Here is a 57,671-nt window from a genome sequence, read left to right as displayed (position 1 = left end):
TGCCGCTAAAGGCGGAATACCTTTTAACGTAAAGCGTGCAAGCGAGCGGCAATCGTCCACTAATTCACGTTCACCCTGCACAACGTGAAAGGCCATCGCCGTTTGACCATCTTTGAAAGTGGTAAATTCTTGGGCGCGGGCCACAGGGATCGTGGTATTGCGAGAAACAACCTTCTCAACCAAACCGCCCATGGTTTCGATCCCTAAGGAAAGTGGGATCACATCGAGCAGTAATAATTCAGATTCGGGCTTATTACCGACCAAAATATCGGCTTGGATAGCCGCACCAATTGCAACCACACGGTCTGGATCGATTGAGGTTAATGGCGCCTTACCAAAGAAGGCTTCAACCTGTTCACGCACTAACGGCACACGAGTAGAACCACCTACCATGACAGTTTCGAGGACTTCATCAGAGCTTACACCCGCATCACGCAGGGTACGGCGACAGCTGGCAATGGTTTTCTTGACCAGTGCCGCGATTAATTCATTAAACTCGGCCTTTGTGACCGCATGCGTCAACACTGTACCATCGGCAAGTGTGATACGCGCCTGCGTTTCACTCGCATCTGTTAAGGCTTCTTTTACGCGGCGCGCTTCGATCAGTAACTTGCGAGCAGTTTGGGCATCCACATCGGCTAATTGCCATTTTTGCTGCAAATGCGCCTGTAATAGATGATCGAAGTCATCGCCACCTAAGGCCGAATCACCGCCCGTGGCTAACACTTCAAAGACTCCGCGGTTTAAACGCAAAATAGAAATATCGAAGGTGCCACCACCTAAATCGTAAATGGCAATCACCCCCTCTTGCTTAGTGTCTAACCCATAGGCAATAGCCGCTGCAGTCGGCTCGTTTAAGAGGCGCAGCACTTTAACACCAAGTAATGCAGCTGCATCCTTAGTACCCTGACGCTGCGCATCATCAAAATACGCAGGTACCGTAATCACCACGCCCTGTAAGTCGCCACCTAATGTTTTTTCAGCACGTTCAATAAGCGGACGCAGAATTTCGGCAGACACTTGCACCGGATTGACTTGCCCCTGCGGGGTGACAAACAGTGGCAAACCATTTTCACTGGCTTCAAACTGATACGGGAAAGATTGCTCGCCTGACTGAACGTCAGCAAGGCTGCGGCCCATGAAACGCTTAACTGAAACGATGGTATTTTGTGGATCGATAGCCGAACTCAAGGCCGCCACATTGCCCACTTCAATGCTGTCAGCGGTATAACGCACAATCGATGGCAATGAATGTTCACCCTGCTCATCGGGCAAAGTGGAGGTCACGCCACTGCGCACAGCGGCGACGAGGGAGTTAGTAGTACCTAAATCGATACCTACGGCAAGTCTATGTTGGTGCGGCGCGGCGCTTTGTCCGGGCTCAGCAATCTGCAAAAGGGCCATATTTATCCAACTTGATAGGGCCAACTCAAGCCAAAGAGTTGGCTAAATAACTGCAACGGGAAAATTAATCTAACAGAGCGTCTTCGACACGCGTCAGCTCATCGTGTAATTTTGCCATAAATTTTAGCTTGCGTACTTGATCTGCCGCTAACAAGGCATCTTCATTTGTGCCACTGCTTAATTGGGCGGTCAGAAGTTTGGTCAACTTAGCCCGGAAATCGGCAAAGGAATCATAAAGCTCATCGATGCTCTCTTGAGGAGAGTCACTATGACGGATATCTTCAAGGGCTTCGCGCCATTCCATCTGCTGCATTAAAAATGCAGTGTCTTTAACCGTGGTAGTCTCGTGACTTAAATCGATACCACGCAGTGCTAGCATATGCTCGGCTCGGCGAATGGGATCCTTTAAGGTTTGATATCCGTCATTGACCTGAGCGGTACGCTGAACCGATAACAAACGCTGTTGCTCAGTGTCATTGGCAAATTTATCGGGGTGAACCGCACGTTGCAGTTCGCGGTAGCGTTCTGCAAGCACTGCGGTGTCAATATCGAAGGCAGGGGGAAACTTAAACAGCTCGAAATAATTCATGCGTCACTTCGGCAATTAGACGGTGAAACTCTCACCGCAACCGCACTCACCTTTTGCGTTAGGATTGTTAAATTGGAAACCTTCATTCAGGCCCTCTTTAACAAAATCCAGCTCGATACCTTGGAGATAGATAAAGCTCTTTGCATCGATGATGATGTTTACACCGTCGATCTCATAGACTTCATCGTCATCGTTTAGGACATCAACAAACTCAAGCACATAAGCCATACCAGAACAACCAGACGTCTTAAGACCGAGGCGAAGGCCAATGCCCTTGCCTCGATTTGCTAAGAATGATCTGACGCGTTCAGTTGCCGCTGGGGTCATTGTAATCGCCATCTTAACTCCAGATGTTACTTAGCTTGCTTGGCTTTGTACTCGTCAATAGCTGCTTTAATGGCATCTTCTGCTAGGATTGAGCAGTGGATTTTCACCGGTGGCAAGGCTAATTCTTCAGCGATATCGGTGTTCTTGATAGCCGCTGCTTGTTCGATGGTTTTACCCTTCACCCACTCAGTCACTAGTGAGCTTGATGCGATGGCACTACCACAACCGTAGGTTTTGAATTTAGCGTCTTCGATGATGCCGTCTGCACCGATTTTCAGCTGTAACTTCATCACGTCGCCACAGGCGGGTGCACCCACCATACCGGTCACTACTGAAGGGTCGTTTTTATCGAAAGAACCAACGTTGCGTGGGTTCTCGTAATGATCAATTACTTTTTCACTGTAAGCCATGGTACTGCTCCAAAATTATCTATTGAAAATGGTTGATTAATGATGGGCCCATTGAACCTGATTCAGGTCGATGCCATCTTTGAACATCTCCCACAATGGAGACATTTCTCTTAATTTATCAATAGATTGTGTAATAGTTTCGATAGCGTGATCGATTTCTTCTTCTGTCGTGAAACGGCCGATTGAGAAACGGATTGAGCTATGTGCCATTTCATCATTCAGACCTAATGCACGTAATACGTAGCTAGGCTCAAGACTGGCTGAAGTACAGGCAGAGCCCGATGAAACCGCTAAATCTTTTAATGCCATCATCAGAGACTCACCTTCAACATAGTTGAAGCTAACGTTGAGGCTACCGCTCACACGATGAGTCATGTCACCATTCACGTAGGTCTCTTCGATGTGTTTGATGCCATTCCATAACTTGTCACGTAGCTGAGCGATACGTGCGTTATCGGTTTCCATGTCAGCCTTTGCAATCGCAGCAGCTTCACCTAAACCCACGATTTGGTGAGTCGGCAACGTACCACTGCGCATACCACGCTCATGACCACCACCGTGCATTTGCGACTCGAGGCGGATACGCGGTTTACGGCGAACATACAGGGCACCGATGCCTTTAGGGCCATACATTTTGTGGCCAGAGATAGAAATCAAGTCAACCTTAGTAGTTTGCACGTCGATAGGTAATTTACCCGCGCTTTGGGCAGCATCCATATGGAAGATAATACCTTTAGAACGGCATAACTCACCGATAGCGTCCACATCATGGATCACACCGATTTCGTTGTTCACATGCATAATGCTCACAAGGATTGTGTCATCACGCATCGCCGCTTCTAAACGTTCCATCGGAATAATGCCGTTTGATTCTGGCTCTAAATAAGTGACTTCAAAACCTTCACGCTCAAGTTGGCGACAGGTGTCGAGAACCGCTTTATGTTCGGTTTTGCTGGTGATGATGTGCTTGCCTTTCTTATTGTAGAAATGCGCTACACCTTTGATTGCTAGGTTGTTTGACTCGGTCGCGCCAGAAGTAAACACGATTTCACGGTGATCTGCATTGATAAGCTCTGCCACTTGGCTACGGGCCACATCGACGGCTTCTTCAGCCTGCCAACCGTAACGGTGAGAACGTGACGCAGGGTTACCAAAGATGCCGTCCATCGTCATGTATTGGAACATCTTATCTGCGACACGTGGGTCAACAGGCGTGGTGGCGGCATAATCTAAATAGATAGGAAGCTTCATAACACACTCCGTACTTCGCAGTCTCTGCCGAGGCTACATACAACGTACAAATAATAAATTTTATCGTATAACAAAGAGCTTATAAGCTGACTCTTTGTTCCTTTTGCATTGAGTCTTGCTTCAGCGAGATAAATTGCACATCTCGTTTCTGCATTAAGCCCGCAAGACTGATACCGTCTAAAAAATCAGAAATTTGTTTGCTTAAGTCGCCCCATAGCGAGTGCGTTAAGCAGCGAGTTCCACTCTGGCAATTACCTAATCCTTGGCAACGAGTCGCATCAACAGACTCGTCTACGGCATGAACGACCATGCCAACTGAAATATCATTAGCTTCGAGCCCTAAGCGGTAACCACCACCTGGACCACGCACACTAGCAACGAGGCCGTGCTTTCTTAACTTTGCGAAGAGTTGTTCCAGATAGGAAAGCGAAATCCCTTGTCTTTCAGAGATATCCGCTAAGGGAACCGGTCCCGAAGCCGAGTGGATAGCCACATCGAGCATTGCGGTTACTGCATAACGACCTTTAGATGTAAGTTTCATAACTACCAAATGCTCCCAAACAGGTATGTGGTTATTTCATCATACCCGAGTAAAATGGTCAACTATAAATCCTACTGATTTGCTCAAGTATTGCCTTACTTCGCCTGACAATACCCTTTCATCTTGGTGGGGTATTTAACCTTTTTCTGCCCTAAGATTCAATGCCAATGCCGCAATTAATCGGCCAAATCCCATCTATATCGAGATCTAGCGCACTATCTGGTAATCAATGAAGATGAACGATGTCAACGATGCTCAAAAGCTAGGCATAATTGGCATGTTCATAGGGAAATTAACCGATTGTCTCTATCAAAAAACACTAGAAGGAGTGGACATTAATCAAATGACCACTCCTTTTCACTAGCTAGATTTTAGGCTCAAAGCCATCATCCACATTTTGGCGTTTATCAGCAGCGGCTTTTTCAACATCATTAAACTCACCGATATCAAGCTCGGGTAAGCGCTCAGTGCAAACATCACCACCCATTCGTTGAATCGCCTGACACATTTCCTGCACCTTAGAATCCATTAAGTGCATATGATCCAGCATCTGACCGATAGCATTCGCAACAGGGTCTGGGTTATCCGGCGAAACTGCATAGGCATCAAAGCCATACTTTTTCGCCATCGCAGTACGGCGCTCGGTTTTTTCCTTCGACTGTGGTGAGGGCGTTGTCACCACGCGGCCAGGGATCCCAACCACCGTGGTGTCTTTAGGCACATCTTTTACGACAACAGAATTTGACCCGACACGCGCACCATCGTGCATGGTAATCGGACCTAAGATTTTTGCCCCAGCTCCCACAACCACGTTATTGCATAATGTTGGGTGACGCTTACCCGCCTGCCACGTTGTACCCCCTAAGGTTACACCGTGATAAAGCGTACAATCATCGCCAATTTCTGCGGTTTCCCCGATAACCACGCCCATGCCATGGTCGATAAAGAAACGATCGCCAATGGTCGCGCCAGGGTGAATTTCTACCCCAGTTAACCAGCGCGAAAAGGTTGATAAACAACGGGCTGTTAAACGCCAATCAGCTTTCCACAGCTTATGACTTATCCGGTGAAGCCAAATGGCATGCATCCCAGGATAGTTCACCAGGATCTCAAAGGCGTTTCGCGCCGCTGGATCGCGGTGATAAATAGACTCAATATCTTCTTTCAGCCTAGCAATCACACCCATATTCAATCCTTCGCAATGACCAATAATTTACTAAACAGAATTTAGCTATTGTTCTTTTTTATCAACGACTTTTTCAACTATTTTGTCAACGGATGTCAAAATACCACGCAGAATATTCATCTCTTGGCTTTCAACACGCGCTCGGCTGAAAAGGCGGCGCAGTTTTGTCATCACCTGACCTGGATGATTTTTAATGATAAATCCAGTTGAAGACAGCGTGCTTTCTAAGTGAACGAAGAAACGCTCTAAATCAGTCGCTAATGGGTACTCTTCCACTTCCTGTGGCTGCTCAGTTTGCGCTAAATGGGCTACGCGGGTTTCATAACAAATAATCTGCACAGCCTGAGCAAGGTTTAGCGAACTGTATTCAGGGTTAGCAGGGATGGCCACATGGTAGGTGCATTGCTGCAACTCTTCATTGGAAAGCCCATGATTTTCACGGCCAAATACGATGGCAACGGGGCCTTTTAAGCCTTCGGTCACTAATTTTTGTCCGGCTTCACGGGGATCCAGCATTGGCCAGTCTAAGGTACGGCTACGGGCACTGGTCGCAATCACTAAACTGCAATCGGCAATCGCATCGCTTAAGGAGTCAACTTTGACCACATGTTTTAAAATATCAGAGGCACCTGCGGCCAACGCAATGGATTGACCATCAACTTCACATCTTGGCTCAGCCAGATAAAGGGTCGATAACCCCATGGTTTTCATCGCTCTGGCAGTCGAGCCAATATTGCCGGGGTGCGATGTCCCCACTAAAATCACACGAATATTACTTAGCATGAAAAGACTTAATTTAATTCATAAAACACAGGGAGTGAATACTATCACAGGCGTCGCTGAATGCTTATATGAAAATCTGCATTTGATATAATCTGCGATTCGAGTATAATTACGCCCGCTATTTTTAACGTTCTTTAACATCCAGGGGATTGCAATGCATCCGATGCTGACGATTGCTGTTCGCGCTGCCCGCGCGGCCGGCCAAACTATTATGCGCGCCTATACAGAACTTGACCGTGTTGAGGTCAGTCCAAAAGGTATCAATGATTTTGTTACCAGTGTAGATAAGGAAGCAGAAGCGGCTATCATTTACCAAATTCGCAAATCTTACCCAGATCACACTATCGTGGGTGAAGAGAAAGGCGAAAACCGCGGTGAAAATAAAGATTATATCTGGATAGTTGATCCTCTGGATGGCACTAACAACTTCGTTAGAGGCATCCCCCACTTCGCGGTTTCTATCGCGCTACAGTACAAAGGCAAAACTGAAGTTGCCGTTGTTTACGATCCTGTACGTGAAGAACTGTTCAGCGCCGTTCGTGGTAAAGGCGCTAAGTTAAACGATTTCCGTCTCCGTGTGACCAATGTTACCGAACTGACATCAACCATTATCGGTACGGGTTTCCCATTCAAGTCTCGTCAACATACTGAGAGCTACTTAGCCATTTTCGGTGAAGTGTTCGGTCAATGTTCTGATCTGCGTCGTGCGGGTTCTGCAGCATTGGATTTAGCCTACGTTGCTGCTGGCCGTATGGACGGTTTCTTCGAATTAGGTTTAAAACCTTGGGACATTGCAGCAGGCGACTTAATCTGCCGTGAAGCAGGCGGTACTGTTACCGACTTTACTGGCGGTCATAATTACCTGATTTCAGGTAACATCGTTGCCGGTGCCCCTAAAGTAACTTCTGAGTTAGTGAAAATCATGCGTCCTTTACTGAACGAAGGTTTAAAGCGCTAATCTGAGCGATAACTCGCTAAATACAAGTTAAACATTGAAAAGGCCAGTGATAGTTAACTATCACTGGCCTTTGTTTTATCTCAGCTTCACACACTTAGCAAATAGTGGATTATCGCCCCGCTAATGCCTGAGCTGGCCCTATTTGACTTGCCTTCCACGCGGGATACAGTGTAGCAATAAGGCTCATCACAAAGGCTGTCACTATCACTAAGATGGCGTCCGTTATATGTAGCTCTGAAGGCAGAAAATCCACAAAATATACATCGGCGGATAGTAACTCAATACCAAATAATTGCTCGATGTAGCGGGCAATATTGCTTAAATTAAGTGCCAGTAAAATACCAAAACCGCCACCTAATAAGCAGCCCAATAAACCATTAAGCGCGCCCTGCACCATAAAAATGCCCATAATCGCGACGCGGCTTAAGCCCATGGTCATTAAAATCGCAATCTCACTCGCCTTATCACGCACGGCCATCACTAAGGTCGAGACAATATTAAAGCAAGCAACCCCAATCACCAGCACTAATACTAAGTACATCAAAGTACGCACTAGCTGAATATCCTGATATAAGTGGCCTTGGGTGCGAGTCCAATCACTGATATAGACCGACTGTTTTAGGGCATAACCCAGTTCACGGATTTTAGCGGGGGCATCAAACACTTGCGCCACACTAATACGAACCCCACTAACGCCATCTTTCAGATTCAAAATATCTGCTGCATAGCGCATCGGAATATAGGCCGTTGTGAGTTCTAATTCACCGCCAAGGTTGTATACACCTGACACGACAAAACGGTGACTTTTAGCGGCACGTAAATCCCCTGCTTGCTCAGGATCCAGATTCTGCACATAGAGCGACAGTGTATCGCCCACCTCGAGTCCCAGTTTGTTAAGTAGCGTCTTACCAAGGACGATATGGTTTTCATCCTCACTTAAGCTCTGCCAACTTTCTTCGCTCATAAATTGCGATAATGTTGAGACTTTGGCTTCTTGTTCAGGATCGATACCCACCACCGCAAGGCCCTGAAATCCTCCGGGCTTTTGAACTAGACCCTGCATTTTAATAAAGGGCGCGGCGGCATTAATGCCTTCAATCTGCTTAGCAATGCCTTCAACCTCAAGCCAATCGGCAATCGGCTCATTCACCCCGACCACATCAGCCTGTGAAATCACCCCTAAAAGCCGCTGCTCAAGCTCACGCTCAAAACCGTTCATCGCCGATAAGACCACAATCAGCACGGCAACACCCAACGCTATCCCCGCCGTCGATGCAAAGGAGATAAAGCTGATAAAACTATTGGATTGTCTTGCGCGGTAAAAACGCCAACCAATGGAAAGTGCTAACGGTCCTTTCATAGGGCGGCATCCGCAGCGACTTGTAGGAAGCCGTTTTTCATCGTCAGTTGTCTGTCCATGCGCGCGGCAAGTTTGGGATCGTGGGTAACCACCACAAAGGCCGTTCCCAATTGATTGGCTAATTCACGAATAAGCTCATACACGGCTTCACCGCTATTAGCATCGAGGTTTCCCGTTGGTTCGTCGGCCAATACCAGCTTGGGTTTATTGATCAGTGCTCGGGCAATGGCCACACGTTGGCGTTCGCCGCCCGACATCTCGGCAGGAATATGTGCCAAGCGGTGTGAAAGCCCGACACGCGCTAACAAAACTTTGGCATCGGCTAATACCTGTTTGCGATCTTTTCCTTGAATAAAACCAGGCATTGCGACGTTTTCAAGGGCGGTGAATTCCGGCAACAGATGATGGAATTGATAAATAAAGCCTAAATCCTGATTACGAATTTGTGCCTGACGGGCACTGCTGACCTGATAAAGGTCTTCACCCTGTAGAAACACTTTGCCTTCACTGGGTTTATCTAAGGTCCCCATAATGTGCAGTAAGGTACTCTTACCCGAGCCTGATGTTCCCACAATTGCCAACTGCTCGCCCTTAAACACCTGTAAATCCACATTGGATAACACTTGGGTCGTCACGGCGCCGTCGTGATAACTTTTACTTACCGCCTGTACTTGCAGTAATACGTCTTGCATTGAGACTCTCTCTATCAATTCTGATGTTTGTGAGTGGCGGGCACTCAACTATTCGTAACTTTTGTCACTCAGGCTTAATCGCAAAATAAAACCACTAAAGATAAATCACTATCAATTAGTCACTCTTTTTAACTATTCGTAACGCAACGCTTCGGCAGGCTGCACTCTGGCAGCGCGAAGTGCGGGATACAATGTCGCAAGCAGTGTTACCACTAAGGTGCCGATGATAATCATCGACAGCTGTGCTAATTCCAGTTTGACTGGTAACACTTGCCCTGCCCCGAGAATTGAAATCCCAAGGGATGACATAATCCCATTTAAATTCAGGGTTAGGCCGATACCCACCACAAGTCCAAGCACTAGGCCTAAAATGGCATTGAGTGAGCCCTGCACCACAAAAATCCCCATCACAGAATAAGTTCGTAGGCCTTGGGTTTTTAACACAGCTACGTCCGTGGTTTTATCGACCACCATCATCACCAGCGCCGACACAATATTAAAGGCGGCTACGGCAACAATCAGGCTCAACATCAGCGACATCATGTTCTTTTCCATCTTCACCGCGCTAAAAAGATGACCATAGGTATCGCGCCAGTCACTGGTATGCACCTTCATACCCTGCTCGGTAAAAATCTTCTGCACTGAATTTGCAAGCATCGGCGCGCTAAAGGGATCGTCTAAATAAACTCTAAGCTGATCAATCTCATCACTCTTTTGGCGCATTAACCGCCTTGCGTCTTGGTAATGGATATATGCCACAGCGCCATCGACCTGTGAGCCCATCTCAAAAATCCCCGATACCACAAATTTACGTTGACTCGGCACTGGGCCGAGTGGCGAATACACCACGCCATCGCCACTTAATAACCTTATGGTGTCACCCGGGGAGACTTTAAGGACTCGCGCCAATTCCGCCCCGAGAATAATACGGTACTGGCCGCTTTCGAGTTCATTAAATGCCCCCGAATAGGTGTGCTCTGCAACGGAAGATAAATGCGCAACTAACTCAGGAAACACGCCATACACTTGCACGGCGCGAATATTCGCGACCGATTGCACCATAGCTTGGGTGGTCACACTTGGCGCCACGCCTTGTACGCCGTTTAAGGCAGTGAGGGATTTAGCCTGAACTTTCCAATCCGCAAAAGGCACGTCGCTATAGACAGTTAACTGGGGAACCGCACCTAAAATCCGTTGTTTTAGCTGACCTTCGAGGCCATTCATCACCGAACTGACCACAATCAGCGCAGCCACACCTAAAAAAATCCCGGAAACGGCAAAAAGGGTAATAAAGGAAGCAAATGCGTTTGCTTTTCTGGCCCGCCAATAACGGTAACCAACGTAGAAAGGAAATCGAAGATCCATTGAAAGAGGGCTGCGTCCTGTGTACTGAACTTGCTAAATCATTAAGATGGGCACGATAATAGGGCTTTGAGACCTATAAATAAAGAGGCAAGCCTTGTTCAACGACAGCAATCCGTATTTTAGTGTGCCTCATACCTTCACGGCCTATCTTAGCCTTTGGGACGAAAATCAAGCGATTCCCAGTGAAACTGTCTTAAGATCAATGCAATCCCTAGGGTTACAGCTCTTAAGCGAGGTCAAAGCACTGGAGGCCAATTGTCTGCTGCAACTACGTAACTTGGACAACGAAGCTAAGGTGGTCGTCGACTTCTTAAAACTGCAATCCCGCAAGGTCGATTTAGTGCTTCAGCACGTACTCGAAAAGGAAACCCAAGAAGGCGAAAAATACACCGGCAGTCAATTTGGTGGTAGTGGCATTCGGATCATCAGTGATACCCCCATGGCACTTAACCAAACCTATAAAGTCACCCTCTTTATTCACGATGAACTGGTGGCGATTCTCTGTTTTGCCCAAGTGACTGCCTGCCAACCCGCCCCACAGGATCAACAATACCAGATCGATTTAAGCTTTAACCAAATTTTGGAGTCAGATGTCGAGCAGCTAGTAAAGGCAAGCCTTAATGTACAACAGCAACAGTTAAAACGCCGCAAACAAGCTAGGGACGAGCAGCAATCCTCCTGAGTTTTCACTGGCACCTAGGCGCTCAAGTCACTACAATGATTGCAATTCTTTGTAACCAAAACAGTTTATTCTAGCCAATGACGCACATTTCAGCCCTCACGCCGCCCGTGGTAAAAAATGGCAATCAGATGCAAACCCTGTCCTGTATTCCTGGGGTTAGCCAAGCCATCACCCTCGCAAGCCTTATTAAGCAGCATTCAGGTACCACACTCATTGTCACTAGCGATACCCCAAGTGCCTTAACGATAGAATCTGAGCTGAATTACTTACTCGCCAAAACAGCGATTAAGGTGCGGCTATTTCCGGACCGTGAAACCCTACCCTATGATAGTTTTTCACCCCATCAGGATTTGATCTCACAGCGTTTAGAAACCCTGTCACAGATTTCACAAGCCGAACACAGTGTGGTGATAGTCCCCGTCAGTACTTTGATGATGCGTCTGCCACCCAAGGCCTATTTGAGCGCTAACGTATTTGTACTTAAAAAAGGCGATAAATATCAGCTGCATGATGTGCGTCAGCATTTAACAGATACCGGTTATCACTTGGTTGAACAGGTTTATGAGCACGGCGAGTTTGCCATCCGCGGCTCAATTCTCGATATCTTCCCAACGGGCGTAAACCAGCCGCTGCGGATTGAACTCTTTGATGATGAAGTCGAAACCATTCGCCATTTCGATCCTGAAACCCAACGTTCATCAACACCTGTGGATGCTGTAAAACTATTGCCTGCTAAGGAGTTTCCGACCGACAGTGCGGCCATCGAAGGCTTTAGACAAAGATACCGTCGCCGCTTCGAGGTGATTGTAAAAGAGCCGGAATCCGTCTATCAGTTAGTGAGCCGTCATCTGATGCCTGCGGGTATCGAAAATTACCTGCCGCTGTTTTTCGATGAGGTTGCGACCCTGTTCGATTATCTGCCAAAAGAAACGCAGCTTGTTACCCTTGGGGATATTGAAAAGTCCGCCCGCAGTCATTTGCATGAAGTCGAAACCCGCTATGAAGACAGACGGGTCGATCCGCTAAGGCCGCTACTCTCCCCCAAAGAGTTGTACCTGTTAATTGAAGAGCTTTTTGCTGCCTTCAAGCCGCTGCCGCGCTATCAGCTTATTAGCCCAACAGTAGAGCAGGATCAAAGCAAGGCGGTGGTGATAGATGCGAGTCTATTACCCGATATCAGCGCTAACCATAAGCTAAAACAGCCATTAATTGCGCTGCAGGATTACGCCCTGCACGCGCCCAGGTTGCTATTTAGCGCCGAGTCCGAAGGTCGCCGCGAGGCCCTGCTCGAACTCTTAAGCAAAATTCAGTTAAAACCAACCCTATTTGCTCACTTCGATGAATTTATTCAAAGCGATGCCAAGCTAGGCCTTATCGTCTCGCCGCTGTCCCGCGGCAGTTTGCTTAACCTAGGCAAACAAACGGCAATCAGCATTATCTGTGAGACCGAGCTTTTTGGGCAGCGTATTTCACAGCAGCGCCGGCGCGAAAAACAGCGTCAGATCAGTAACGATACCCTGATCAAAAACCTAGCCGAACTAAAAGTCGGTCAGCCTATTGTTCACCTCGAGCACGGCGTCGCGCTCTACCAAGGCCTAGTCACCTTAGATACCGGCGGGATAGTTGCCGAATACCTGCAGCTCGAATATTCGGGCGGCGATAAACTCTATGTGCCTGTATCTAATCTGCACATGATCAGCCGCTACAGCGTCGGCGCCGACGGTGAAGCGCATCTTAATAAACTCGGTAACGACACTTGGGCTAAGGCGAAGAATAAAGCCATCGAAAAAATCCGCGATGTCGCCGCCGAATTGCTCGACGTGTACGCCCGCAGACAGTCGCGACCAGGCGAGAGCTGTGAAATTAACGATGAAGAATATGCCCAGTTCGCCCAAGGATTCCCCTTCGAGGAAACCGTTGATCAAGAAACCGCGATTCAAGCCGTGCTCGAAGACATGAAATCGCCAATTGCCATGGATAGACTCGTCTGTGGTGACGTTGGCTTTGGTAAAACCGAAGTGGCGATGCGCGCCGCCTTTGTGGCGGTCAATGCGGGTAAACAAGTGGTTGTTTTGGTGCCAACCACCCTACTCGCCCAGCAGCACTATGAAAACTTTAAGGACAGATTTGCCGACTGGCCTGTTGTGACTGAAGTGATGTCACGCTTTAGAACGGCCAAAGAGCAAAACCAAGTATTAAAGCAGCTTGAAGAAGGCAAAGTGGATATCGTGATTGGTACCCACAAACTGCTGCAATCTGAAGCGAAGTTTGAAAACCTCGGGCTTCTCATCATCGACGAAGAACACAGATTCGGTGTCCGTCAAAAGGAAAAGATTAAAGCGCTGCGCGCCAACGTGGATATTTTAACCCTGACGGCAACACCGATTCCCCGTACCTTAAATATGGCGATGTCGGGGATGCGCGACCTATCCATTATCGCCACCCCGCCCGCGAAGCGTTTAGCGGTGAAGACCTTTGTGCGTGAGTCCGATCCCGCCACGGTGCGCGAGGCGATCTTGAGGGAAATTCTCCGTGGTGGCCAGGTGTATTACCTGCACAACAATGTCGAAACCATCGAAAAATGCGCTCAAGACATCAGCACCTTGCTGCCAGAAGCGCGGGTGGTGGTCGCCCACGGTCAAATGCGTGAGCGGGATCTTGAGCGGGTAATGTCGGACTTTTATCATCAACGATTCAACGTCTTAGTCTGTACCACTATTATCGAAACCGGTATCGATGTCCCCAGCGCCAACACTATTATTATTGAGCGTGCCGATACCTTTGGTTTAGCGCAGTTACACCAATTGCGTGGCCGGGTAGGCCGCTCACACCATCAGGCCTATGCCTATTTGATGACGCCGCATCCTAAACGCATGACAACCGATGCCCGCAAGCGCTTAGAAGCCATCGATGCCCTTGAAGACTTAGGTGCAGGCTTTATGTTAGCGACCCAAGACTTAGAAATCCGCGGCGCAGGTGAGCTGCTCGGGGATGAACAAAGCGGCCATATTTCCAAAATCGGCTTTAGCCTCTATATGGAAATGCTGGAATCGGCCGTTAAAGCCCTCAAGCAAGGTAAAGAGCCGTCGCTGGCGCAGATGCTCAATCAGCAGTGTGAGATGGAACTGAGAATTCCGGCGCTACTGCCCGAGGACTATGTGGGTGATGTGAATATCCGTCTGTCACTCTATAAGCGTATTGCGAGTTGCGACAGCGAAGCGGCGCTCGATGAACTCAAAGTCGAACTTATTGACCGCTTTGGTCTTTTGCCCGATGCCACCAAAAACCTGATGGAAATGACCCTGTATAAACATCAGGCAACAGCGCTAGGGGCAACTAAAATTGAAGTGCATGCCAAGGGCGGCAGCATTGAATTTAGCCAAGATCATGTGGTTGATCCGGGCTTTATCATTGGATTGCTGCAAAGCCAACCACAAATCTATCGTATGGATGGGCCGAATAAGCTAAAGTTCATCTTAAACGCCGAAACGGCAAAGGACAGACTCGCGCTCGTCAAACTCTTGCTTGAACAATTATCGCAACATCGTCTTGGAGATAAATAGTGTTACGTCAACTTGCGGTTTCAATCGCTTCACTTATTGCACTTTCACACAGCTCAATTGCTCGGGCACAGACGTGGTTTGAGGTTGAAGTTTATGTTTTTGAGCGTCAAACACATTCAACCGAACAATGGCCGATGGCGCCCATTGCCACTAAAACAGAGCGGGCTCTCGATTTGATCTCCCCTGTCGTTGGCCAAGCAATCAGTACTGTGGCAACAGAGCAGCCCTGTACCTTAATTTATGATGAAAATGCCAATAGCCGCTGCGCCGAAGGAACAGGTTCAAGTAGCTCGAGCAGCTTTGGGGATCAATATGCTCCTTCAACAGCATCGAGTACTACTTACCGCTATCCCGCTAGTATTCCTTCTACAATCAGCGGTAATGGCCAAAACACTTCTGGTGCTGTGCTGCTGTCATCCAATCAGGGGCAATTTTCTAGTATTATTTCAGCCCTTTCACGGGAGCCAGGTAATCGTAGCCTGCTACACATGACATGGCAGCAACCCATGACTAGCAAAAGTGGTTCAGTGCCAATCAGACTGTTTTCAGGGCGAGACTATTCTGGCCGATACAGCTTTGATGGTCGTCAGTTGACGCAAGGGCAAGACACTAGCACGCCAATTTCCGATGGCGGCGTAGGTCAAATGCAGCCTAACGCCCCCGTGTGGCAGTTAGACGGTACAATTAATATCTATCTTAATCACTATCTGTATATCGAAACTGCCCTTAACCTGCGTAAGGAGGGCCGCAAAATGATGTCGACGCAAACAGATGACATGCCAACCAGTTACGCTGGAGCGAGTTCATCAACAACTGTAGAACCTTCGAAGGTCATGACACCCTATTTGATGTCGATTCCATTAGAACAGAACCGTAGGGTAAAAAGTGACGAGATCCATTACTTAGATCATCCCGAAATGGGAATGGTGATCCAAATTCGTAAGATGGCCCAACCAAGCATGTAATTCTCAGTTAAGCGCCTTAAAAAATGCCCAGACGCAATTTATTACGCTGGGCATTATTGTTTGAAAAGAGAGCAACAGATTTCCTAGCAATGAGTGACCGTGAGTCTAAGCACTAAGCCATTTGATAGGGATAAGCGACGGCTAACGCAAGAGTCTAATCCATCAATTCATATCGGACTCGAATGACCAATCCTAAGACTTCTGAAATGACACTATCCCTAGGATTGCATAATCGAGAAATCCAAATAGATATCATCCCCTAAGTCCTCACCCACTTCGACACTCAGCCCCTCGGTTACAGGCACGCCAACGTGGCACCATGCAATCAAACTATCGACTACCTGACTACTGCCTTGAGCCAGAATTTCAACACTGCCATCACTGCAATTAGTCACATAGCCAGTAAGTCCTAGGGCTCTAGCTTTTGTCATCACAGTGTGTCGGCAACCAACCCCTTGGACCTTTCCTTTAAGTGTTATCAGCGCTCGTTTCATTTGCTGCCCCCAAGCCAAACATGAGATAAGCATAGTCCGAATTTCGACTGTTATGGCAAAGGGATATGTTTAAGCCATTGGTGAATAGAAGGGATTTGGTGCGTTAGTACTTATCGTCAGGAATTAAAATGAGGAAAAAAAGACAGCTAACAATAACGCAGTTAGCTGTGTCAATCGACATACGCAAAAGGTCGTCCAAGTGGACAGTATGGCATTACAAATATGTAGCATTTTGTAGCAAGGCTACGGGGCGGTACTTTACAGCAAAATTTGATAATTTCAAGTCGAGAAAGCCAATTGCCGTAAACTTAATCTCAATTTCATACTCACACATCTGAATTATTACAAATCAACAACTTAAACAGTTTTCTGTGCGGTATTGGCAAATTTTAACTCCCCAAAACGCTTAATGATTTACTTAGGAGTGTTGGTTAAAATAAAAACGACAAAAAGCCGCCATGAAGGCGACGACATATTAATAAGCTCGATGTTTAACGATTTGACTTAAAAGCTTTTATCTTGGGCAGGTAAGTCCCAAGTTGAGGAAATTTATGGGGCTGGGTTTCATCCCATTCAATGTCGTAATAGTGACAAAGCTCCGCTGCAGTTTGCACATTGTCTAGCACTTCATCCTGACGGGATAAAATGCAAAGTGCCTTGTGGCTATTCTTAAGCCTAAATTCGGTCACACACTTACTGGCAATGTCAGTGTATTCCTCGGGGCGGTCAATCTTGCCCTCCATATTGGCTTCAGGGTGCAAATTAGGGTTAATCAGTACCGACTTTAAGCCGTTAAGAAATCCAATGCGCTCTGCCCAGTAGGCACCTAAGCCCACGCCAACCATCAAAGGAGCTGGGTCATCGGTAAATTGCATCTGCTTGGCGACTTCCTTAAGCAGATGCTGCATATCGTGTTTGGGATGAAGGGTGCTGTAACTAATGAGCCGTACATCGGGGTCGATGAAGGCCAATTGGCGCATTTTTTCATGATTGCCAGGGCTAGTTGCATCAAAACCGTGGAGATAGAAAATCATCGTCATCCCTTTTACATGTTACTTAACACGCCAAGTTAAGACTAACCCTAGCAAAATTTATTTGTTATGCTCTGCGCTGCATCAAATTTTTGCGTGCTGAGCGAGATTAATTTGCTCAGCAAGTTGTTTGGCATTTTCCCATCGGACACCGTTTTCAAGGGCTAACGCGGTTTGGCCTACATTAGGTTTTAACAGACTCGCGGGATACTTTGGCGCAGTTGTTGGCCACTCAAAACCATTGAGTAAGGTCATTACGCCCGGATTATCGTTACAGACTAAAATCATGTCGCAGCCCGCATCCAAGGCAGCTTTCGCGCGGCCTAAATAATCCCCAGCAAAGGTTGCTCCTTTCATGCCAAGATCGTCGGAGAAAATCACGCCTTTGAACCCCATTTCTTGGCGCAAAATGCGTTGCAGCCAGTAGGCTGAAAATCCTGCGGGATTTGCATCAAGCTTTGGATAAATCACATGGGCGGGCATAATACCCGTCAACTTGCCCTTCGCAATCAGCGCCTTAAAGGGGAGGATATCCTGATTAAATATCGCCTCGCCCTCACGCTCATCGATAGGTTGCGCGATATGGGAATCGGCCTCGACACTGCCATGGCCTGGGAAATGTTTACCGACCGCACCCATCCCCGCCTCAGCCATGCCATCAATAAAACTGCTCGCTAGGGCGATTACCTCATCGGGTTTGGCGCTAAAGCTTCGCTTGCCAATCACTTGGCTCACGCCATTTAAATCCAGTACTGGGGCAAAACTTAAATCGATGTCACAGGCTAAGAGCTCGATAGCCATTAAAAAACCGAGTTCTCGTGCCCAACGCTTAGCGAGGGAAATGTCGCCCTTGGCTGCGGGAAGAATATCGCCCATGGCTGGGATATGGGTAAAACCGTCACGGAAACGCTGCACCCGACCGCCTTCATGATCGACGGCAATGAGTATTTCAGGGCGAATACTGCGAATTTGTTTGACTAAATTAACTAATTGCTCGCGACTCGTGAAGTTACGGGAAAACAGGATGAGACCGCCCACCTGAGGATGGCGCAACATCTCGACTTCGGCCCCATTGACCTCAACTGACAATAAGTCCAACATTAAATAGCTCATAATTTTCCCTAATAATTCTTATTCATAGCCAAAAAATAACCAGCGAAGTTTCGATATCCCAGCTTTGCTAACATCGCAAATTTCGCCCACTTTCGCTATCTCAGTTCGATTAAATTCAGATTATCTGCCGATAAAAGCGCCATCAACACCGACCCACTTAAGTTGTGCTTATCCGAAGTCAGTTAAATCAAAAAAACTAATGTGAATCTTGATGCCGTTCTATGGGATACTGACATAAAGTGTATCACACAAGCCTTTTTTGCGAGTTGTTGGGCTGTAGTTTGCCAGTGTTTTATGACGAAATACCATTGCTTTTACTGCCAACTTCCCCACCTCTCCATGCACCCATACTAAAATAAAAATCAAGACATAACAGGACCTCAATCATGATTAGCGTATTTGATATGTTCAAGATAGGCATTGGCCCATCAAGTTCACATACCGTTGGCCCAATGAAAGCGGGCAAAATCTTTATGCAGCACCTGACTGATACGGGCATGATTACGAAGGTGGATGAATTACGCTCAGAGCTATTTGGCTCGCTAGGTCAAACAGGTAAAGGCCACGGCACTGGCAAAGCCGTTATCCTAGGACTCATGGGGGAAGACCCAGAAACGGTCGATACCGACAGCATAGACGGCATTTTAGATCGCGTTTCTAAGCAAGAAACCCTTAGCCTAAACTGCGGTAAAGTCGTGAAATTTACCCGTGAAGACGGCATTACCTACCACAGACGTAAAACCCTGCCTGCCCACGCTAATGCGATGACGCTTTACGCCTATGCCAACGGCGAATGTATTTACGAGCGCACTTATTATTCTGTCGGCGGCGGTTTTATCTTAGATGAAGACGAAATCCACCAGCGCAATGCCTCACCCGCCTCACATATTAAATCGGCACCATTTGATTTCGACAGCAGCGCCCATTTATTGGAACTTTGCACCGAGCACGGCTTAAGCATTTCATCATTGATGATGGCTAACGAACTAAGCCTTGCCAGCGAAGAAGAAGTCAAAGCTAAGCTTTGGAATATCTGGCAAACCATGAAAACCTGTATCGAACGTGGTTATCAGAAAGAAGGTATTTTGCCTGGCGGTCTAAAACTACGTCGCCGCGCCCCTGCGCTTTACCGTCGCCTAAAGGCCGAGGGTCGCAATAACGTCGACCCCTTAACCGCAATGGATTGGGTGGATTTATTCGCGCTATCGGTCAATGAGCAAAATGCCGCGGGCGATCGCGTGGTAACAGCGCCAACCAACGGCGCGGCGGGCATTATCCCTGCAGTTTTGTGTTACTACGATACCTTTGTGCAGGAAGTCGATATTGATGTCTGCGCTCGTTACCTGTTAACCGCTGCCGCTATCGGTATTTTATATAAGAAAAATGCCTCGATTTCGGGCGCAGAAGTGGGCTGTCAGGGTGAAGTCGGGGTTGCCTGCTCGATGGCGGCTGGCGCGCTCACAGAAATTATGGGCGGCACAGTCGAGCACGTTGAAAACGCGGCCGAAATCGGTATGGAACACAACCTAGGCTTAACCTGCGATCCGGTGGGCGGTCTAGTGCAAGTGCCTTGTATCGAACGTAACGCCATGGGCGCCATCAAGGCGATTAACGCCTCTCGCATGGCGCTTCGCGGTGACGGTAACCACAAGGTATCATTGGATAAAGTCATCAAGACCATGATGGATACAGGCAGAGATATGCGCAGCAAATACAAAGAAACCGCCAAAGGTGGTCTCGCGGTAAATATCGTAGAATGTTAATCCCTTAACGCCGCAATCTAGACAACAAAATGCCGCACTTTGTATTGATCAAAGCGCGGCATTTCTATCTCTCTAGCACTGACTTAACGCCTTAAGACTACTTGAAATACAGGCTATGGAATTTCAAATGATCTTCAATAAAGCTGGCGATAAAGTAGTAACTATGGTCGTACCCAGGTTGCATTCGTAAATCGAGTGGATAACCCGAACTCTCCGCGATTTGGGTTAAGGATTGCGGCATCAACTGACTATCTAAAAAGCTATCGGCATCGCCTTGGTCAACCAAAATCGGCAATTGGGTAACCGCTAACTTAAGCAGCTCACTCGCATCGTATTGACGCCAATGCTCACGATTTTCACCCAAATATTCGGTAAAGGCTTTAATGCCCCAAGGCGCATTGCTCGGGTTGCTAATCGGGCTGAAGGCCGAAATGGAGCTGTAGCTATGTGGATTGGTTAAACCAATCACCAATGCACCGTGGCCGCCCATCGAATGGCCCGAAATGGCGCGCTGGCTGGTCACAGGGAAGTTTGCTTCAATTAAATCCGGCAATTCGTGTACCACATAGTCATACATCCGATAATGCTGACTCCAAGGTGCACGGGTGGCATTTAAATAAAAGCCTGCGCCTAAGCCTAAGTCATAGGCATTATCCGGCGCATCACTCACCCCGTCACCCCTTGGGCTAGTGTCAGGCGCCACAATCGCCATGCCGAGCTCAGCCGCCATACGCTGGGCGCCAGCTTTTTGCATAAAGTTTTCATCGGTACAGGTTAAGCCCGACAACCAATAGAGCACTGGCACGGGCTTATTCACGGCCTCGGGCGGCAAATAGATCGCAAAGCGCATCTCACAGTTCAGTACCTGTGAATGGTGACGATATTGCTTGTGCCAGCCACCAAAGCTCTTGTTACAACTGATATTTTCTATGGTCATACAAGTCCCTTTTGGCAAATATCCTAAAGCTCAATTAGCTTTTAAGCACTAAGATATAAAACCCCAAGGGCGACACCTTGGGGCTGAATGGCCATTACTTATCGAAATGGATAACGCTGCGGATACTCTTACCTTCGTGCATTAAATCGAAGGCTTCGTTCACTTGCTCGAGCGCCATAGTGTGGGTAATGAAGTCATCTAACTTAAATTCACCCGCGAGGTACTGCTCAACGATTTGAGGTAATTGCGAGCGTCCTTTTACGCCGCCAAAGGCTGAACCGCGCCATACACGGCCAGTAACGAGTTGGAACGGACGGGTAGAGATTTCTTGGCCAGCGCCTGCGACACCGATGATAACCGACTCGCCCCAACCCTTGTGGCAGCACTCTAGGGCGCTACGCATCACGTTGACATTACCGATACACTCGAAGGAGTAATCCACGCCGCCATCGGTCATTTCAACAATTACGTCTTGGATTGGCTTATCGAAGCTGTTTGGATTGATACAATCGGTCGCGCCGAGTTTTCGGGCTAATTCGAATTTAGACTCGTTGATATCAATAGCAATGATACGGCTCGCCTTGGCCATAGTGGCACCGATAATGGCCGACAGACCAATACCACCGAGACCAAAAATCGCCACGGTTGCGCCTTCTTCCACTTTGGCGGTATTCATCACCGCGCCCATGCCGGTAGTCACACCACAGCCCAGTAGACAGATTTCTTCTAATGGCGCGCTCTTATTGACCTTAGCCAATGAAATCTCAGGTAATACTGTGTACTCAGAGAAAGTCGAGCAGCCCATGTAATGGAAGATTGGCTTACCGTCTAAATAGAAACGGGTGGTGCCGTCTGGCATTAAGCCTTTGCCTTGGGTCGCACGGATTTTTTGGCACAGGTTAGTTTTACCCGATAAACAGAATTTACACTCGCCACATTCTGGGGTGTAAAGTGGGATCACGTGATCGCCCACCTGCACGCTGGTCACGCCCTCACCCACTTGCTCAACGATACCGCCACCCTCGTGGCCTAAAATCGCCGGGAATACACCTTCAGGATCATCACCGCTTAAGGTAAAAGCATCGGTATGGCAAACACCGGTTGCCACGATGCGTACTAACACTTCACCCGCTTTCGGCAGCATCACATCCACTTCTTCAATCTTAAGTGGTTGACCCGGTCCCCAGGCCACTGCGGCCTTCGATTTAATAAACTGTGGTTTTTCGTTCGACATACTTGTCATTCCTTTTAACGTGTTGCGTGATTACGCCATCGCTTTTTGCTAAGAGATTTTTGCAAAGAAACTTAGCCACAATAACCCAAACATAACTTGGGCGGTGGAATTGATAAATTGTATTTGTTCCTCAATGATTAATAATCTACCATTTTGACAATTCATTTTTACTGAGTAGCAATAATGTATTTATGGGATGGCATTTCTGAATTTGTTGCCGTGGCCGAACTCGAAAACTTTACCCTCGCTTCCCAGCGATTAAACGTCTCTACCGCCCATGTGAGCCGTCAAATCGGCGCCCTTGAGAATCGCCTCGGCACTAAGCTCTTTTACCGCACCACCCGCAAGGTGTCACTCACAGAAGAAGGTGCGATTTATTATAGACACTGCCGCCAATTACAAACGGGATTAGAAGAAGCCGAGCGTGCCATTTCCGATTTAAAGAACTCTCCCCAAGGCCTCGTTAAGCTTACGGCGCCCGTGGCCTACGGTGAAAAGTTTGTGATGCCGCTACTGAATGATTTTATGGTGCAATATCCAAGCGTTGAGTTCAGTGTCGATTTAACCAATCGAACCTTAGATCTGGTTGAGGGCGGATACGATCTCGCCATTCGTCTCGGTAAATTGGCCGACTCAAGTCTTATGGCGAAACCCTTAAGTAGCCGCACCCACTATGTTGCCGCCTCGGCAAGCTATGTTGAAAAATACGGCGAGCCACATACCTTATCGGAACTGAGCCAACATAATTGCCTGATCGGGAATCACAATTACTGGCGCTTTATTGAAAACGGTCGCGAGCGCAATATAAAAGTGCGCGGCAACCTAATTTGTAACAGCGGTTACGCCCTGCGCGATGCCGCATTAAAGGGCATCGGCATAGTGCAGTTGCCGGATTATTACATTGAGGAGGATATTAAGGCGGGAAGACTCATCTCTTTTCTTGATGCCCACCGTGAGTCTAAAGAAGGGATTTGGGCGGTCTATCCACAAAACCGCCATTTGAGTGCCAAAATCCGCGTCTTGGTCGATTACCTTGCAGAAAAACTTATAGAAGAGAAATAGCCAAGCTTTCAACCGCTGAGTTTTCTACTCACTTATTGCACTGAATTAGCGCCAGTTTTCTCGTAGCGTGTAATACAGCATACCGAGTGCCAGCGCCTGATTTCCGAACCATTCATTCAGCGGAATACGGATATGGCGCATGGCCGCAAACAGATCAAATTCATGCAGCTGACCATCAATTGCCTTAGCCATGATCTCCGCCATAATATGCGAGGTCGCCACCCCATGGCCGGAATAACCTTGGCAATAAAAGACGTTAGGTGAAATCTTACCCAGCTGCGGAATACGGTTAATCACAATCCCCGCTATACCTGCCCAGGCAAATTCAATATCAACACCTTTTAATTGCGGGAAGGTGCGCTCTATAGAGGGGCGAAGTTCTGCCGCAACGTTTTTAGGATCGCGACCACTGTAGTTAGTGCCGCCACCAAACATGAGTCGTTTATCGGCGGTGAGGCGATAGTAATCCAATACAAAACGGCAATCGTACACCGCTAAATCCTGTGGATTAATTTGTAGTGCGATTTCATCGGGCAATTTTGCCGTGGCGCAATTGCCAAGGGATGCGGAAAATAACATGCCGCGTAATTTTGGTCTACCCAGTTTATGGTAAGCATTACCCGCAATCAGCACGCTGTTTGCGGTCACGCTGCCCTTGGCGGTCATCACTTTTGCCCGCTCGCCCTCTTGGATATCGAGTACCGCAGAATGCTCAAAAAGCTGAACACCGAGGGATTCAGCGGCCCTCGCCTCGCCCAGACACAGGTTCACTGAATGCAGGTGCATATTGCGCCTATTGACTAAACCGCCATGGTACAAGGGCGACCCCAAATACGCGCCCATGTCCTTAGCCTCAACTAAGGTCATGTACTCGCCCATTCCGCGGCGCTGCGCCTCCTCAAACATCGCATTCAGATCCTGCATATGATTAGGCTGATAGGCGGTTTGGATATGGCCAAACTTGAGATCGCAGTCAATACAGTACTTTTCAACCCGATTTTTAATAATATCGTGGCCGCGCCAGCGTAAATTCCACACATAGTCTTCAGCATCATTGCCTAAATGGCGGCGCAATTGTTTGGTCATGGCAACATCGCCGGAAAGACTGCCCGTGACTTGGCCGCCATTGCGACCCGTTGCGCCCCAAGCAATCTTATTCGCTTCAAGGAGCGCCACGCTATAACCCTTTTCGGCAAGCTCTAGCGCCGTTGCCACACCAGTAAATCCACCGCCTATTACGACAATATCGACACGAATGTCATCCTCAAGGGTGGGATAGTTGGATTCTTGGTTGATTGTGGCGTTGTAATAGGAGGCGCAGCGCAGAGCCGACATAGGCAATCCTTTTGAAAACATAGCTCATTTGATAACCCATTCAATCGAATACGTTTTCGCAAATGATATGTTTGATATATTTTACAAATGTTCAGAATTTGTGAGTATAACGAAGTTACTTATAAGGTCAACTCTTGCCGTCGCGCTGCGTCCGAATAAGAGTAAGGCTGTTAACAATTCAAGCTGGGTCAATTGCGCCGATGGGGAGATGTTGGTGGTTAACCGAAACAAGTTACTATTCATGTCTCAATGGGATATTCTAACAAAAGTCTACTTAGCTTTAGATATTGCTAAAATTTGAACAATCCCATTTTTAAGTCCATCTACGTCTTTTTATCAGTTTTTCTATAAGAGATTAAACACGACCGCTATGACCCATTCTGCACATCCTTCGATAGAACTCCCCTTTTCCCAAGCCTGTGAAAATAACAAAGGCCCGATCCTTGATGTGTTGTTGCAGGCGTTTAGTCAATCACAGCATGTACTTGAAATCGGCAGTGGCACTGCGCAGCATGCAGTGCATTTCGCCCGTCACTTACCCCATGTATTGTGGCAAACCAGTGATCAAACCGATTACATAGCTGGGATTATAGCGAGATGTCAGCAGGAAGGATTGGCTCTTGGGCTCGACAACCTTAGGTTACCCTTGATGCTTGATGTCACACAACCATGGCCGGTTAAAGACATTGCTAAATCAATCGATGCGGTATTTACCGCCAATACCTTGCATATCATGAGTAAAACCATGGTTGAGGCATTTTTTGACGGTCTTTCGCAACTCGATAATCTCAGTACACTGTGCATCTATGGCCCCTTCAATTATCAAGGCCAATTCACCAGCGACAGTAATCGTCAGTTCGATGCCTTTTTAAAGCTGCGCGATAGCCAAAGCGGGATTCGAGATATTGAGTGGATCATCGAGCTTGCACAGCAGCAACGACTGTCACTTAACCAAGATGTCGCAATGCCCGCGAATAACCGCGTATTGCACTTTAAAAAAGCTTAAATTTGACCATTCGAAAGTGTGTATCAATTCAATCAGATTAACATTAGAGTATTAAATCTGATACTCATCAGCGCTCAAACAGTTAAACAGCTACTTTATTGCCCTATTTGAGTAGGTTAACACTCAAATAGGGCTACCGAAGGGTCGAATGTTTAACTTTCAACGTCTCACAGCAGCGAAATACAAAGGGTATGCTAAACACGCCTTAGTTTGTCTGGCACTGTTCCAAAGCATCCATCCAAGATAAGTAAATTTTCTTACCAGATAGGCTCACATTACTGGGGAATTTGTCATTGGTGAATCTGAAAGGATATTCCATTTGATGACCAATTCATTGGAAAACTGAATGAAGGCATGGTCAGATATCGATAGCCAAACGGACAATGCCGTGGCGATTCACTTTGTCGTGAACCAAATTTAAACGACTGCCAACCGTTTATCTTGGCAGTTTAAAAAATATAAATATCCCATTTGCAATTGCTCCCCAAAAAAGCGAGCCCAGAGGCTCGCTCTACCCCATTTCGTCGTCCAGCATCAACGACGCCTTGTCCTTCTTGAATCATTTTTACTCGCGAACCGCTTAATCTGCAGAAGGAGGAATACGTGGTAATACAGTGAGTACACGAACAATAAAGGCATGTAATTCATTCATGTACTTAGTTAGGAAAGCTGCGGTATGTTCATCCGTAACCTCGCCCGTTTCGGTAATTAGGCCTGGTTTAAACTGGACGTATGCCTCTACGGTATTCATCAAAGGCGAGTTACAGAAGCACAGCACACTTCGAAGACTCTGCTGTGCCAACGCCGTACCGATTGAACCAGGCGATGTACCAATCACTCCCGAGGGCTTGGCAGTAAAGGAGTTATGTCCCCAAGGACGACTTGCCCAGTCAATAGCGTTCTTTAATCCGCCTGGAATTGAACGGTTATATTCGGGCGTGACAAACAAAATCCCATCCATCTCAGCAATGGCTTTTTTAAACGCCCGCGCAACAGGCGGAAAGTCAGCATCGTAATCAGGACTATACAGCGGTAAATCCTTAATCGGGATTTCAATCAATTCAAGATCCGGCGGTGCCAGTCTAGCCAATGCTTTTGCTAGCAAGCGGTTGATTGAATTAGAAGACAAACTTCCCACGAAATAACCGACTTTATAGGTTGCCATAGCATTTCCTCCTGAACACGCTTTGTGTTAACTAATTGGTTTAGCTGAATCGCCAAACGATCCAATCGTCATAACCCACAAAGTGTAGTTCACCCAAAAATACTTGTGTTGGCTGTTAAACTTCAAGAAAAGACGACTGAAAAGCACACGCTCAGAGAATGAATAAACACAAATGGCAGTCCAATTTGAACTGCCATTCGCTGACTGTTTAGGTGTTGCGGAGTGAAGAAGATACGTCTCTACTCTGCTGCCGCTTATTGGTCCTGCCAAATAAACACTTGGGCAGGTTCACCATTGCTGCGGGTTGCACGGTACATACCTTCAGTATTAAAGGGCGTTGCGATATTGCCCCTGTGGTCAACGGCAATCACCCCACCCGAGCCGCCAGCGGTAATTAATCGTTGATTGATAACCTCATCGGCGGCTTGGATAATGGATTTTTGTTGGTATTTGACCTTAGCACAGATATCTCCAGCCACTTGGTAGCGAATAAAGTACTCGCCATGCCCCGTTGCCGATACCGCACAGACGCCATTTTCCGCATAGGTGCCCGCACCTATCACGGGCGAATCACCAATCCGGCCAAAACGCTTAGCCGTCATGCCACCCGTGGATGTTCCCGCCGCGAGATTGCCATTTTTATCTAGGGCCACAGCGCCAACTGTGCCGAATTTATAGTCCAGATCCTTCATCTCAACTTTGGTCTCGATACCGGCGATTTGCTCGGATTTTTCGGCCGCATTGATTTTTTGGCGCGCATCTAACAATTGTTGGTAACGGGCATCCGTATCGAAATGACTGTTTGGTACTAAGCTAAAACCTTGAGTCAACGCAAATTCTTCCGCACCAGCGCCAGATAACATCACATGCTCTGACTTATTCATCACCGCCAGTGCCAAATCGATGGGATTGGCAATATGACGCACGCCCGCGACCGCACCTGCGTTCATCGTTTTGCCATCCATAATTGATGCATCGAGCTCATGTCCACCATCATAGGTATACACTGAACCCACACCGGCATTAAATAGTAGACTATTCTCTAATACATTAATGGCTGTTTGCACTGCCACTACACTATCGCCACCCTGTTCGAGTACTTTTGAGCCCTTATCGACCGCTTCTTTGAGTTTGTCTTTGTAGGCTTGACGCAGTTCTGGGGTTAAATTGGCCTTGGAAATAGTGCCTGCCCCACCGTGGATAGCAATAGCAAAGGGTTTATCATTGGCTTGAGCATTGAGTGTCATAAAAAGTGTACTCGAGAGAATTAAACTAAAGGTGGCGAATTTATTTTTCATTATTTACATCCCCTTAAACAGTAGGAGCCTTTGTAACCATTTCAATGACTAATTTCAATCATCTCCTTGCCTGTTTGAGTTTTTCTGGGGACAATGTGGTCACACTATAGGGATTATAAAGTGCATCGAATTTTGGGAATTTCGTCTGCTGTTCGACTTCATTTACTCCTTGGTCTGGGCCTCATAAGCTCAGGAGCGCTTGCCGCCGATAACTTTTTAACCGTCTCAGTTACAGGCGTGGATGAGAACCTCAAACGCAATATCATTGCCCACCTTGGCAGCTTGCCAGATTCAGAAGTGCAACGGCGGGCTTTTTTATTTAATGTCGAAGAAAACGTCAACACCGCACTGAAATCCATGGGGTATTACCACGGTGAGGTGGATGGCCAACTAAAAGAAAAAGACAAAGGTCCTTGGGAACTTAAGATTAACGTTAACCCTGGTGATCCGGTAATCATTCAGTGGGTCGATATTAATTTCTCGGGTGAGATGCTTGATGACCGCGCCTTCGATAAATGGCTGTCCGAGGTCAATATCAAGCCCGGCGATAAGCTTAATCACGGCACCTATGCCGATGTGAAGTCACAATTAGTAACTCTCGCCCTCGCCCGCGGCTATTTTGATGGGGATTACACTCAAGCACAGATAAAAATCAATCGTGATCTCAATACGGCACAAGTCAGTCTCCATTTTGACTCCGGGGCGCGCTATCACTTTGGCCAAGTGAACTTTGAGGGCCACACCCTTGAGCCGGACATTCTCGAACAACTCATCCCCTTTAAACCCGATGCGGCCTATTCTACTCGGCGCGTCAGTGCGCTCAATCGCCAACTATTAGATACGGGGTATTTTTCCAATATTAAAGTGATCCCACAAATAGATCTGGCTGAGGATGAGCAAATCCCCGTGAAGGTTGAACTAACCAATAAGGCCCGCCACTCTATAGAGTTAGGTCTTGGGGGGGATTTTGGCCAAAGCGCAAGCAATACCTTTGAGCCAAGGGTACGGGTCACATGGCGAACTCCACAAATCAATAAATACGGTCATTCGCAAGAAACCACCCTTGAATGGTCACCCGACAGGCCAAAATTTTTAACCACATATACGATCCCCATGAGTCATCCACTGAATGACCAATTAAAAATACGCTTTGGCCTTCTGCGGGATAAATACGGGGTCACTCAAATCTATGAACCCGAGGAAAGGGATTTTCGTAATACGGGTCAGCTCGAATCGACAAAGTTTTTACTCGGTGCATTGAGGCAACATGGACTTGGAAATCAATGGCTAATGACTTATTCGCTCGACGCCATTCACGAGGAATATAATCAATCCGACATCGATTACAATCCAAACTTTTTGCTCGGTGGCGTGAATTTCTCCAAAACCATTCGTGGGGATAACACCCTTGATCCTAAATCTGGCTTTAGGCAGATTTACGGTTTTGATTATGCTGATCCCTTTTTAGGATCGGAAATACGTCTTGCCCGCTTAAAAGCAAACTTTAAGTGGATTGATACCTTTTTTGATAACCATAGGCTAGTGGCTAGAATCGATTTAGCTGCTAACGTGGCCAATGAAAATGAAATTGCCTTTATTCCACCCTCATTACGCTATTTTGCAGGTGGGGATCAAAGCGTTCGGGGGTATGGTTTTCAAGAACTTGGGCCCTATTTGGACTACATAGACAACGATGGCAATACCAACCGCGAGGTCATTGGTGGACGTTACCTGATGGTCGGCAGTTTTGAGTATCAATATTATCTAACCCCCACATGGCGAGTGGCAACCTTCGTCGATGCGGGTAACGCCTTCGATAACAATCAATTTGAACCCGTTGTCTCAGTCGGTGGCGGTATTCATTGGATCTCACCAATTGGCCCGATTAAATTGGATTTAGGGGTAGGTTTGAAGGAAACCGATACTATTGAACGCTCTTGGCGCATACACATCACTATGGGGACAGAGCTATGAGTCAGCCCCCAAAAACACCAGAAAATCCAGCATCTGGCGTCACTGCAACATCTGAATCTGCTGCACAGTTGGGTTCTCCACCACAGGGCAACGATCTGAGTGAACATCAAGACGTAGAAAGCCCACCTAAGATGCTAAAACACACACTGTGGCCAGTCACCAAGTGGGTCATTAGGGTCATTGTTTACCTCCCATTAAGCCTACTGGTGCTGACGGCACTGCTACTGGGGACTGAAATTGGCGCGCGGATCAGCATCAGTTTGGCGAATAAATTTGTTCCTAACCTAGAGATAAACTACCAAGCTGGCTCATTAAATAAAGATCTTAAACTGACTAGTGCCGCCTGGTCTATGCAAGGTATTGTCGTCAAACTCGAGGGGCTGCACTTAGCTTGGCAGCCGACCTGCCTACTGCAAAAACAGTTATGCGTTAACGCGCTCGAAACCACTAAAGTGGACGTTAATATTGATACAGCGGCATTGTCGGCCAATAGCAGTCCAGACCCAACTGAAGAAGATGTAAACACTGAGTCCCAAGAACTGGTATTACCCTTTGGCATTATTTTAGATTCAGCTAATTTGAATGATATCGAAATAACCGTTGATCAAATGCGTTTTGGTGCAAATCATATTGAAACTAAAGCCAATTGGTTTGCAAAGGGCCTCACGGTAGAAACACTGACGAGTGAAGGCCTATCAGTACTCATTCCGCTAGATGAACCAAACGCTGATGCGATAGCAGCGCAGCAGAATACAAATACCGCTTCAAAGGATGTGCAGCAAAACAATCTCGACCCGACAACGGCAAATACATCAGCGCCTGCTCCAATGGAGCATCAGCTTAGTAGCCCATCATCCAACACCAGCTTAACGCCGAAGATGAGTGCTGCGGCCGATACCGCATTTGCGGATAAAAACAGTAAGCCCAAAGAGAGCCTAAAGCCACCTGTCGAAGAGAAAAACGCAACCGCTCAAGCCGCAGTGAGAGACGATGAATGGCCGCTTGCCCATCTACCCCAAGTATTGATGCCCTTTCCGGTCAGCGTTAGTGAATTTGTGCTGACAAATACCAGTATTGAGATCGGCCCACGTAAGGAGTTGATTAATCATCTCAGCCTTAAGGGCAGTTTTATTCAACATCAACTCTTAGTGGATAATTTAGCCATAGCGCACCCCGACGGACACCTTACTCTTGCGGGGAAATTAGCACTCGAAAAGGATTATCCATTATCCATAACACTGGATGCCCAGCTAAGTCAGTTAGCCGAATTACCCGATCTCAGCCAACAAAGCCTGTCGCTGACTTTATCTGACAGTCTTGGGGCACTTAGCATTAAGGCTAAAGCACAGGGTGATGCGAATTTTAACCTTGAGGGTAACATTACCTTGAAGGACCCAGAGCTCGTCTATCATCTAAACCTTAAGGATGGACGCCTTCAGTGGCCGCTGAAGGATGCAGAATACAAAATTGATAGTTTACAACTTGAGAGTCGAGGCAATCTTAAGCAGCAATCGGCCAGCATTAATGCCAATGTCACCTCCCCCTTTAACAGGGTATTGGCCCTTAATGGTGAACTTGAACATGGCAATCAAAAACTCACCTTTAAACAATTTAATGCCGAGGGCGAGCTTGGCATCATCGACGTCAAAGGGGAGCTCGATTACAGCCAAGCGATTGCGTGGAATGCCGAAGTCCTACTCGATGGCCTAAAGCTTCAGGAAATTAGCCTACCCAAATCAAATGATGCTGAGAATCAGTCAGCCACAACGGCATCCGGCAACGCAGCAAAAGCGCATTCATCGCCTCCTAAAGCCAATGCGACTCATGTTTCAAATACTGTAAATGCGAATAAAACCAACGCCACTAATACGGCTGAATTCGCAAAAGCGGCGGACACTACGTCAGTGAAAGTGGTGAGTCAGACCCAAACAGAGGAAAAGACTCAACCCCTGATGACAAATCATCCCAACTCAACCATTCCAATATCTTCATCAGACGCTATATCCAAGTCCACATCAGAGACTCAAAAACAGTTAATGGCAGACACCTCAACCACAACTGTAAAGTCCACAACTGATGCTGATAGCACCAATATCGTTTCTGCCTCGCATCAAACAACTCGCGCAGTTAATAGCACTAATAATGCAAAAGGTACAAAACCTGTTACCCCCCCTGCGGCATCAAGCGTCACAACGACTGCTGGTCTGCCCGATAGTTTAATCAGCGGTCATCTGCAGACCTCTGGTGAATACCGTGACAATCATTGGCAAGTATCACTGACCAATACCGTTTTAAGTGGCACGCTGCATGGCTATCCCTTCGACATCAGCGCCGATGTTAGTGTGAATGACAAACTCTATATTGATACCAAAGGCATTAATGCCAAGGTACTCGGCTCCACGCTCACCCTACAAGGGACAGCCAATAAAACGTGGCAAATCACAGGTGAATTAGCCGTACCCGATTTTGGACTTTGGCTGCCACAGGCTAGCGGTCAACTACAGACAAAAATCAATGTCAGTGGGGATGAAAAACATCCACAGGTCGAGGTCAACTCCAATCTTGTTGACTTCATGTATGGCAGTATCAAACTTCGCGAATCGACCCTTAAAGCCCTCTATAAGCCTCTAGATAAACATGAGTTTAGCGTTTCATTAGCATCACAGGCCCTACAACTTAGCTCACAAAGCTTAGAAACAACCAACTTGGATGCGAAAGGCAACATTGAAACTCAAAGTTTAACCTTAAATGCGACTGGGGATTTAGGACTAGATCTTAGCGTGAGTAATCAATACGACCCGATAAAAACCCTATCACAAACCCAAATAAATCGAATTAACCTCAGTACCCCTGTCGGTAAATGGTCGTTAAATAAAGACATTCTTATTGGTTGGGACCAAGCAAAGAATAAAGGCAGCATTAGTCCTTTCTGCTTAGATAATCCCAACAGTAAAATCTGTCTCGATAATTCCGTTAATCTCGGTAAAAACGGAGAGGCTCAAATCAGCTATAACGGCAGTCCCGGTAAACTGTTAATTCCTGTATTGCCGCGTAATATGAAATGGGATGGGAGTGCTGCCATGCTCGCCAATGTTGCATGGGCTGCCAGCAAGAAACCCACCGCCAAGGTGAACCTCGAATTTAGTCCGGGCAGTATCAAACTTAAACGAGCTAAACGTGAAGTCACTATTGATTATCAGCAGCTTGCATTAATGCTCGATTTAGATGCCAAACGTTTACTGACGACCATTAATTTTGAATCCGAGAATGTCGCCAGCTGGCAGTCTGAAATGACAATCAATGTAAGCCCTGATAGATCCCTCTCTGGCTATGCCAATATCAAGCAAATCAATCTGCAACCCTTGGGCGAATTCTTCCCACAAATTAATACCCTCGAGGGATTACTCACCAGCCGACTAACCTTTGCAGGTTCGCTTGAAACCCCCGAGGTGGCGGGGAATATTGATCTGACCCAAGCCGCGATAGCACTCACGGCAAACCCCACGTTAATCAATAAAATGAATATGTCGATGGTGTTAGGCGGCCAACAAGCCAGCGTGAAAGGACGTTGGATGATGGGCAATGGTATGGGCCAGATCAGTGGCGACATGCGTTGGCCTCAGGGGCTGTTCAGCGGCGAAATTGCCATTAAGGGGGACAAGTTAGCCGTTATCCAGCCGCCTTTGGCACTGCTGGATGTCTCACCGGATCTGACCATTGCCTTCAGCCAAGAACAATTGGAACTCAAAGGCACAGTCGATGTGCCTTCAGGTAACATTAAAATTGTGCAATTAGCTGAAGGCGGTGTCGCACTCTCCGAAGACGTCGTATTCGATGATTCGATTGCCGCTTCAGAACCTAAACCTAGCCCCTATGCCATTGTCGCCGATCTGAATATTAACGTCGGTAACGATCTTAAAATTGATGGCATGGGACTGAATGGAAAACTGCAAGGTACCCTCAAGCTGCAGCAGCAGGCATTTCGCCCTCCACTGCTCTTTGGTGATATCAAAGTTATGCAAGGAAGCTACAAATTTATGGGGCAAACCCTCAATATTCGCACCGGTGAAGTTCAATTCGTTGGCCCAACTTCGGTACCCAATTTAAATATTGAAGCCATTCGCGAAATCAAAAGCGAAGATTTAGTCGCAGGCGTACGTATTACCGGTACTCCGGCTCGTCCCGTTGTCACACTCTTCTCTAATCCCGCCAAGGAACAGGCAGAAATTTTATCCTATATTGTCAAAGGCAGTGGGTTTAACAGTAGCAATAACGACCAAAACAACTCCTTGATGATGGGCGCAGCCCTTGGACTGAGCTCTCAAGTCGGTGGCGGCGGGGCCATTAACAGCATCGGCAGCACTGCGACAGGGATTATCGAGGAATTTGGTTTCTCAAACGTGCAGCTCGATACCAATGACGAAGGACGCGTCGCGATTAGCGGCTACATTGGCGAAAAACTCATGGTGAAATACGGTGTAGGGGTCTTTAACCCAGGCTACGAAATGACGGTAAGATACTATCTGTTGTCACAGCTGTATCTTGAAGCCGTTAACGGCACGCTCGGCCAATCATTGGACTTATATTACAACTTTAATATTAACTAATCGCCTTATGATAGCAGCCTGAGTTAAGGATGTGGCAGACGTAACCCCTTGTTCGCCAAGTACAAAAAAAGCGCCCTCAGGCGCTTTTATGCTTCAAATACGACAATTAAGCGTAAACGAAGTCAACGTGCTCAATAATTGGCTTGAAAGCGTGACGTTGCATAGCTTGTGCACGAACACCGATTTCTTTACCATCTAAAACGATAGTCACTACAGAAGTGTAGAAATCTTCGTTAGTTTGAATGTTGATGATGTCTTTGTGATCAAAAACAATAGAAACTGGCTCTTTGCCTGCGCCGTAGATAACCGCAGGAACTTTACCTGCATGACGTAGGCGGCGGCTCGAACCTTTCCCAATTTCAGTGCGGGTTTGTGCTTGGATAGTGTAAGACATGTGTTTCTCACTTAATGTAAAGTAAATTTTGTCACCATTTTCGACCAACAGTGACTCATATAAAGCGGGCGCATACTAGCACAGTTGTTCAACACGCACAAGAACACTCCTTGGCACAAGCACTCACCTACTCTAACACTGTTTGAACACCTGAAATTAACGAGCTTTAGATCATGGGCAGTGTAGAGGCTCAGGATAAATCACCCAAAACACGCGATCCCGATCACACCTGATCAGTCTTAAGCCTGATAAGCTCTTGCCACTCTTGGACATTAGGGGCAATGATATGCGCCACGAAATGGATTTACTACTGCAAGAGATCCGACTGTCGAGTGAACTAGCGCGGGACTTAATCGCACTGATTGAAACTTCGCCCTATGAGCAAACCACGATTGAATTGAAACTCTTAGAATTATTGGCATGCGCCAAACAAAAAAATCGCAGTCTACTACTGCTTATTAAGCGATTTGGATGTGCACCTGTCGAATGCCAAACACTGAATCAGCAGCCATTTTCAACCCTACTCGATACACTCATTGATGATTGGCAACAACAAAAAGCACTGTGCAAATTGCGACAACAAATTTTGCCTAGCTTGAAGCAATACCTACAGCAGACACGTGATGTGGAGCTAACGTATTATCAGCAGCTCACACATCCTATGGACAATATTAGTGAGTCTACCAGTGGCGCACAGGGCCGCAGTCCACATGTACAAACCCTGACTTAGGGTAATAGCCTACACCGCCAAGTTTAAGTGACAGTGCAGCATCCCGCAGGGTCTTTAAATTGACACTGGGAATCGCGATGTCCATCGCCATCCCGCGCATATGATAACTTTTCTTGGCAACACCACCGCTCTTATTGGCGAGCATGGCATTAGTATGGGGTGAGCGATAACCCGATATCACATGGATCTCGTCATTGACATTCAAGCTGGTCTTTAACGCATGCAAGAGATCGAATAGACGTTTATCGATTGGCGCGGTGACATTCTGCCGATGATCCCTTAGCAAATGACTAAAATCTTGCAGCACTTCCCGCTGATATTTACCATCAATCCAATAGCTTCCATCATTATGTTCACCAGTATGGCGATTGTAGAAGCTAAGTTCGCGGATCCCTTTGGTCGAACGACTCGCCAACGCTTGACTTGGAATGATTGAACATAATGCCGCGCCACTGAGGCCTAATAACAACTGCCTACGGGCAGGACAATGTAAACTCACATCAACACCTTTTGTTCGCTTTTTGGACAACTAGAGCGCAAATTATACTGAATTGCCACCCAGATCAAGACTTAAGGACAACGTAAAATCTCAGACTGAAAAATGCACAAAAAGTTCAGAAGCTTAGGGAGTGAAGAAAATATCAGCAGACACCGAATTTGTGAACTCGGCCTCAAGTTGATAGATATCATTACGATACTGTACCTGTCCCTGTTCATCGAGCCACGCAGTGAAATAGACCAAGTGCACCGGCACCTTGTTCGACAGCGCGAACCACTGGGTTTGAGCATCATTTGACAATAATCTATCCCAAAGTCGTTTATCTATCACAAAATGGGTTTTAAACCATTGCGCTAATTCATCCACTTTCTCAACACGAATACAACCCGATGATAATGCCCTGTTCGTCTTATTAAAAAGTTTCGGTTCTGAAGTACCATGTAAATAAACGCTGTAGCTATTCTCAAAATGAAATTTAAATTTGCCTAATGCATTTTTAGGGCCGGGTCGTTGAACTAATCGATAAGGAAAACCCGATGCTGCAATACGTTGCCATTCTTCGGGAGAATGCACTACGGGTTTCCCCTCGCTATTATACATATCAAACTCACGCTCAGAGAGGTATCCGGCATCGGCCAGAATATGAGGCACGATATCGCGGCGAATAATGGAGCGAGGAACGTGCCAACGAGGGTTCATAACCACATTCGAAATGAGGCTATCAAGTATGGGGGTTGGTCTTGAGGGTTTGCCGACGATCACTTTGGAATTAAGGATAACATGGCCCTGCTCTACCAGTTGCAGTGAAAATCCGGGGATATTAATCAGCAAATAATTCCCGCTCAGTTCCAAATTTACGATTTGTTGACGCAGGGTATTTTTGGCAAGCAGCTTAGCCCGCATCATCGGCGACTGATTTAACCAATACAGGGTTTGCCGCCCAATCACACCATCGGGATCCAGGCCATGGCGCCACTGAAATGCTTCAATGGCAGCGACTAGATCATCGCTATACAAAGTATGAGTGGTATGTTGGGATAAATAACCCAACAGCTCAAGGCGAGATGCAATTTCAGGGATAAGCGGCTCATCCATACCTGGAGTGATTTTCTCATCGAGCGTTAACGTCGCCCATTGTTGGGATGTATCAAGGTTAATTAACAACTGCAATTGTTCGATGACACTGAGCATTTGCGTAGAATTCGCGCTTTCAAGCACTCTTGACTCACATTCAGACTGACTCTCTCGTGGCAAATTTATCGCCGTAGTATCATCACCAAGGCTGGTTTCATCTAATGTTGCTAAGGGATCTTTAGCCCCTTCATCACTCTCAATTTCAATACGGGATATAGTCTTAATCACGCACACTTTGGACGACGCAATATATCGCCAATAACCATCGATTTGTGCTGACATGGTTTTTAGCTCAGAAAGCTCACTCGAACCAATGCCCTGGGCTTCTATCTGCAAGAGTCGCCGATAATTGTGCTCAAAAACAGGATTCACACCGGCGAGTGCCAACAGCATAGTATGTTGTTTTAAGCGGTTAAATTGCCTTTGAGCATCACTTTGGACCATTTCTGCCGCTTGAATTGGCATCAAAAGGGTGAAACTTAACATACCGATGAGAATTAACGGAGAGAGAAATTGAACATAGTACGAGTTGACAAATTGCCAAAGGAAAACGCGGGACACAAGTCTTCGTAAACCTAGGGTTCTTAGTGCTGAAACGAGATAGTGAATGAGCAAACGATTACTCACTGGCACCATAAACTGCTCCCTGTTTGCACAAGATATCAATGCCGATGATTAACTGACTATAGTTGAAGCCACCGAGAAAAGATCACATCTCACCCATAGAAATATGCCTTAGTTGATGAGTAACGCTGTACAACCATGATTCAAAGACATGAATGGAATCTCTGCCAAGTTTTAAATTGAACGTCTTGTGATTAAAGCATCCCGACACCCGCAATAGGTCATTCGTACAAACAAAAATGCCACTGAAAAGTTCAGTGGCATTGTCAGATTAACGCAGGGCGCTAACATCCGTGCTATCTAGCAGAACGACACCAGATCCTCGGGCACAAACTGTTCGGGGAGTTTTTGCAAACTGCGCAGCATTAATGGATTTGCTAATACCAAGGCCATTTCTTGGCGATTAAACAAGGCCAGCACACTTTGCTGACATTGCGCCTCATGCACTTTAACGTGCACAATCGCCTCAACGGGGTCAATCGGTGTTCCCGCAGCGCGAAGGGGTTCTTTGTCTACTATGGCTAAGTGAAGCTCCATCAGCTCAGGATCTTTCAGCACTTGAGCCAGTGTCCAAGGCTCTGCAATATAAGACTGATAAGCGGCGCGAGCAAGCTGTGCTTGAATACAGATAGGCGCAGGATTGCGCTCCTCTGGGGTCGCCAAAATACCCAGTCGTTTAAAGACTTCACCGATTTTAATTGAACCCGTCCACGCCGAAATCGGCACAGCAAACCATAAACCAATCAGCGCAGGACTCATCCAAGCAAGCAAGGTCAATGAGTCAAGAATGGCCGCGTAACCCAGCATGAAACCCGCCAGCATATGCAAACGGTGACGGTAAATCAGGGTAAGCCAAGGCATGCTACCGTCATCACGGCGCTGGGGTGACCAACCACTGTCACGGCCCATCAGAATCGACATCACAGCACCGCAGTGAATAAACATCATGATTGGCGCAATCAATGCCGACAACAGTACTTCAAAGAGAACGCTGAAAATTGCCTTTATACGGCCACCCACACTGCGGGCAAACTTGCCGTCTTTTAGCAGCAACAGTACCCCAAAAATCTTAGGTCCAAATAACACACCCATGGTGATATAGAACAATCTTAATGCCCTATCCGAGTCCATGATTGGCCAAGTTGGGAATAGCGAAAACTGATCGGTAAAATATTCAGGACGAATAAAGTGCGCCTGCAATGCAAGCATCAAACCGGTCAAAATCAGCAGCAACCAGAACGGCGAAGACAGATAAGCCATAATGCCTGTCATCAAATGCAGACGACTCACCCAATGCAAACCTTTGGTTGGCAGAATACGGGAATGCTGCAAGTTACCCTGACACCAACGGCGATCGCGTACCGCAAGGTCGATAATCGAAGGCGGACATTCCTCATAGGAACCAGGTAAATCGTAGGCAATCACCACACTCCAACCCGCACGGCGAATAAGCGCCGCTTCCACAAAATCATGGCTTAGAATATGCCCACCAAATGGCGGTTTACCCTTTAGGTGTGGTAGACCCGCCGCGCCCATAAAGGCTTCGGTACGAATAATGGCGTTATGGCCCCAGAAGTTACCTTCTTTTTGTACCCACCAACCTAGACCAGTACCGATCACAGGGCCATAAATTCGCGCGGCAAATTGCTGCAGACGCGCCATCAGAGTGGTGCCATTGATCAAGGATGGGATGGTCTGGATAAGACCCGCATCGGGATCGGCCTGCATACGTTGGGCAAGACCTGTAATGGTCGATGATTCCATTAAACTGTCGGCATCGAGCACCAGTAAATGATCGTAACGCGAACCCCAGCGGCGACAGAAGTCGGCCACGTTACCTGCCTTACGGGCGACGTTTTTACGGCGACGACGGTAGTAAACCCGCGAATGCTTATGGGTTTCCTGACGCAGTCTTAAAAAGGCCTGCTCTTCAAGCAACGCAATGTCAGGATCGGTCGTATCGCTTAGGATAAACCAGTCAAACGCATGACCATGGCCCGTTTGTGACAGCGCTTCCGCCATCACAGACACCGCCGAGAACACCCTGTCCGGAGATTCGTTATAAGTCGGCATTAAAATCGCCGTGCGCGTATGCAGCTCAGTCGCAGCTAACTCGTTAGGCCTAGGCTTTTTTAGCAAAATTAAAAAGCCTGCAATACCGCTGCAAAATGCTAAGGCAATCCAACAAAAGTTGATGGCAAACAGCGCAAGCATCAGGTATTCCAGTGGCGTGATGCCTCCGATACTGAATACTGCGGCCATCTCGTAAATCGCAAAGGCTGACAACAAAAAAGCGCCGCCAACAACAAAGAAGCGTCGAATCGCCTTTGAACGAACGCCATTAGCAACAGTGCTGCGACGGGGAAAACCTTCAGGCATTTTGCTTAGGCTTTGCGGCTCCATCGCGCCAGGCCGTTCATTCGGCATGGCGCTGCCACCGACGAGGACTTCAGTCTCGAGTACTGAATTCTCGGAAACAGTCATATTCAATTGCTCCGGTAGGGATCTTAAAGTGTCCAACGATATAACCAGGTTTCAACCTGACGCGGAGTAGAAAACTTAAGCTCAGCCCTTAGCTCGATAAGGTCTTTGTTTTCTGGTTCTAATTCAAAGGATAAACGATAGCCATTGCTCGCCTCATTTGGCGCAACAACCACATTGGTAATCACACCACCAGAGGACTCTACCTTAGCCAATGGTAATTCGTTCGGCATCGGACCATTAACTTGATAATCAACAACAAACAAACGTCTTGGTGTGGCTTTAGCAATATCCGCACGCCCACTGGCTGTGCGGCTAACCATGACGGAATTACTCCGTGCAGCAGGTTCATCACCCCAGCTCATACGATAGGCAAAGTGATATTCACTGCCTGCAGCAATGGGCTGACGCGGTTTCCAGAAGCTTACGATATTATCGTGAATTTCAGATTCCGTTGGGATCTCCGTCAGCACAACGGCACCTTGGCCCCAATTGCCCATAGGTTCAATCCAAAGACTCGGGCGACGCTCATAACGGGCTTCTAAATCCTGATAGGAAGAATAGCTGCGTTCGCGTTGGATTAAACCAAACCCCTGAGGCGAATTGTCAGAAAATGCACTGATCTGTAACTGACGAGGATTGGCCAATGGACGCCACAGGTGTTCCCCGCGGCCATTGAACATTAACAAACCGTCGGAGTCATGCACTTCAGGTCTGAAGTCATCGGTATCGTGGCGACCATTTAGCGAATGTAAGAACATGCTAGTGCTTGGGGCTAGGCCCACTTTACTCAATTCAACGCGTGGAAACAGTGTCGCCTCAACATCAATTTGGGTGTTGTCACCAGGACGTACTGAGAAACGATAAGCACCCGATACGCTTGGGCTGTCTAACAGCGCATGCACTACAACAAGATTGCTGTCGTAGTAAGGACGCTCAACCCAAAAAGCACGAAATATTGGAAACTCTTCCCCTTCTGCATCGGCGGTTTTAATCGCAAGGCCGCGGGCTGACAGACCGTAGGAGTTACCTTTACCTAAGGCGCGGAAATAACTCGCCCCTTGAAACACCATTAATTCGTCAAAAACGCCGTTGGTGTTTAACTGGTTATGGATACGGAAACCCGAATAACCAATATCATCATTTGGCAATGCCTGGGTGAGTACCTCACCTGCGGTGAAATATTTTGGCTCATAGGCTAGATGAGTTGCCTGATTACCCTCAACAATGGCGATTTCAATCAAGTCTTGAAAGTAAAAACCACGGTGAAACATTTGCATTTGGAAAGGTAACCCCTGATCGCGCCAAATAGACGATACGGGATTAAAACGAATATCGCGGTACTCGTCATAGCTCAGCTTGGCAAGGCCCGCTGGCAAAGGATCTTTAAGGGCTACATAGGGCTTGGAAGCAAGTTTACGCGCTAATTTAACAATATAATCTGAGTCAAACGTACCCGTCTTAGTAAATCTGACTTGGTTTTTGTTTGCGCTCTGGACAGCTGCTTTAGACGGTGTAGCAGGTGTCACAGTGGGTTTAGTCTCTGCAGGTTTGGTTTCTTCAGCAGCAGAGACAGAACCGGCCAATGCTAGAGAAACACTGAGTGCCAGCGAGCAAAGGATTGAAGAAGAAGGTTTAAACGATTGGCAACGCAACAAGCTAACCATAGGATAGGTAACCTAAAAATAAACTAAGAAATCAATAATTTTTATGTTGACAGTCAAAATCTTTCACCGCTAATTTTGGGGTAAAAACAGCTGCTGCAACATATCGCGAAAGATATCAGAAGGCGGAAAAAAACTCATAAATAAAGATGAGGTTAACCCCTTTTGATTGATAATATTTAGCAATATACCTATAACAATAAGGAATATAAAACCAAATTCGCCTACAAATTTGATCTGGATCGACAAAGGCGATAAATAAAACTCGGCCAAGATCCCATTTAGGAAACAACTTCAGCACCCATAGTAGGTTGGCTACTGAGAATAATCTTAGGATAAGCGCTATATTTCGCGAGCTTCTGCCACAGAAAAAGTCAGAATGTTTAAAACTTACAAATATTGGGGAACAATCTTACCAAAGCCGACGAGTTTAGCTCACTGACCTCACCGGACATTGACATATCTATGCAAGACTCACTTAGTATCTAACATTACAGTCTTCAAGCGTCAGGCTGTCACAGCCCTCAAAACAAGGTTTCGCCGTTAACGGGTAACACTGTTAACTATCGATTTCGATTTATCGCAATCTCATCCAAATTGAGTGTCATGTTAATAAATGTCGCCGATCAGCGTTTTCTATTAACAATGAATCGGATCATCATCTTCACATCCAAGCTCACTGCCCACTGATGATACTCCGTTAACTTGTATCTCAGCTGAACAATCAATGGGATAACACATCATATGGGCTTTATTAATGTTAGAGCCATAGGTAACTCACTTGGCAATCCATGCCTTATCTTGTTGGCATTATCAATTTTATAGCCTTAGTTTATCTCTCGTTTATGCTGAATATACCGACTTACATCACCCTTTGAAGGGCAACACTAAGCTAATTAAATTTTTTCGTAGTGCTAATTGCTGGACATCTCACTTCCAATAACAACAGTAACGGCTGCTAACAACATTGGCATTAAATCCATACTAAATGGGATTTAAGCCCTTTTATTACAGTAAGCTAAGATTAGCTTTGCTTGTAAATTCAAAGTGGATAGATGGACCCCCCCCACCTTCGACTCATCACAAAGGTGAGGCAATAAACGCTGAGGTGTAAGCAATTCAAGGAGATGAAGAAAATAGACATTATTGCGGAAGGAACACAGAGACGACCAAACCACCACCCTCACGCGGTGAAAGCGTCAGTTCACCGCCATGGAGCTCAATGATATGGTGGCAAATGGATAGCCCAAGCCCCGCGCCGATACCCTCATTTTCGTTAACGCGATAAAAACGCTCTGTTGCACTGTCAATTTGTTCGGGGGTCATGCCCAAGCCTCTATCTGCGATATCTAACCTGATCGCTTGAGGTTCCTGTCTGGCGCTGAGGCAAATGAGGGTTTCGCGTGGACTGTACTTGCAGGCATTTTCAATAATGTTTTTTAGTACTAGCAGCAAATAAAAGCGATCGCAGCGAATTTTTATAGCAGCATCGATATCAATATCCCATTCATAATCAGTGATCATCGGCATGAGTTGGTTTAACACTTCTTCGATCATTGGCAGTAGGGAGTGATGCTTCACATTAAGTTCTTCAATTGAATCGACCCTTGCCAGTAACAATAACTGCTCGACGGTATGACTCATATGTTTAACCCCCGAGTCGATGGCCGCAAGGTGCACTCTCTGCTGTGTTTCATCACCAAGCAGGCCCTCTAAACCCTGTTGATGTAACTTGATAACCGATAACGGCGTTTTTAACTCATGCGCCGCATCGGCGCTGAAACGGCGCTCACGGGCGATAAATTTATCTAAAGTGGTAATGTATTGATTAAGTGCACGTCGCACTGGCACTAATTCCTTTGGCAATGACATTGTTAAGGGGGTTCGGTCATTGTGTGATCGATTCATCAGCTCACGCTCTAAGGCTTTTAGTGGGCGAAATAGCAGGTAAAAAATCAAACTGACCAGCACTAGCATTAATGGCAGGACAATGAGCGGCGCAATAAACGCATTATGCATAATTTGAGAGACCAACTCCTCTCGCACATCATCACGCTGGCCGGTAATAATCCACAGTTTATGTTTGGTCGAAAAGTAACTGAAAACGTGCCAGAGACCATCCGTAAGGTTTTTTTTATGGTAGCCAGCAACAAAATCACTTAATGGCTCAACCCCGACATTATCGGAGTACACTAGGGCTTTCCCCTGCTCGCTCCATATTTGAAAGGCCAATTTATGTTCATAGGCCAATTTTAAAGCATCGGCCTTTTGAGCAAAGGTGCTAACGCCTCCTTCGGGCACATGCAACACTTGCGGTGATGGCTGCTGAACCAAAAATTCTGCATCGTCGTGATAAAAAAGCTCAAGCATTTTAGCGCTTTGCATCATTTGAGCATCAAATAGCTCTTCAATTTGATGCACTGAATCTCGGGTACTATACCAACTCGAAATGCCCACTGACACGGAAATACCCGATAACATTAACAATGTCAGTAATAAACGTAATGAATACACATCCAACACTCTGAGTCGCTTCACTTAAATTACCCCGCGCTTACGCATCAATTCAAACTACCTTAAAAGGCCGTTACTCAATACCGATAAAGTCTGGGTTTGTCACTCAAAAATGTCGTCAATTTCCGCCGATTAATTGATTTCAACTAAGGTATAGCCAATACCACGGACGGTTTTAATCAGCTCGTTGGCCATTTTCTTGCGCAAATGGTGGATATGAACTTCGATGGAATTACTGCCCACTTCATCCCAACCATAGGTGAGTTGTTCAAGCTGATTTCGCGTCAGCACTCTGCCAGAGGACTGGGCAAGTTCGAGTAAGAGTTGGAATTCACGGCGCGACAAGGGCACACTTTGATCGCGAAAAGTCACCTCTCGGCTGTTTAAATCAATACTCAAGGCACCAATGATCAGGCTATTATGGTCCAGCCCATATTGGCGTCTCACAATAGCGCGAATTCTTGCAGCCAACTCACGCACGTCGAAGGGCTTACCTAAGTAGTCATCGGCACCAATATCGAGACAATCAAGCTTAGTATCGAAATCCGTATTGGCAGTCAGTACTATGGTCGGAATAGAGATGCCTTGCTGCCTCCATGCCTTAAGCAATTCTTTACCATTTCCATCGGGCAAGCCTAAATCGAGCACTATGGCACTAAAGCTTTCATTCTTAATCCCCACCAGCGCCTGCTGATAGCTGTTTAAGTGGTCTACCTGCATGCCTAGCTTTTGGAGGCTCATGCAGATCCCCTGTGCCAATAACTCGTTGTCTTCAACTAACATGATCCGCATGCAATCGCCCTATCGATAAACGGTAAATTGGAGTTGTTGTTCCGCTAAAAAAGCTTCTGCTGCTTTTCCCTTCAGCATTGCCATCGTAGAAAGCATTCCCGCGGTGACACAATTTGGCGCTATCACAGTGACGGAGCGCGGCGCATCAACCACAGGGTAACCCGTGCGGGGATGAATAATATGGCCATAACGTTTACCATCGACCTCAATAAATCGCCGCGTATCGCCACTGGTGGCGAGCGCCCCTTTGGAGATGCTCAGTACTTTTGCGGCAGTATCTAATTTAGTCGGGTTTTCAATCCCTACCTGCCAAGGGGGGGACTTTGCCACGGGACAAGCAATATCACCGCCGAGATTGACGAGAACTGAAATCGTTGCAAAGCGCGCGGCTAAAAGATATGCCACTGAGTCCGCTGCATATTCCTTCGCAATACCACCGAGATCGAGTTGCATCCCCTCAGGCAAATGCAACGAAGTTTCGCTCAAGGTTAAACGCTCAAAACCCACTAAGGCCATTGCCCTATCAATTGCTGGTTGAGTAGGGATATGGGCGCTACCATCGAAGCGCCACAGTTGCATTAAAGGGCCGGCGGTGACATCAAATAGGCCTTCACTCAACTCAAAACACTGCAGTGCAAAGTGCAACAGTTTGGAGGTTTCGGCATCAATGGTGCAGGTCTTACCCAAACCATGATTCAGTTGCCACAGGGGATTGTGGGGGATAAATCGGCTGTATTTCTGCTCAATTCGGCTGACTTCTTCAATAGCAAGTTTAAGCATTGTTGCCGCAATCTGGACATCATCCGTGGCCATCAATAACTCGCAGGGACTGGCCATTGCCCTAAATTGCCCCAAAAAGCCCCAATCCCGAGGCTGGAGCTGGTCGTCATGGTTGCGCTTATCTACCGAGGTCAAACTCACCACTCTTTCCCTTTCGTTGCCAACATAGCCATCGCCTTCCACAAGGGGGAAAAGCAGTAAAGAGTGCAACCCTTGGAAATGGCGTAACCAAGGGCGCACTCAATACTGACACTTTTCGACACTGCCGAGTAGTATCTCACTAAAAAGAATAACTAAATTGGGCAGTTATCGCCTTCTGGGTCGGGAAAATATCCAGTTCTTGTAACTGTCCAGGCAGTGGCTCATCCGATGTCGGATTCTGCTGGTAATATTCCAAACGGTAGGTCATTTCATGACCTCCGGCTAAACGATGCCCAAATTTCACCCCAAAGGTGTAAGCATCCATGTCACCTATGCGGTAATCGGCGCTCGCAAACTCGGGTAATGGCTCATCAGATAACAAGAAAGGTTGATAAAAATCCACCTTAGATTGGGTGTAATAGCGCAGGTGCAACTGGCCGTAAAAACTGCCACTAAAGTAATAACGGTAATGGGTTTCGAGTGTATGGGAAGTTAAATCCCAATCATCGGTGTTAAAGCGGTAGGAAAAATCCACAACTCCGGAATCGAGCGCCCCCTTGGTCATCAGATAAACACTGTGCTTAAGGCGCGAATCTGGGCGGTTCTCATAGCGAATATCTTCGGTTGTGCCGCTTTCATCCACCACGCTCAATACCTTGAAAGGGTCAGTTAAATAACCACTCACACTCGAGATGCCGTAATTGGCCTGTAACAACCATCGTTGATTCAATATCTGGGTTACCCCAAGCATTAAATCGACGGTTTGTTTGTTGTCACTGCCCCGCTGGCGAGTGGCATCGAATGCCGCTTGAAAACTGTCATCGGAATTGTAATGGTCACGTATCGCCATCGATGACAACGCCACGGGTCTGCCGCCCTCGGGGTCAACAACATCGAAGCTATAGGCACCACCAAAGAACAAGGTGGTATTGTCCTTATTAAAACCGCGCTCTGCCCCGCCATTTAGGCCAATGGACATATAATCATATTCCTTTGAACCATAAACGCCACCGTTAATTTTCCAATCGGAATTGAGCACCCAAGAACCGTTAGCACTGCCCTGAAGACGAGTATCATGGAAGGTATCATCCAGTGGCGTATCCCCAGCCTTAATCGTATATTGGCCGTTGCCGGAGGGACGGGTGAAAGTTTGACTGCTAGTTTGGGCAACCGCGCCGGAAGCAGATGCACCGGTTAAACTGTCGACCACCAGCTTTAAGTCGACCGTACTTTCATCATCAAAGGTTTTTTGGGCGGTGCCAATCGCTTCAATAGCTTGTACCCTCTCCTGCTCACCGTAATACATGAGGGCTGCATCGACCTGCCAGCCATCGGTGAAACTGCCCTCCTCGGCCGCCTGAGCACCATTAGCGAATAGCCCACAACTTGCTAAAGCAAGGGCGCCCGCAATCGACTTACTTGCACTTTGACGACTTAACGATGGAAGTGGGAAAGCAGACGATAACGAATTTGACGTGCTCAGTGACACATCAACGCTTTGCAACTTATTGTTATTATTGTTCATAGCTGACTACGCCTTATATGTCATTAGATGTAGCAAATAGGGGCGACTTAATCCTCAAGCTTGAGTTTAAGTATTAAGGTTTAGTTACAACCACAGCCACCACCAGCAAAGGCGCGGCCACCGCTACTGCCTTCCTTACTGAAATAAATATGATCGTCTAGCGCCAAATCGAGCTTTTCACTGTCAAGCGCCATGTCACTTCGGGCTAACTGTCCACGCTCCCAAGGCTCGACACCAAGGCTTGAACAGCCACTAAGACCCACCAACATGACTGCAGCTACCACACAAGCTTTCAACATAGATTACTCCTTCAACAGTTCTACGAGTTCCTGTTCATACTCTTGGCTTTTTTCAGGGGTAAACCCCACATGACTTCTAACGAGCTTACCCTGCTTATCGAAGATAAAACTGCTTGGCATACCAAGCAAATCAAAGCTTTTTGCTACATCACCCTCTGGATTAAATCGCACATTAAAAGTCGCCGGGAGCTTTTGTAAAAAATCATCGGCATCTTTTTTATCGGGATCGAGGTTAATGGCGACGATAGCTAACCCCTTATCGGCGTATTTAGCCTGCATCGCATTCATCCAAGGGAAAGACTTACGGCAAGGCCCGCACCAGGACGCCCAAAAGTCGACATAAACTACCTTGCCCTTAAATTCATTTAAGGAAACCGTTTGTTCATGTTCATTCTGAACTGTGTGAACAAGCGACGGCGCCGCGTTAACCGCCATACTCAAACCCGCGCTAAGGACGGCAAAGGCTAACCCTGTAAACCACAATGACTTTTTCATCGCTTCTCCCTACACAATTGAGCTTGAATTTAGACATCAAATCTTAAGGTTTACTTAACCCTATCTAAGATTCGCGTCCACCTAGGATGGATATAAGCCAAAACCCACTGAAGCGAAAAAATTTGGCACAACTTCAACAAAGATTAGAAAAGTGCGACATTTTGTCCCATACACAAAACCGAAATTAGACCTGCGTCATGTTAATTTAATGTCAAATTCAGATTCGTCACATCTTTCGGACATTCTTGATATACATCAATAATTTCAACCTTAGCTAAGCCTAAACTGACTAAGTCAATGATGTAAACCCTAATAAATTTACATTTAAACAACAATAAAAGGTTGAGCTATGGACACTCATTCAGCCCTCTATGAACAGGGAAAGGCGCGCCTAGCAGCCCTACGCCAACTCGCTCCCCGTCAACAGGTCCCCCTCGTCGATAAACTGTTACAACACGGCATCACTCGCCGCGATTTTATGAAATGGAGCGCCATGGTGTCAGCCACCCTCGCCCTGCCGCTTCCCTTTAGCCAACTGGTGGCAGAGGCGGCTGAAGTCGCCGATCGCGTGCCACTGATCTGGTTACATATGGCCGAATGTACCGGCTGCTCTGAATCCCTGGTTCGCGCCGATACCCCAAATCTCGATTCGCTGATCTTTGACCATGTATCCTTGGAATACCACGAGACGCTCATGGCGGCTGCAGGCTGGCAAGCAGAAGAAAACCTAGAACATGCGCTTGAAACCTATAAAGGTCGTTATCTACTCGCGGTAGAAGGTGCGATTCCTACCGCCAATAACGGCAGCTTTTTAACCGTCGGCTGTAAAGGCCGCACTGGCCTTGCCACCGTCAAGGAAGCCGCCGCGGGCGCCGCCGCCATCATTTCCGTCGGTACCTGCGCTTCCTTTGGCGGGGTGCAAGCCGCGTACCCTAACCCCACTGGGGCTAAGGGCGTACACGAAGTGGTCGATAAGCCGGTGATTAACTTAGGTGGCTGTCCACCGAGTGAGAAAAACATTGTCGGCACCCTGATGTACTTCATTATGTTTGGCAAATTGCCTGCACTGGATATGTATAACCGTCCTAAATGGGCCTACGGCGCACGGGTACACGATAACTGTGAACGCCGCGGCCGCTTTGACTCAGGGGAATTTGTCGAAACCTTCGGCGATCAGGGCGCAAAAGATGGCTACTGCCTCTATAAAGTCGGTTGTAAAGGCCCCTACACCTATAACAATTGCCCGACCGAACGCTTCAATCACCATACTAGCTGGCCGGTATTAGCAGGCCACGGCTGTATGGGCTGCTCTGAACCGAATTTCTGGGACAACATGGCGGACTTTGAGGCGCCTCTGGGTCGGCAACTGCTCCATGGATTGGACTCCACCGCCGACACCGTCGGTGCTGTGATCTTAGGTGCGACAGTGGTGGGCATCGGCGCCCATGCCGTTGCCAGTATTTTTGCTAAGCCGCTGGAGGAATAGCCATGAGCAAGCGTGTTGTGATTGACCCTATCACCCGGATTGAGGGTCACCTTCGTATCGAAGTCGAAGTCGATGACAATAATGTCATCACCAATGCCTGGTCATCCTCCACGTTGTGGCGCGGAATTGAGGTCATCCTCAAGGGACGCACCCCAATGGATGTGGGCCTGATTGTGCAGCGTATTTGCGGTGTCTGTACCTATTCCCATTACCGCTGCGGCACCGAAGCAGTGGAAAATGCCCTCGGGCTAGCGATTCCACTCAATGCGAAATTGTTACGTTCCTTAATGCAAACCTCGCTCTATATGCACGACCATATAGTGCATTTCTACCATCTGCATGGCTTAGATTGGGTGGATGTGGTCTCGGCATTAAGTGCCGATCCCGCCAAGGCCGCAGAGGTTGCCCTTAAATATACCGATAACCCGATTGCCGCTGGTGAAGGGGATTTGCGCGCAGTGCAAGAACGAGTTAAAGAATTTGTCGAAACCGGCAAACTTGGGCCCTTTGCTAATGCTTACTGGGGCAACGGCACCTATAAGTTCAGCCCTGAGCAAAACCTGATTGCCCTTTCCCACTACCTTAAAGCACTTGAGGTGCAAAGGGTTGCGGCTGAGATGCTAGCAATATTCGGTGGAAAACAACCTCATCCACAATCCTTAGTGGTGGGCGGCGTCACTTCAGTACGGGATATGTTAAGCCCTGCGCGTCTGCAGGAATGGAAACAAAAACACGCGACAGTCACCGACTTTATCGAACGCGCCTATCAGGCCGATATCGTGATGGCCGCCGAAGCCTTTGGTACAGAGAACAGTGTCCTTGGCGGCGTGAATGTTAAAAACTTCCTCGCAACCAATGACTTTGCCCTCGCCAATGGTGAAGACCTCTTTAGCCAAGGCGTTATCATGAACGGCGATCTGGCGAGCGTCAGTGATATCAATCCTGAGCTAATTGCCGAAGACGTGACCCACGCTTGGTATAACGCCGATACCCCCCAGCATCCCTATGAGGGCACGACAATACCCAATTACACCGGCTTTGTGGAACGCGACACCGTTTACGGCAAGCTGCCCACCTTGGACGGTGATGGCAAATACTCTTGGGTAAAATCCCCCCGCTATAAGGGTGAACCCGTCGAAGTGGGGCCACTGTCCTGTTTGCTGGTGAACTACGCAAGGGGCAATCAGGTGGTAGTCGATGCGGTCAACGGCCTACTCGCACGCACCGGATTACCCGTTGAAGCGCTGTTCACGACCTTAGGTCGCACCGCGGCGCGAATGCTGCAAACCGTAATTGTTGCGAAGGAAGGCCTACGAACCTTCGACAGTCTGCTGACCAATATCGTCACCGATGAGTCGACATACGTGCAGCCACATATCGACCCAAGTAAAGAGTATGTGGGTCATGCGATGATTGAAGCGCCTCGGGGCATGTTAAGTCACTGGGTACGCATCAAAAATGGCGTGATTGAGAACTATCAAGCCGTGGTGCCCACCACTTGGAACGCAGGACCTAAGGATGCCAATGGCAAGATTGGCCCCTATGAGGCGTCACTGATTGGCTTAAAGCTTGAAGATCCCACTAAGCCGCTGGAAGTCATTCGGATCATTCACTCATTCGACCCTTGCATGGCCTGCTCTGTCCATGTCATGGATTTCAAAGGGCAAGAACTGAGTGAGTTTCGCGTCAGCCCAAATGGTCAGTAGCCAATTAACTTAAGGAGGGTCAGCAACATGAAACATAATGCAACCCACATTAGGACGAAAATATTCAGTCCCGCGATACGGATATTTCACTGGCTCAGGGCATTGTCGATATTGGTGTTGGTGGTGACGGGGTTTTATATCGCTTGGCCATTTCTCGTCGCCCCCCAAAGTAGCGATATTCTAGTGCAGGGCTGGGTGCGGTTCGGCCATGTGATCTGCGGTTTTATCTTAACCGCAGTGACCCTCGCTCGTTTTTACCTGTACTTCTTTAGCCGCAGCGATATTGAGCGCCGCTCATTTCGCGATGTAAAAAGCCTTAATAGCTGGATTATCCAACTCAAATCCTACATTTGGATGGGGCATCTGCATAAGGCTGGCGTTTACGGACCACTGCAATATGTGACTTATGTAGCAATCTCCCTAGTCGCAGCTGTGATATGTATAACGGGACTGGTGCTGTACGCCAATGTCTACCATGAGGGTTTGGGTGGCATGCTTTGGGACAGCGCCGCTTGGGTGACAACGCAATTGGGTGGTTTGGCACAGGTAAGGCTTTGGCACCACTACCTGACCTGGGCATTCGTTATCTTTGTGGTTATCCATGTGTATATGGCCGTATGGTCGGGGATACGCTTCAAACATAACTCGGTCGACTCCATTGTCTCTGGTTATGACTACCTCAAGCCGGACTCGCACCACTAGAGCACACCAGTAGGAAGCCAATGAAGATATTGCTACTTGGTATTGGTAATGTACTGTACGCCGACGAAGGCATCGGCGTACATTTTGTGAATTACATCGCCGATAATTATCAATTCAGCCACGAGGACCATCAGCTCGAGTTACTCGACGGTGGTACCCTCGCGCAGGGGCTTATCCCCATTATCTGCCAATACGATTACCTGATTGTAGTCGACACGGTCAATGCAAATGGTGTCGATGCGGGCGCAGTGTACTTCTTCGATTTCGACAGGGCGCCCCGCGAAATAGACTGGCAAGGCAGTGCCCACGAAGTGGAAATGCTGCAAACCCTCAATATGATGGAGATGGTCGGTGACAGACCGAAAACCTTTGTGCTTGGGGTCACCCCTACGGTGCTCGAATCTATGGTGCTTGGGCTCACGCCTAAGGTCGCTGCCGCCGTGCCTTTAATGGAATCGGCCCTGCTTAACCACTTAACTTCCCTTGGATTTAGCATTAAGCGCATAGCCGAGCGCAGTATCGACACGCTGATCCCTGACTCCTATAAACGTGGTGTCTATCGAGATGAAAAACATCAGATTTGATTTTACCTGTTCACGACAGGTGCCCTTTTATGCCCATTTATGTAACGAATTCCTTAATAAGGCAGCGCAGAATTACCCACATCTCAATCTTTGTATTGGTCTAGAGCAGCAAGCCTTTGGCCCCTTTACCTATTTTATTGAGGCTTTGGGGGAGCAAAATGAGCTTGAACAACTTGCCGATGCCATCGCCGCCGATTTCCCGATTTCGCTGTGGTTGACTGATTCAAGAATTCGCGTAATTGAAACATCCACAGGGCAGCAAACCCTGCTCGATACCGGCTACAACCAAGGACTTAGCAGCATCCCATTTTGTCCGCAGTGCTATCCACAATTGGGCGATAATCAATCCCCCCGATTTGGCGTGTTAAGTCTTGAATGCCCCTGTTGTCACGGTGAGCGACAACTTGGCCCCGAACAAAAGGCCTTAACCCTTTCAGATATTCAAGCCATGGCCGCGCGCTTAATCAGCCAAGGGGAATTAGATCTCAGTCTTACCGAAGGCTTAAAGGTGAGCCTCACGCCAATCAGATCTCAAAACGAGGCACAAAGTGCTGCAAGACCAAGATTACTTATCTGTAATCCCAATACCCTCAATGCCCATTTTTGTGTAAACGACGAGCAGGTGCTTGCGCTATCGAGCATCGAAAAACCGCTGATTTGCGTAAGGCCAATTCAGGATCACGATAGACTAACTCTGCCACTTTACGATATCGGTTTTGCCCATAACCGTATGGTCTTAGTCCTTGCAGAACTTCTGCGCCAAAAAGGCATAGATTGGCTGTATCTGACAGCAACCAAGTCATCTTCCGACGCCCTTCGCCCCCAAGTCACCTGGATTGATGGCGCCTTTGCGCAAATAAACGCAGCCTTGCAAAGCCAATTCTGTATTCAAAGCAATGACGAGGGCAAAGGCAAACAAGCGCAGCCCCTTGCATCCTTTAACGCCCCTGAACCGCTGAGAGATGGCTTAAGTCTCTTAGGTTATCAGGCTCGCTGGCAGGCCCATAAAAAATCCGCACACCTTGGGCTATTAAGCGTAACAACATCCTCCCATGCAACATCCTTGGATGAAGTACTCAATCGTTATCACAGTAAAGAAGATCACACCCTCGCCGATGCCGCGCTTTATGCCGCGCTGCTCGATGGCCAAATGAGTCGTCAGCAGGGGGCAAAACACGCCGTAATCATTTATTTAAGCCGTACATTCCCGAGCCAAATTGTGAGCTTAGATGGCAAGGGCGAAACCGAGCTGTTTTTTGCCTTGCCTGAACTCCCTGACAATGGCTATGAAATTTTCCACCAGCTCGAAACCGGGCCGCAAAAAGCCATCGCCCAGAAATTTAAGAGCCTGTTCCCCGATGATTACCTTGCGCTTTTAAGCCTCAAACTCAATGGCAGACGGGACAACCTCCAAAGCCTATGGGCCATCGCCGCCATTTTGATTGGCCTTAATCCTAAGGATGCTAAGCTTGCGCCAAACACCTTAAGCGATGCGCTCAACGCTGCGGCCATGCGCTACCACGGCAGTAACGCGCCGCGTATCGATTATCCACTCACTAAGGGCGAAGCCCATCGCAGTCTTAACTGGTGCAAAACCCTAGGCACAGTGCTGAGCTTTCGCGTGGCAGGCCACAGCGACCCTACGCAGCTCGCCTTTGCGATGCACGACTCCCTCGCCGACTACTTGGCTAACTGGATGGAGCATCTGGATTTGAATTTGGGTGTACAGCAAATAGCGCTGGCAGGCAGTGAATTTGAAAATGAAGTGCTGTGTAAACGCATTGGCTTAAGGCTTGGGAAAAACTTCCCGCTACTGATTAATCGCTGTCTTAGTCTTGAAGGGGATAACCTTGCCGTCGGCGCGCTCTATGTTAAGAATCGCAGCTTAAATGCGCTAGCCTAAGGGGTAGCGCAACAGAGAAAACGCTTGGCACATTCATAGGGAAATCAATGTCAAACTCGGCCAGCAATCACATCGCGATTAACCAACCCATACGCCGCAAAATCGTTGTCACAGGGATAGTGCAGGGGGTGGGCTTTCGCCCCTTTGTCTACCGCGAAGCTATAGGATGTCACCTTAGCGGCAGCGTGTTAAACGATGCCGATGGTGTGACCATCGAGCTTCAGGGCGCGCCGGAGGACATTAACCGTTTTATCCATTGCCTTAAAACCAATCCGCCGCCGCTTGCGCGCATCGATAAGATCACGGAAACAACTATCTCACTCCAGAGTGACGATACTCAATTTAAGATTCTTGAAACCGAGCATGTCTCTGGCAAACAGTCGGGCAAACAGGCCGTCGTGGCGGTGTCCGCCGATAAAAGTACCTGCAAGGATTGTTTGGCTGAAATGGCCGATCCCAACAATCGCCACTTTGGCTATGCCTTTACCAACTGCACCAACTGCGGCCCCAGATACACTATCATCAAGGCCCTGCCCTATGATCGCCACTATACGGCGATGGCAGGTTTTGCCATGTGCCCCGATTGCGCTAAGGCCTATCAGGATCCCTTAGACAGGCGCTACCACGCCCAGCCCGTGAGTTGTCCACATTGTGGGCCAAGACTTAGCCTTACAAGGCCTGATGGTAATGTCATCACAATGCAAGGGGAAAATGATAATGGCCTTGGCATTATCGATGTGGCCGCCAAACGATTAGCCCAAGGGCAAATTTTAGCGATTAAGGGGCTCGGCGGCTTTCACTTGGTCTGTGATGCCAGCAATAATGATGCGGTCAAACTGCTGCGGCATCGCAAACGCCGCCAAGCCAAGCCGCTGGCTGTGATGATGCCAAGCCTTGAAACGGCAAAAGACTACGTTGATGGCAGCAAAGCCGAGTGGCAACTCTTGTCATCCCAGGAGCGCCCCATAGTGCTGATGGCGGCAAAGGAAATCCTCAATCCAACATCGTCTGCGCTAGCAGCAGATATCGCACCCGGTCTTGATAGGCTCGGGATTTTTCTGCCCTATACGCCGCTGCACCATTTATTGCTTAAGTGCTTTAATGGGCCTCTAGTTGCCACCAGCGCCAATATTTCCGGCGAGCCCATAATCACCAACTGCGATGAACTGATTGATAAACTTAAACATGTGGTCGATGCCATCGTCGATCATAACCGACCGATCATTAATGGCTGCGATGACAGTGTGGTGCAGCTGATTGAGCCCAATACCGATATGGCGCCAGCGATGCAGGTACTTCGACTCGCGCGGGGTTACGCTCCCTTGAGTCTGCCACTCGATAAACCTATTCAAAATTCTGTGCTGGCGGTTGGCGCGCAGCAAAAAAATGCCCTTGCCCTAGGTTTTGGCTGCAACCTATTTTTAAGTCCGCACATTGGCGATCTTTTCAGTGTCAGCGCCGAAGGCTATTTCGAGCGAACCTTAAACACCTTTATCAGTCTCTATGGTTTTTCGCCCAGTATCATCGCAAAGGACAAGCACCCAGACTATGCCCCAAGCCGCTGGGCGCAGGCTCAAGCAGAAAAAGCTCTGCCATATAAACCGCTTAGGCGTATCGAAGTGCAGCACCACTATGCCCATGTACTCAGTGTAATGGCGGCAAACCGATACACAGGACCCGTATTAGGATTTAGTTTCGATGGTACGGGACTGGGTGAAGACGGCACTCTCTGGGGCGGAGAAGTGCTGTGCTGCGATTTAGATAAGTGCGAGCGCATCGGCCATTTTGAATCTATCGCGCTACTCGGCGGTGAGCAGGCGATTAAGCAGCCCGTACGCCTATTGTTAGCACTGCTGTTTGAGAAAATGGAGCTTGATGAAATCGATCTTGAGGACATACAAAACCTTAATATCCGCGCGATTCAGGCATTAAGCCCAATAATGCTGACCAACCTTCACCGCATATGGCAATCGGGCAGCGCCATTAAAACCTCTTCGGTAGGACGGCTCTTCGATGCCCTCGCCTGCGCCCTCGGATTTATCGACACTACTCAATTTGAGGGGCAAGCTGGCATGATGATTGAGGCTGCGGCAAGGCGCGCCGATAGACTTGGACTTAAACCA

General features: G+C 47.6%; 46 protein-coding genes (2 of these 46 running past the window's edge). 16 read left to right on the top strand and 30 right to left on the bottom strand.

The annotated features are described in order from the left end of the window. The 8 genes from hscA to trmJ all read right to left on the bottom strand — a co-directional run. Positions 1–1,404 carry the 5' portion of a Fe-S protein assembly chaperone HscA gene (gene hscA, locus K0H61_RS08135; protein ID WP_220052182.1) on the bottom strand. Its footprint begins 459 nt before the window's first position, so the window shows 1,404 of its 1,863 coding nt (coding positions 1–1,404); its start codon is at positions 1,402–1,404; its stop codon lies beyond the left edge, outside the window. Positions 1,405–1,468: 64 nt separating this feature from the next. Then, entirely contained in the window at positions 1,469–1,993 is a 525-nt protein-coding gene (gene hscB / locus K0H61_RS08130) for a co-chaperone HscB (RefSeq protein WP_220052181.1), read from the bottom strand. 15 nt (positions 1,994–2,008) lie between these two features. After that, on the bottom strand, positions 2,009–2,332 hold the full coding sequence (gene iscA / locus K0H61_RS08125; RefSeq protein WP_220052180.1) for an iron-sulfur cluster assembly protein IscA: 324 nt from the start codon (positions 2,330–2,332) through the stop codon (positions 2,009–2,011). A gap of 14 nt (positions 2,333–2,346) precedes the next feature. Then, a complete protein-coding gene (iscU, locus tag K0H61_RS08120) occupies positions 2,347–2,730 on the bottom strand; it encodes a Fe-S cluster assembly scaffold IscU (RefSeq protein WP_220052179.1) in 384 nt (127 codons plus the stop codon). Positions 2,731–2,766: 36 nt separating this feature from the next. Then, positions 2,767–3,981, bottom strand: coding sequence for an IscS subfamily cysteine desulfurase (locus K0H61_RS08115; RefSeq protein WP_220052178.1), 1,215 nt, complete (start codon positions 3,979–3,981; stop codon positions 2,767–2,769). Between the two features lie 79 nt (positions 3,982–4,060). Then, positions 4,061–4,522 (bottom strand): Fe-S cluster assembly transcriptional regulator IscR, encoded by a 462-nt coding sequence (iscR, locus tag K0H61_RS08110; RefSeq protein WP_220052177.1) that lies wholly within the window; start codon positions 4,520–4,522, stop codon positions 4,061–4,063. A 364-nt stretch (positions 4,523–4,886) separates the two neighbouring features. Next, positions 4,887–5,708 (bottom strand): serine O-acetyltransferase, encoded by an 822-nt coding sequence (cysE, locus tag K0H61_RS08105; protein ID WP_220052176.1) that lies wholly within the window; start codon positions 5,706–5,708, stop codon positions 4,887–4,889. A 45-nt stretch (positions 5,709–5,753) separates the two neighbouring features. After that, complete coding sequence (trmJ, locus tag K0H61_RS08100) at positions 5,754–6,491, bottom strand: tRNA (cytosine(32)/uridine(32)-2'-O)-methyltransferase TrmJ (protein ID WP_220052175.1); 738 nt, start codon at positions 6,489–6,491, stop codon at positions 5,754–5,756. Between the two features lie 154 nt (positions 6,492–6,645). Between trmJ and suhB the strand changes: the two genes are divergently transcribed. Next, positions 6,646–7,449 (top strand): inositol-1-monophosphatase, encoded by an 804-nt coding sequence (suhB, locus tag K0H61_RS08095; RefSeq protein WP_220052174.1) that lies wholly within the window; start codon positions 6,646–6,648, stop codon positions 7,447–7,449. 109 nt (positions 7,450–7,558) lie between these two features. Here suhB and lolE read toward each other — a convergent pair whose 3' ends face one another. The 3 genes from lolE to K0H61_RS08080 form a co-directional block, all read right to left on the bottom strand. After that, positions 7,559–8,809 (bottom strand): lipoprotein-releasing ABC transporter permease subunit LolE, encoded by a 1,251-nt coding sequence (gene lolE, locus K0H61_RS08090; RefSeq protein ID WP_220052173.1) that lies wholly within the window; start codon positions 8,807–8,809, stop codon positions 7,559–7,561. Beyond that, a complete protein-coding gene (gene lolD, locus K0H61_RS08085) occupies positions 8,806–9,501 on the bottom strand; it encodes a lipoprotein-releasing ABC transporter ATP-binding protein LolD (RefSeq protein WP_220052172.1) in 696 nt (231 codons plus the stop codon). The genes lolE and lolD overlap by 4 nt, the downstream gene beginning before the upstream one ends. Positions 9,502–9,633: 132 nt before the next feature. Further along, entirely contained in the window at positions 9,634–10,866 is a 1,233-nt protein-coding gene (locus K0H61_RS08080; RefSeq protein ID WP_220052171.1) for a lipoprotein-releasing ABC transporter permease subunit, read from the bottom strand. A 94-nt stretch (positions 10,867–10,960) separates the two neighbouring features. Here K0H61_RS08080 and K0H61_RS08075 point away from each other — a divergent pair, with 94 nt between their 5' ends. From K0H61_RS08075 to K0H61_RS08065, 3 genes are all read left to right on the top strand, one after another. Further along, positions 10,961–11,548 (top strand): hypothetical protein, encoded by a 588-nt coding sequence (locus K0H61_RS08075; protein ID WP_220052170.1) that lies wholly within the window; start codon positions 10,961–10,963, stop codon positions 11,546–11,548. Positions 11,549–11,625: 77 nt separating this feature from the next. Further along, entirely contained in the window at positions 11,626–15,111 is a 3,486-nt protein-coding gene (mfd, locus tag K0H61_RS08070; protein ID WP_220052169.1) for a transcription-repair coupling factor, read from the top strand. Beyond that, a complete protein-coding gene (locus K0H61_RS08065) occupies positions 15,111–16,076 on the top strand; it encodes a peptidoglycan binding protein CsiV (protein ID WP_220052168.1) in 966 nt (321 codons plus the stop codon). Before mfd ends, K0H61_RS08065 begins: the two co-directional genes overlap by 1 nt. A gap of 218 nt (positions 16,077–16,294) precedes the next feature. Here K0H61_RS08065 and K0H61_RS08060 read toward each other — a convergent pair whose 3' ends face one another. The 3 genes from K0H61_RS08060 to nagZ form a co-directional block, all read right to left on the bottom strand. Further along, positions 16,295–16,570 carry an acylphosphatase gene (locus K0H61_RS08060; RefSeq protein ID WP_220052167.1) on the bottom strand — a complete coding sequence of 92 codons (276 nt, stop codon included), beginning with the start codon at positions 16,568–16,570 and terminating at the stop codon, positions 16,295–16,297. A gap of 491 nt (positions 16,571–17,061) precedes the next feature. After that, positions 17,062–17,604: an alpha/beta hydrolase YcfP gene (gene ycfP / locus K0H61_RS08055; protein ID WP_220052166.1), complete on the bottom strand. Its 543-nt coding sequence runs from the start codon at positions 17,602–17,604 to the stop codon at positions 17,062–17,064. 81 nt (positions 17,605–17,685) lie between these two features. Continuing rightward, entirely contained in the window at positions 17,686–18,714 is a 1,029-nt protein-coding gene (gene nagZ, locus K0H61_RS08050) for a beta-N-acetylhexosaminidase (RefSeq protein ID WP_220052165.1), read from the bottom strand. Positions 18,715–19,100: 386 nt separating this feature from the next. Here nagZ and K0H61_RS08045 point away from each other — a divergent pair, with 386 nt between their 5' ends. Continuing rightward, positions 19,101–20,477: an L-serine ammonia-lyase gene (locus K0H61_RS08045; protein WP_220052164.1), complete on the top strand. Its 1,377-nt coding sequence runs from the start codon at positions 19,101–19,103 to the stop codon at positions 20,475–20,477. A gap of 97 nt (positions 20,478–20,574) precedes the next feature. On the opposite strand, the gene fghA is transcribed toward K0H61_RS08045, so the two are convergent. Both fghA and K0H61_RS08035 read right to left on the bottom strand, forming a co-directional pair. Next, positions 20,575–21,414 (bottom strand): S-formylglutathione hydrolase, encoded by an 840-nt coding sequence (gene fghA / locus K0H61_RS08040; RefSeq protein ID WP_220052163.1) that lies wholly within the window; start codon positions 21,412–21,414, stop codon positions 20,575–20,577. Between the two features lie 94 nt (positions 21,415–21,508). After that, positions 21,509–22,648 carry an S-(hydroxymethyl)glutathione dehydrogenase/class III alcohol dehydrogenase gene (locus K0H61_RS08035; RefSeq protein WP_220052162.1) on the bottom strand — a complete coding sequence of 380 codons (1,140 nt, stop codon included), beginning with the start codon at positions 22,646–22,648 and terminating at the stop codon, positions 21,509–21,511. A 183-nt stretch (positions 22,649–22,831) separates the two neighbouring features. Between K0H61_RS08035 and K0H61_RS08030 the strand changes: the two genes are divergently transcribed. Continuing rightward, positions 22,832–23,710 carry a LysR substrate-binding domain-containing protein gene (locus tag K0H61_RS08030; protein WP_220052161.1) on the top strand — a complete coding sequence of 293 codons (879 nt, stop codon included), beginning with the start codon at positions 22,832–22,834 and terminating at the stop codon, positions 23,708–23,710. A gap of 45 nt (positions 23,711–23,755) precedes the next feature. Here the strand turns inward: K0H61_RS08030 and K0H61_RS08025 are convergent, their stop codons facing one another. Continuing rightward, positions 23,756–25,045: an NAD(P)/FAD-dependent oxidoreductase gene (locus K0H61_RS08025; protein ID WP_220052160.1), complete on the bottom strand. Its 1,290-nt coding sequence runs from the start codon at positions 25,043–25,045 to the stop codon at positions 23,756–23,758. A 370-nt stretch (positions 25,046–25,415) separates the two neighbouring features. On the opposite strand from K0H61_RS08025, the gene K0H61_RS08020 reads away from it, so the two are divergent. Then, a complete protein-coding gene (locus tag K0H61_RS08020; RefSeq protein ID WP_220052159.1) occupies positions 25,416–26,051 on the top strand; it encodes a DUF938 domain-containing protein in 636 nt (211 codons plus the stop codon). A 580-nt stretch (positions 26,052–26,631) separates the two neighbouring features. Here K0H61_RS08020 and K0H61_RS08015 read toward each other — a convergent pair. Together K0H61_RS08015 and K0H61_RS08010 are read right to left on the bottom strand one after the other, a co-directional pair. Next, a complete protein-coding gene (locus K0H61_RS08015; protein ID WP_220052158.1) occupies positions 26,632–27,216 on the bottom strand; it encodes an NADPH-dependent FMN reductase in 585 nt (194 codons plus the stop codon). Between the two features lie 254 nt (positions 27,217–27,470). Next, on the bottom strand, positions 27,471–28,514 hold the full coding sequence (locus K0H61_RS08010; protein ID WP_220052157.1) for an isoaspartyl peptidase/L-asparaginase family protein: 1,044 nt from the start codon (positions 28,512–28,514) through the stop codon (positions 27,471–27,473). 120 nt (positions 28,515–28,634) lie between these two features. On the opposite strand from K0H61_RS08010, the gene K0H61_RS08005 reads away from it, so the two are divergent. Both K0H61_RS08005 and K0H61_RS08000 read left to right on the top strand, forming a co-directional pair. Next, positions 28,635–30,488, top strand: coding sequence for an autotransporter assembly complex protein TamA (locus K0H61_RS08005; RefSeq protein WP_434086606.1), 1,854 nt, complete (start codon positions 28,635–28,637; stop codon positions 30,486–30,488). Then, positions 30,485–35,095, top strand: a complete 4,611-nt coding sequence (locus tag K0H61_RS08000; protein WP_258406030.1) for a translocation/assembly module TamB domain-containing protein — start codon at positions 30,485–30,487, stop codon at positions 35,093–35,095. Before K0H61_RS08005 ends, K0H61_RS08000 begins: the two co-directional genes overlap by 4 nt. 106 nt (positions 35,096–35,201) lie before the next feature. On the opposite strand, the gene rplY is transcribed toward K0H61_RS08000, so the two are convergent. Further along, positions 35,202–35,489 carry a 50S ribosomal protein L25 gene (gene rplY / locus K0H61_RS07995; protein WP_220052155.1) on the bottom strand — a complete coding sequence of 96 codons (288 nt, stop codon included), beginning with the start codon at positions 35,487–35,489 and terminating at the stop codon, positions 35,202–35,204. Between the two features lie 286 nt (positions 35,490–35,775). On the opposite strand from rplY, the gene K0H61_RS07990 reads away from it, so the two are divergent. Further along, a complete protein-coding gene (locus K0H61_RS07990) occupies positions 35,776–36,219 on the top strand; it encodes a hypothetical protein (protein ID WP_220052154.1) in 444 nt (147 codons plus the stop codon). On the opposite strand, the gene mepK is transcribed toward K0H61_RS07990, so the two are convergent. From mepK to K0H61_RS07940, 10 genes are all read right to left on the bottom strand, one after another. After that, positions 36,170–36,718 (bottom strand): peptidoglycan L,D-endopeptidase MepK, encoded by a 549-nt coding sequence (mepK, locus tag K0H61_RS07985; RefSeq protein WP_220052153.1) that lies wholly within the window; start codon positions 36,716–36,718, stop codon positions 36,170–36,172. The two genes, K0H61_RS07990 and mepK, sit on opposite strands and share 50 nt — an antisense overlap. Positions 36,719–36,841: 123 nt before the next feature. After that, complete coding sequence (locus tag K0H61_RS07980; protein ID WP_258406029.1) at positions 36,842–38,488, bottom strand: L,D-transpeptidase family protein; 1,647 nt, start codon at positions 38,486–38,488, stop codon at positions 36,842–36,844. Positions 38,489–38,776: 288 nt separating this feature from the next. Next, positions 38,777–40,960 carry a glucans biosynthesis glucosyltransferase MdoH gene (mdoH, locus tag K0H61_RS07975; RefSeq protein ID WP_220052152.1) on the bottom strand — a complete coding sequence of 728 codons (2,184 nt, stop codon included), beginning with the start codon at positions 40,958–40,960 and terminating at the stop codon, positions 38,777–38,779. A 23-nt stretch (positions 40,961–40,983) separates the two neighbouring features. After that, a complete protein-coding gene (locus K0H61_RS07970) occupies positions 40,984–42,624 on the bottom strand; it encodes a glucan biosynthesis protein G (protein WP_220052151.1) in 1,641 nt (546 codons plus the stop codon). 1,140 nt (positions 42,625–43,764) lie between these two features. Further along, positions 43,765–45,159 (bottom strand): ATP-binding protein, encoded by a 1,395-nt coding sequence (locus tag K0H61_RS07965; protein ID WP_220052150.1) that lies wholly within the window; start codon positions 45,157–45,159, stop codon positions 43,765–43,767. 108 nt (positions 45,160–45,267) lie between these two features. After that, a complete protein-coding gene (locus K0H61_RS07960) occupies positions 45,268–45,927 on the bottom strand; it encodes a response regulator transcription factor (RefSeq protein WP_220052149.1) in 660 nt (219 codons plus the stop codon). Positions 45,928–45,936: 9 nt separating this feature from the next. After that, the gene (locus K0H61_RS07955) at positions 45,937–46,764 is read right to left on the bottom strand and encodes an FAD:protein FMN transferase (protein ID WP_220052571.1); all 828 of its coding nucleotides are present in this window, start codon (positions 46,762–46,764) and stop codon (positions 45,937–45,939) included. A 223-nt stretch (positions 46,765–46,987) separates the two neighbouring features. After that, a complete protein-coding gene (locus K0H61_RS07950) occupies positions 46,988–48,373 on the bottom strand; it encodes a DUF3570 domain-containing protein (RefSeq protein WP_220052148.1) in 1,386 nt (461 codons plus the stop codon). Between the two features lie 80 nt (positions 48,374–48,453). Then, the gene (locus K0H61_RS07945) at positions 48,454–48,672 is read right to left on the bottom strand and encodes a DUF4266 domain-containing protein (RefSeq protein WP_220052147.1); all 219 of its coding nucleotides are present in this window, start codon (positions 48,670–48,672) and stop codon (positions 48,454–48,456) included. Positions 48,673–48,675: 3 nt separating this feature from the next. Continuing rightward, complete coding sequence (locus K0H61_RS07940; protein WP_220052146.1) at positions 48,676–49,167, bottom strand: TlpA disulfide reductase family protein; 492 nt, start codon at positions 49,165–49,167, stop codon at positions 48,676–48,678. A 349-nt stretch (positions 49,168–49,516) separates the two neighbouring features. Here K0H61_RS07940 and hyaA point away from each other — a divergent pair, with 349 nt between their 5' ends. The 6 genes in view from hyaA to hypF are tightly spaced (at most 47 nt apart) and all read left to right on the top strand, a layout consistent with a single transcriptional unit that may run on beyond the window. Beyond that, entirely contained in the window at positions 49,517–50,653 is a 1,137-nt protein-coding gene (hyaA, locus tag K0H61_RS07935) for a nickel-dependent hydrogenase small subunit (protein ID WP_220052145.1), read from the top strand. Between the two features lie 2 nt (positions 50,654–50,655). Beyond that, positions 50,656–52,359: a nickel-dependent hydrogenase large subunit gene (gene hyaB, locus K0H61_RS07930; RefSeq protein WP_220052144.1), complete on the top strand. Its 1,704-nt coding sequence runs from the start codon at positions 50,656–50,658 to the stop codon at positions 52,357–52,359. 27 nt (positions 52,360–52,386) lie between these two features. Then, complete coding sequence (gene cybH, locus K0H61_RS07925; protein WP_220052143.1) at positions 52,387–53,061, top strand: Ni/Fe-hydrogenase, b-type cytochrome subunit; 675 nt, start codon at positions 52,387–52,389, stop codon at positions 53,059–53,061. Between the two features lie 20 nt (positions 53,062–53,081). After that, positions 53,082–53,645, top strand: a complete 564-nt coding sequence (locus tag K0H61_RS07920) for a HyaD/HybD family hydrogenase maturation endopeptidase (RefSeq protein ID WP_220052142.1) — start codon at positions 53,082–53,084, stop codon at positions 53,643–53,645. Next, entirely contained in the window at positions 53,626–55,548 is a 1,923-nt protein-coding gene (locus tag K0H61_RS07915; RefSeq protein WP_220052141.1) for a Kae1-like domain-containing protein, read from the top strand. The genes K0H61_RS07920 and K0H61_RS07915 overlap by 20 nt, the downstream gene beginning before the upstream one ends. A gap of 47 nt (positions 55,549–55,595) precedes the next feature. Beyond that, positions 55,596–57,671: the 5' portion of a carbamoyltransferase HypF gene (gene hypF / locus K0H61_RS07910; protein ID WP_220052140.1), read on the top strand. 438 nt of this gene lie beyond the right edge of the window; 2,076 of the gene's 2,514 nt are visible here — the first part of the coding sequence; its start codon is at positions 55,596–55,598; the stop codon falls past the right edge of the window.

Source organism: Shewanella acanthi (assembly GCF_019457475.1).
Lineage (GTDB): Bacteria > Pseudomonadota > Gammaproteobacteria > Enterobacterales > Shewanellaceae > Shewanella > Shewanella acanthi.
Note: the sequence above shows the minus strand (reverse complement) of the source record. Positions and strands in the feature narration are given on the sequence as shown.

What these genes read in the sequence shown, in the direction of transcription:
- hscB (WP_220052181.1), bottom strand. Translation starts at nt 1,993, where the DNA reads ATGAATTATTTCGAGCTGTTTAAGTTTCCCCCTGCCTTCGATATTGAC.
- iscA (WP_220052180.1), bottom strand. Translation starts at nt 2,332, where the DNA reads ATGGCGATTACAATGACCCCAGCGGCAACTGAACGCGTCAGATCATTC.
- iscU (WP_220052179.1), bottom strand. Translation starts at nt 2,730, where the DNA reads ATGGCTTACAGTGAAAAAGTAATTGATCATTACGAGAACCCACGCAAC.
- K0H61_RS08115 (WP_220052178.1), bottom strand. Translation starts at nt 3,981, where the DNA reads ATGAAGCTTCCTATCTATTTAGATTATGCCGCCACCACGCCTGTTGAC.
- iscR (WP_220052177.1), bottom strand. Translation starts at nt 4,522, where the DNA reads ATGAAACTTACATCTAAAGGTCGTTATGCAGTAACCGCAATGCTCGAT.
- cysE (WP_220052176.1), bottom strand. Translation starts at nt 5,708, where the DNA reads ATGGGTGTGATTGCTAGGCTGAAAGAAGATATTGAGTCTATTTATCAC.
- trmJ (WP_220052175.1), bottom strand. Translation starts at nt 6,491, where the DNA reads ATGCTAAGTAATATTCGTGTGATTTTAGTGGGGACATCGCACCCCGGC.
- suhB (WP_220052174.1), top strand. Translation starts at nt 6,646, where the DNA reads ATGCATCCGATGCTGACGATTGCTGTTCGCGCTGCCCGCGCGGCCGGC.
- lolE (WP_220052173.1), bottom strand. Translation starts at nt 8,809, where the DNA reads ATGAAAGGACCGTTAGCACTTTCCATTGGTTGGCGTTTTTACCGCGCA.
- lolD (WP_220052172.1), bottom strand. Translation starts at nt 9,501, where the DNA reads ATGCAAGACGTATTACTGCAAGTACAGGCGGTAAGTAAAAGTTATCAC.
- K0H61_RS08080 (WP_220052171.1), bottom strand. Translation starts at nt 10,866, where the DNA reads ATGGATCTTCGATTTCCTTTCTACGTTGGTTACCGTTATTGGCGGGCC.
- mfd (WP_220052169.1), top strand. Translation starts at nt 11,626, where the DNA reads ATGACGCACATTTCAGCCCTCACGCCGCCCGTGGTAAAAAATGGCAAT.
- K0H61_RS08060 (WP_220052167.1), bottom strand. Translation starts at nt 16,570, where the DNA reads ATGAAACGAGCGCTGATAACACTTAAAGGAAAGGTCCAAGGGGTTGGT.
- ycfP (WP_220052166.1), bottom strand. Translation starts at nt 17,604, where the DNA reads ATGATTTTCTATCTCCACGGTTTTGATGCAACTAGCCCTGGCAATCAT.
- nagZ (WP_220052165.1), bottom strand. Translation starts at nt 18,714, where the DNA reads ATGAGCTATTTAATGTTGGACTTATTGTCAGTTGAGGTCAATGGGGCC.
- K0H61_RS08045 (WP_220052164.1), top strand. Translation starts at nt 19,101, where the DNA reads ATGATTAGCGTATTTGATATGTTCAAGATAGGCATTGGCCCATCAAGT.
- fghA (WP_220052163.1), bottom strand. Translation starts at nt 21,414, where the DNA reads ATGACCATAGAAAATATCAGTTGTAACAAGAGCTTTGGTGGCTGGCAC.
- K0H61_RS08035 (WP_220052162.1), bottom strand. Translation starts at nt 22,648, where the DNA reads ATGTCGAACGAAAAACCACAGTTTATTAAATCGAAGGCCGCAGTGGCC.
- K0H61_RS08030 (WP_220052161.1), top strand. Translation starts at nt 22,832, where the DNA reads ATGTATTTATGGGATGGCATTTCTGAATTTGTTGCCGTGGCCGAACTC.
- K0H61_RS08025 (WP_220052160.1), bottom strand. Translation starts at nt 25,045, where the DNA reads ATGTCGGCTCTGCGCTGCGCCTCCTATTACAACGCCACAATCAACCAA.
- K0H61_RS08020 (WP_220052159.1), top strand. Translation starts at nt 25,416, where the DNA reads ATGACCCATTCTGCACATCCTTCGATAGAACTCCCCTTTTCCCAAGCC.
- K0H61_RS08015 (WP_220052158.1), bottom strand. Translation starts at nt 27,216, where the DNA reads ATGGCAACCTATAAAGTCGGTTATTTCGTGGGAAGTTTGTCTTCTAAT.
- K0H61_RS08010 (WP_220052157.1), bottom strand. Translation starts at nt 28,514, where the DNA reads ATGAAAAATAAATTCGCCACCTTTAGTTTAATTCTCTCGAGTACACTT.
- K0H61_RS08000 (WP_258406030.1), top strand. Translation starts at nt 30,485, where the DNA reads ATGAGTCAGCCCCCAAAAACACCAGAAAATCCAGCATCTGGCGTCACT.
- rplY (WP_220052155.1), bottom strand. Translation starts at nt 35,489, where the DNA reads ATGTCTTACACTATCCAAGCACAAACCCGCACTGAAATTGGGAAAGGT.
- K0H61_RS07990 (WP_220052154.1), top strand. Translation starts at nt 35,776, where the DNA reads ATGCGCCACGAAATGGATTTACTACTGCAAGAGATCCGACTGTCGAGT.
- K0H61_RS07980 (WP_258406029.1), bottom strand. Translation starts at nt 38,488, where the DNA reads ATGGTGCCAGTGAGTAATCGTTTGCTCATTCACTATCTCGTTTCAGCA.
- mdoH (WP_220052152.1), bottom strand. Translation starts at nt 40,960, where the DNA reads ATGACTGTTTCCGAGAATTCAGTACTCGAGACTGAAGTCCTCGTCGGT.
- K0H61_RS07970 (WP_220052151.1), bottom strand. Translation starts at nt 42,624, where the DNA reads ATGGTTAGCTTGTTGCGTTGCCAATCGTTTAAACCTTCTTCTTCAATC.
- K0H61_RS07960 (WP_220052149.1), bottom strand. Translation starts at nt 45,927, where the DNA reads ATGCGGATCATGTTAGTTGAAGACAACGAGTTATTGGCACAGGGGATC.
- K0H61_RS07955 (WP_220052571.1), bottom strand. Translation starts at nt 46,764, where the DNA reads ATGGCCAGTCCCTGCGAGTTATTGATGGCCACGGATGATGTCCAGATT.
- K0H61_RS07950 (WP_220052148.1), bottom strand. Translation starts at nt 48,373, where the DNA reads ATGAACAATAATAACAATAAGTTGCAAAGCGTTGATGTGTCACTGAGC.
- K0H61_RS07945 (WP_220052147.1), bottom strand. Translation starts at nt 48,672, where the DNA reads ATGTTGAAAGCTTGTGTGGTAGCTGCAGTCATGTTGGTGGGTCTTAGT.
- K0H61_RS07940 (WP_220052146.1), bottom strand. Translation starts at nt 49,167, where the DNA reads ATGAAAAAGTCATTGTGGTTTACAGGGTTAGCCTTTGCCGTCCTTAGC.
- hyaA (WP_220052145.1), top strand. Translation starts at nt 49,517, where the DNA reads ATGGACACTCATTCAGCCCTCTATGAACAGGGAAAGGCGCGCCTAGCA.
- hyaB (WP_220052144.1), top strand. Translation starts at nt 50,656, where the DNA reads ATGAGCAAGCGTGTTGTGATTGACCCTATCACCCGGATTGAGGGTCAC.
- cybH (WP_220052143.1), top strand. Translation starts at nt 52,387, where the DNA reads ATGAAACATAATGCAACCCACATTAGGACGAAAATATTCAGTCCCGCG.
- K0H61_RS07920 (WP_220052142.1), top strand. Translation starts at nt 53,082, where the DNA reads ATGAAGATATTGCTACTTGGTATTGGTAATGTACTGTACGCCGACGAA.
- K0H61_RS07915 (WP_220052141.1), top strand. Translation starts at nt 53,626, where the DNA reads ATGAAAAACATCAGATTTGATTTTACCTGTTCACGACAGGTGCCCTTT.